Genomic DNA, 57,671 nt, shown 5'->3' with positions numbered 1-57,671 from the left:
TAAGCTTTCTAACCAAATTATCAAACTTGACCTTGTTGATGCGATGATCCAAGGTGCTGACCCAAAAGTCTCTGACGCGCAAAGTGACCAAGTTGAACGTTCGGCTTGTCCTACTTGTGGTTCCTGTTCGGGTATGTTTACCGCTAATTCAATGAACTGTTTAGCAGAAGCGTTAGGTTTAGCACAACCGGGTAACGGTTCAATGCTTGCAACCCATGCTGACCGTGAACAACTGTTTTTAAACGCGGGTAAAGAAATAGTTAAATTAACTAAGCGCTACTATCAAGAAAATGACGAGTCGGCGTTGCCACGCAATATTGCTAACAAAGCGGCGTTCGAAAATGCCACTTGTTTAGATATTGCTATGGGTGGTTCAACAAATACCGTGTTGCATTTAATCGCCGCTGCGCAAGAAGCTGATATTGATTTCACCATGAAAGATATGGATCGCTTATCAAGAATTGTCCCGCAGTTATGTAAAGTTGCTCCTTCTACACCTAAATACCATATGGAAGATGTACATCGCGCTGGTGGTGTTATTGCAATTTTAGGTGAATTGGCTCGCGCTAATTTATTAACCATGGACATCAAAAACGTACTGGGTTTAACACTTGATGAAATGCTAGAAAAATACGATATAACGTTAACTAAAGACCAAAGCGTGATCGACTTTTTCCGAGCAGGCCCTGCAGGTATTCGCACCACTAAAGCTTTTAGTCAAAATTGTCGTTGGGATACTGTTGATGATGATCGTGAAAACGGTTGTATACGTTCACTTGAACACGCGTATTCATTAGAGGGTGGCTTAGCGGTATTAGCCGGTAATATTGCCCCTGATGGTTGTGTTGTTAAAACGGCGGGTGTATCAGATGATAATTTAGTCTTTACCGGCCCAGCTCATGTTTTTGAAAGCCAAGATGATGCGGTTTCAGGTATTTTAGCGGGCAAGGTTGTTGCTGGCGAAGTGGTTGTTATTCGTTACGAAGGCCCTAAAGGAGGCCCCGGTATGCAAGAAATGCTTTACCCAACTACGTACTTAAAATCTATGGGGTTAGGTAAAGAATGTGCTTTATTAACCGATGGTCGTTTCTCTGGTGGCACTTCTGGTTTATCTATTGGCCATGTTTCTCCTGAAGCCGGCAGTGGCGGTATGATTGCCTTAGTTGAGCAAGGTGACATTATTCATATCGATATCCCTAATCGCGATATTACATTAAACGTCAGCGAAGCAGTTTTAGCTGAGCGTCGCGTTAACATGGAAGCAAAAGGCAAGGATGCTTGGAAACCGCTTAATCGTGTACGCCCAATTAGCTATGCGTTGAAAAATTACGCGATGTTAGCAACAAGTGCTGACAAAGGTGCTGTACGTAACCGTGATTTACTTGACGGTTTAGTTGAGGCGTAAGGTGAATTTCTTGATGACCTTTTGGAAAAAATATAATGACTGAAGCTGAACAGCAAGCTTTAGTGCTTGCGAAAGAAACTCAAGAACAAGGGCTCGACTATTTACGAAGAATTTTATTGGCACCCGTTTATGATGTTGCTATAGAAAGTGAATTAACACCATTAACTAAGTTGTCATCACGTTTAGGTAATCAAATTTTCCTTAAACGTGAAGACCAACAACCGGTTCATTCTTTTAAGATACGTGGTGCTTATAATAAGCTTGTTAATTTAACTGAAGAGCAGTGTATTCATGGGGTGATTGCCGCTTCTGCCGGTAATCATGCTCAGGGCTTGGCACTTGCAGCAAATAAGCTTGGTATTAAAGCCACGATTGTTATGCCAATAACAACACCTGATATAAAAGTTGATAATGTACGTCGTTTTGGCGCAGAAGTGCGTTTAGTCGGTAAAAGTTTCAATGAAGCACAAGTTGCTTCATTAGATTTTGCCCGTGATGAAAATAAAACAATAGTTCCTCCTTTTGATGATATCGATATTATCGCTGGACAAGGCACGGTTGCCAAAGAACTTTTACAGCAGCACCCAAAAATGGACGTTGTTTTTGTTCCTGTCGGTGGCGGCGGTTTACTAGCAGGTATGTCGGTTTATTTAAAGCAACTACGACCCAATATAAAAGTCATCGGTGTTGAAGCAGAAGACTCTGCTTGCTTGAAAGCCGCGATGGAAGCCGGCAAACCGGTCGACTTAGAACAAGTGGGACTGTTTGCTGACGGGGTTGCCGTAAAAAGGATTGGTGAAAACACCTTCAATGTCATTAAACATTATTGTGATGACGTGATCACGGTAACAACCGATGAAATTTGTACTTCTATCAAAGACATCTTTGAACAGACGCGTGTTATTTCAGAACCGGCTGGTGCATTGTCATTGGCGGGTTTACAGAAGTATTGTAAAACCAGCGCTGGAGATGAAGCATTAGTTGCTATCCTTTCTGGTGCTAATATGAATTTTCATACGTTACGATATATTTCAGAACGCTGTGAATTAGGTGAGCAAAAAGAAGCGGTGCTTGCAGTAAAAATTCCAGAAAAGAAAGGTAGTTTTAGAACATTCTGTCATGCCTTAGATGGACGAGTGATCACTGAATTTAATTACCGTTATGCAAAAAAAGCCAATGGCAGCCATAAAAGTGCTAATATTTTTGTGGGTGTTAGAACCAGTGGTGAGGATGATCGAAATCACTTACTGTCACAGTTAACTAAAAAAGATTATCGAGCAACAGATTTTACTGATAACGAATTAGCTAAGCTTCATGTCCGTTATATGATCGGTGGCCAAAATTCTTCACCGACGCCAGAGCGTATTTTTCGTTTTCAGTTTCCTGAATATCCAGGTGCATTGGAAAAGTTCTTAGATACTTTAGGTGAGCATTGGAATATAACTTTATTTCATTACCGTAATCATGGTGCGGCTTTTGGTCAAGTATTAGCTGGCTTTGAAGTGAAAAATGATGATCAGCTTGCCTTTTTCAATCATCTAAAAGATTTAGGTTATGAGTGGCAAGAAGAAACCGAAAATAAAGCCTACCAAGCATTTTTAAATTAAATCGAGAAATTATTTAAATAACCTTTACTGATCATAGACTAAAGCCACTTTAATTGAAGTGGCTTCTTATATTTTATACTTTTCAATTACAGAAAAATTAGTTTATTCTATATCCATAAAAACTATATGGACATTTCATGATGCAAGTAAGCCAAGAAGATGAATCAGTAATCCCCCCCCCTAAGTTAAAACCCTTAGATAAACATAAACGTGTTGATGCCTTAGATATTTTACGTGGCCTAGCTCTCGTTGGTATTTTATTGATGAATATTGAATGGTTTAACCGTGCAATTATTTCTTTAGGTAGCCACGATACAACATTAACCGGTATTGACCATGCGGTTGGTTGGTTAATTCGTTGTTTTGTTGAAGGTAAATTTTATAAATTATTTGCCCTTATCTTTGGAATGGGCTTTGCTGTTATGTTGTTACGTGCCAAAGATGCCGGTCGACCCTTTGGTGCTTGGTTTGTTCGTCGTATGTTGGTATTGCTGCTCATCGGTATAGCCCATATGATTTTTTTATGGGGCGGTGATATTTTACACCAGTACGCTATCGCGGGTCTAATTCTATTAGCTTGGGTTACCTATAAAAAAACAGAAGACCCAAAAGCTTATTTAAAATTAGCCTTAATGTGGCTAATGATCCCTCTTTTTCTGGTGAGTTTTTTGGGTTCTATATTGGGCATGGTTTTTAACGAGTCTAAGTATCAAGAAATATGGCAAAACGAACTTGATATATATACAGCAGTTGAACAGCAATTACTGATAAATACTGATGTTATATTAGAAAAGAACGATGCTATTGATAGTGAAGAGTCTAGTGCTGAAGAAGCTATACTTACCGATGAAGAACTGAGAGAAATCACTATTGCTGAAACTATTGAACAACGTAAAGCATTACAGGCGGATATTGCTGAAGAAGATAGTGCCTTTATGCAAAATAGTTATTGGCAAGCTACAGAATACCGGCTTGGCTTTCTGGGATTTATGTTGATGTTTACGCCTATTATGTCGTTGGTCGTTTTAATACCAATATTTATCTTAGGTTTTTGGCTAGTGGTGACAGAAAAAATAACCAAACACCAAGAGCATCATAAATTTTTTAGTCTCTTGGCTAAAGTCGGTTTATGTGTTGGTATTCCATTAAATGTTGCTAGCATCTTAATTATTCAACACCCTGCCACAGCTATTTCAGTTGTACTGCAAGGTGTTGGGCAAACACTTTTTTATATCGGCCAATATTTACTATCAGCAGGATATTTAGGTCTTGTTGTTTGTGCCTTGAATAAACAAATATGGAAAAAATTCTTTGCTGCATTTTCACCCATGGGGCAAATGGCATTAACCAATTATCTAATGCATTCAGTTATTTTAACGAGTATCTTTTATGGTTATGCGGGAGGGCAATACGGTGAGATATCAAGAGCACCACAAATGCTTATTGTTATAGCCATTATAGTGACTCAAATAATATTATCTAAATGGTGGTTAAACCGCTACCGCTTTGGTCCCATGGAATGGTTATGGCGTAGCCTAACCTATAAACAAATGCAGCCAATGAAGTTGTAACCTGCGGTAAATTGAAGTGAGTTTACCTTTAAAAGTTAACAAGCAGCCATTGGCTGCTTGTTACCTAAAGAAGATAGATTAACTTTTTTATTATTGACTTTAATGAACGATAATTCTCTTTGTTTAGCCGAAGTAGACAAGCAAAGAAGAGCCACCGGGTAATATAAGTTTACTTAGTAAAACTCTCAGGTATAGTAATTTATAATTAAGTTTTACTAATTCGAGTGAGTTTTATATGACCAAAAAAAGATTACTCGTTGTTGAGGACAGTAAGTCTACTGCGTTAGTCATTGAAAAGATTGCTGTTTCCTTAGGGTATTCCGTGACCATCGCTCACACCTTTGCTCATGTTAAAGTGTTGCTTGCCCAAGAACATAGTTTTTTCTTAGCGACGCTTGATTATGGTTTACCTGATGCGCCTAATGGTGAAGTTGTTCCCTATATTGTTCAGCACAATATTCCCAGTATTATCATGACGGGCCGAATTGATGACGCTACGCATAAGAAATTACTTAACCAACCCATTATTGATTACATTACAAAAACGAATGCTCAGGCTTATCATTACTTACTTCGAATCCTTCATGGCCAACTGCATAACCCAAAAATTGGTGTTTTAGTCGTTGATGACTCTTTAGCCTCAAGAAATCATGTTTGTCAGCTACTTAAACGAAGAAACTTCACAGTTTATGATGTTGAAGATGGTACCAAAGCCATTAAAAAGCTTGAGGAGCAACCAGATATAAAAATTGTGATCCTTGAGCAAGATTTAACCGGGGTGAGTGGTTTAGAATTAGTGCATAAAATTAGAGCCAAAAACCCGATTAATGAGTTAATCATTATAGCGGTAGCGAGTTTAGAAAAGAGTTTTCAATCAGCACGATTCATTAAAAATGGTGCCGATGATTTTCTACGAAAACCTTTTTGTCCCGAAGAATTCTATTGTCGCGTTATGCTAAATATTGAGAAGCTACAATATATTGAGAAACTAAAAGATATCAATTAAATTAAGTTTATCCTTAAAATAAAAAAGCAGCCGGTGGCTGCTTTTTTATGGGTAACCAATGACAATAAACATTTATGTCAAATAACCTTAACAACATTTCTATATTCAACAATATTCTTAAATATTCACCTTTATATTATTGCAGGAATAACCAAGAATAAGTCTGCTGTCGACGGCATTTTAATACTTAATCTAAAAAGGAAAAGCAAATGACGCTTGGTGAACAGTTAAAAAACTTAGAAATGAAAAAGCATTAAGTCAGCCTGATTTAGCTGATTTAACGGGAATAGAGCAATCTTATTTATCAAAGTTAGAAAAATGATAAGTCAATGCCATCAAATGATATTTTTAGAAGGTTATTAGCCGCTTATGAGTTATCTTTAGCTGATTTTATAGCTGCATTCGACAGACATTACGCTGAGACTCAGCTCAAGCAAATACCTGATATAGAGCATTGGTTAAGGCAGCAACAGCAATCACAAATGTTAAATCAAAGGTGTTATCTTTATATATGCAGTGCACTGATTGTCCTTGCGCTTACTTTATTCTATGTCGGGCAAAGTAAAATATTGTTTCCAGAGGTACAGTTTGGATATTATTCTCAAGGCGTTGTTTTAGTGGGAGAGCCAAAAGATATATTTGATTATTGTGAGAAGATGATCCCGCGAGAAAATGTAAAAAACCAGCTTTACTATAAAAAGAAGATGGAGATGACACAACGTAAGGATGAAAATTCATATTGTCTGAGAAATTCTTAGGGAAAAACTACGTCGTAACATTACCAAAAGGGCTTCGGCTTTATCGTGCTGATAGTGAAAAAATGATTGCTCAGCCAATAAATGCATGGCTACGAATAGCGGGTGTATTCTTGTTTTTCATGGGAATTATGGGCTTTATTTTAGAGCGACGTGTCTATAAAATAGTCACTTAGTCTACTCTTCGAAGCGATAAGTTAGTTGTACCGATAATAACTTATCGCTATTTATGGCTTTATTCAGCTAACTTAGCTTCGATTTCAGTGAGCTTATTTTCTAACTCAGCCAGTTTTTGACGCGTTTTTAATAATACTTGTGTTTGTACATCAAACTCTTCACGAGAAACTACGTCAAGCTGTGTTAATTTTCGTTGTAACACCACTTTGGTTTTTTCTTCAATATCTGCAGCTATATCTTTGAATTTAAGTGGAATTGCATCGGAAACTTGTTTGGCGATTTCTTCAATCTTTTTAGCGTTAAACATAATAATTATCCTTAGTTCATCAATGAGCTCATTGTAATGTATTTAATGGTTTTGCCAATGGCTAATTTATTAACTCTAAGATATTTAACAATGTAGAGTTTGACCTGTGCGCGGGTATATACGATATAGAGCAAACAAGGTAAAATCATCGCCCTGAAAATCTAATTATCTGAAAAACTGAACACTATGAAACTTAACCCCGGACAAAATGAAGCGGTAAAATATGTTACTGGCCCCTGCTTAGTCTTAGCCGGCGCGGGTAGTGGTAAAACAGGGGTTATCTGTAAGAAAATTGCTTATCTTATTGAAAAATGTGATTACAAAGCCCGTAATATTGCGGCAGTAACCTTTACCAATAAAGCCGCACGAGAAATGAAAGAACGTGTGATTAAGATGATGGACAAAAGTTTAACGCGAGGTCTCACTGTTTCGACTTTTCACTCGCTGGGTCTTGATATTATTCGTAAAGAAATTAAAACCTTAGGTTATAAACCCGGTTTTACCTTATTTGACGACCAAGACACGTTATCTTTATTAAAAGAATTAACACATGATGAGCTTGATGGTGATAAAGATTTACTGAGTAAATTACAGAGCATGATTTCCAATTGGAAAAATGACTTAATGTTACCTGACTCCGCGATAAAAATGGCTGGTGATGCAGACACCACGATGTTTGCTGAATTCTACCAGCTCTATCAAAAACATATGAAGGCTTATAACGCGCTTGATTTCGATGACTTAATCTTAATCCCTACCTTGTTATTAAAAAACTTTCCTGACGTTAAAACACGCTGGCAGAAAAAAATTCAATACTTACTGGTTGATGAATATCAAGATACCAATGCCAGCCAATATGAGTTAGTAAAATTAATTGCGGGTGAACGGGCCTTGTTAACGGTTGTTGGCGATGACGATCAATCTATATATTCATGGCGTGGTGCAAAACCGCAAAATCTTGTTTTACTCGGAGAAGATTTTCCGCAACTTAAGTTGATTAAGTTAGAACAAAATTACCGCTCAAGTGGTCGTATTCTTAAGTGTGCCAATACATTAATCGCGAACAATCCTCATGTTTACGACAAAGCGTTGTTTAGTGAGTTGGCTTACGGCGTTGAACTGCGCGTTATTCAAGCGAAAAATGAAGAGCATGAAATTGAGCGAGTGGTCGGTGAATTAATTGGTCATAAGTTCTTAAATAAAAGTAAATTTAAAAATTATGCGATCTTGTATCGTGGTAATCATCAATCACGCTTATTAGAAAAAGCATTAATGCTTAACCGTATTCCTTATAAGATCAGCGGCGGGACTTCATTCTTCTCACGCAGCGAAATTAAAGACATGATGGCATTTTTACGTGTTTTGGTGAACCCTGATGATGACAATGCATTTCTAAGAATAGTTAATGTACCACGCAGAGAGATTGGACCCACGACACTAGAAAAACTGGGTAATTACGCCAATATGCGGCAAATAAGTATGTTCGCCGCTAGTTTTGAGTTGGGGCTTGAACAGCATTTAACCGGTCGTGGTTTAGTGCATGTGCAAAGGTTTACTCGTTGGTTAGTTGAAACTGGCGATCACGCGGAGCGAGGTGATACACCTGCCGTGCTTAGAGCGATGATCCGTGAAATAAATTATGAAGATTGGCTGTACGACACTTCGCCTAGCCCAAAAGCGGCAGAAATGCGCATGAAAAACGTTACGCAACTTTTTAGTTGGGTAACTAATATGCTTGAAGGGGATGAAGAAGAAGAGCCTATGTTATTGCCAGCCATTGTAACCCGCTTAACCTTGCGCGATATGATGGAACGTGGCGAAGATGAAGACGATGCTGACCAAGTACAATTAATGACACTACACGCTTCTAAGGGGCTAGAATTTCCTTATGTCTTCTTGATTGGCATGGAAGAAGGTTTATTGCCACACCAAACAAGTATGGACGAAGGTAATGTTGAAGAAGAGCGTCGATTGGCTTATGTGGGAATTACCCGTGCACAACGTGAATTGATTTTTACTTATGCCAAAGAGCGCCGACAATATGGTGAAGTTTCTCGCACTGAAGCGAGTCGATTTTTACACGAATTACCGCAAGACGATTTAAGTTGGGAGCTAACAGAAACTAAAAAAAGCCAAGAGCACAAAGACAAAACCACTAAAATGGGTGTGGCGAATTTGCGTGATATGCTCAAGAATAAAAATAAATAAGTACTTTTTTATGTTTTGGCTAAAGATAACTAAAACAAAAAATTTCAATTAAGCCCGCCATTAATGATAATAAAATAACGCCTCTTTGCTTCAATGAGGCGTTATTTTTTATTAACAATTAGCCATGAAAATTAAAATAATCTTACAAAGTTAAACAAATGAAATACAAAAACTGAACAGTTTAATGTTTTGTATTTCATTATAATTAATCTACACAAAGTTTGACCTCTTACTTAATAAAAGCTGATAAGTCTTTTATTGGTCTCACTTTTAATGAAAAATTAATTATATGGATATCGCAGTTGATGAGTTTAAAGAAAGTGCTGTTGAGTTGTTTTATTTGTATTTCCGTCAGTTCATGTGCGTTCGTTCCTTCTTCTTCACCTGACCAGCCTTACTATTATGATTGCGATATGGTGACAAAAAAACTAACCTTAAAATCCACTCAAATGGGGGAGCTAGGAGATTGTGACGATGGCGGTATAGCGGAATGTATCATTATGACGGGTATTTTGAGTACAGCAATCTTGATTGTTTCTGGCAGTGTCGTTTTGTTAGGTAATACTTTGCATTGGTCAGAATATAAGTTGAAATGTTAGACATACAATAAGGTCATCTAAAATTAAAACAGCTCAACAGATATAATTTATTGTTGTTGGTTTTCCTAGTCATTATTTTACGGGTTTGTAAAAATAACTTACGCGCTTTATGAAGGCTAGTAACGCATAAATTATAACGTCCACTTTAAGTTCATTGCTGCCTTTGGTATTTCACCTATTAACGCTAACTAATGCCACAAAAGAGACCTTTCCTAACACCCTAAATCAGCACCAAAAAGGTCTTCTCTGATACGAAACCGGACATAAGCCTTTGCTTATTTAACTGCGACCATTTCGACAATTAATCGTAAAAAGGATAGGTTATGTATGGATTATTTTTTGTCAAAAACTATAAAAATCATACCAGTAGTGATGAATAATCAGTTAAAGTGTCTGAAGGCTTTTACACATGTGGCATAGCAAAGGATTAAGTATCCTATGGTAGTAATTTTTATTGAATACCACTACTAATAAATCAATAGGTATAGAATATTTTAAAGTGGTGTATTCATTAAGTGATAACCGAATTAGTATCTGAAGATTTAATAGATGAATCGTTTAGGTGGTTATGTAAACAACGAAAACACTTTCCTGATAACAGTGATGTATGGGATGTACGTTTTCATTGGAATAAAATTAAACCACAACTTATTGATGAATTAATATCAAATACATTTAACTTTCAACCATTGCAAAAGATAACTAAATCATCAGGTGAAGTTATTCACTTATGGACATCAATCGATAGTGTGGTGTTGAAGTTGTTATCACTGGTGTTACAGCGTTATTTACCTTCATCTAAGCTGTGTACACACTTAAAAGGGCATGGAGGTAGCAAACAAACGGTAACTTCAATACAACGTGAAATAACGAATAATATCTTTGTATTTAGAACGGATGTTAAATCTTATTACGAATCGATAAACCACGAGATATTGTTAGATAAGTTATCGGTTTACATCAAAGATAAAGCGGTAATGAACTTACTAGCACAGTATTTAAAAAGAAGTGTTGAATCAGGTGGATTATTTAAAGATATTAAACAAGGTATATCATCGGGTTGCCCGTTAAGCCCTATTATATCGAGTTTTTACCTAGTTGAGTTAGATAAAGAAATGGAAGGTAAAAACGTTTATTACCGACGATACATGGATGACATCATCGTATTATCACCATCAAGGTGGAAATTACGCAAAGCGATAAAAACGGTTAATCAACATTTTGAAAAACTAAAATTAAAACAACACCCTGATAAAACCACGATTGGTAGAATTAATAATCGTTTTGACTTTTTAGGGTATCAGTTTGGACAAGCAAAAATAACAGTTTCAAAACGAACATTACAAAATCACATACGTCGATTAACGCAGCTTTATGAGCAAAAGAAGCATCTACAAAATTGGAAGATGCTTCTTGATGATTATCGACAACATTAGGTTACATGGTTTTATTCAGGCATACCGTCGTCGATAATTAATTTTGATACTGAATCAGTTGAATTAAGATTGTTTCTTAAATCGACGTGATGCTAAACCAATCATTCCTAATGCGAAAATAGCAAGTGTAGATGGCTCTGGTACATCCGTGCGTGGTATATCCAAAGTGTCAACAGAAAGCCCCATTACATAATTGTATTTGATATCGATTTTTTCACCTGTTTTTAAACTCCCCAAATCAAAGCCTATACCTATAGCATTATCACCAAAAGCGCCGCTTTGTGGACCTCCAAGCCAATAACTAGGATCAGTTTCCCAATTACCGAGACCCACATTATGAACCAGTTTACTATCAGTTTGAATCCCTATCACTTTGTTTTCACAACCTTCTGTTGCAGTTACCAGATCACCACTATGCCTTGTATTTGTAGTATCAAAATTGGTACATGTACTTGTATGCCAATCAGGATCAAACTGTCTCGAAAAGAACACGTCACTTAAATCAACCAAAGCAGTTAAAGTTGTATTAAAGCCTACATAAGAACTATTATCATTAAAAAAAGTGTTGGTTGTTATACTAAAAAACGAACCATAATCAGCGGTAAAGGTTGCTGATGAATCATATATCGAAATTCCGGAAGTATCGGTAGTTACCCCTGATATTTCAAACGATGAACCATTAAGATTTGATAATAATCCAGTTTCGGCTGTCGAAATACTAAATCCCTCCCAAGGAGAACCTGGCAACATCCAATCATTATAGATACCAGTGGCAAAAGTACCTGTTCCAGTACTATCATATTTTAACTGTGGACCAGATGTTCCGTTACCTAACGTGCCATTATCAGAAACTTGAATTGATACAAAATTTCCATCCAACGAGATCAAACCGGCATGAGCTACATTAGCAAAACAGCCAACATAGAACATTGAACTTGCTAAAGCAGCATTCAAAAATCTAAATTTCATTTGTATTTCCTTTTAATCCCTTTCCATTAATTTTGGTAGGGTATGTGTTAAAATAGCAGTTTATTAATCTTTCGTATTTAAAGCAAAAATCACACCAGAGTTAAAATACCAAACAATTTCAACACAATAAAAGTCCATACGGAATTTAAAAAGTTATATTGTAAAATAACCTGACATAAAACAGCTTATCAACCAGGTGAATTTATTATATAACAATCACAAACTGTGATTTAAATCAGTTTCAGCCTATAAGTATTATTAGGTGATTGAACTTCATTAACAATTACATATAAATCATCACAAAAATCACCTTAATCTAGCTAAAACACGTACTTTAGTAGTGTAGTTGATTGAAACTCAGTGGTGCTAATTATTGTATTTCAACACATCAACACCACTACAGACCAGTATATTCAAAACCTTAACACCATCTAGCAACTGACTTGTAATCAGTTGGTTTGACATGTCATCCGTTGATACAATTAAACCATCAAGACTTTGATTTATTTGATAAATTATATCTTCTTATATTAACGAATTTAGAATAAAATAAGATGATAAAATTTATTAAATGCGTACTAACGGAGTTTTATCCGTTGTTGTTAGCCAGTTTGAACTCAAGTCTCAAATCCGTCTTAAATCCGTCTTAAAGACGAATAGAAAATTCTGTCTAATATTCTTCTAGATATGATCAGGGATGCACAGAAGCTAATGTCGGCTATTGGCTCAGACTGTGTGAAAACGTTTTGATCACTTTTTCGAATAAGCACCGGATACTTATGATCAATCAATCTCAAAACAAGATAATATATCACTCAATATTTGCTATAATATTCATTAGGTTAATTGATTATATGTTGGCTGTATGTCACGTCATATTAAAGGTTCATCTCGCTCCCAAGCAACCCTCTTTCCAGAAATGCTTGAAGATTTTGTCGCTAAAGAAAATCCTGTTAGAGTAATTGATGTATTTGTCGATGGTTTAGATTTAGAAAACCTTGGTTTCAAAGGTGTTCAATCTAAAGCAACTGGCCGACCTGATTATCATCCCGCCATATTACTCAAGATTTATATCTATGGTTATTTAAACAGAATTCAGTCGTCACGCTGTCTAGAGCGAGAAACACAACGTAATGTTGAACTTATGTGGCTCACGGAACGTTTATCTCCAGACTTTAAAACGATTGCTGACTTTAGAAAAGATAACCATCGTGGAATTAAAAACACGTGTAAAACCTTCGTTCAAATGTGCCATAAATTTAATATGTTTAGTGAAGCGACCGTTGCCATTGATGGTAGTAAGTTTAGGGCGTCCAACAACAAAGATAAAAACTACACACCGAGCAAAGTGAAGTTTCATATAGAGCTAGTTGAAAAACATATTAATAAATATTTTAAGCAGCTTGAACAATCAGATTCACAAGAGAACTCACCAAAAGACATTACTAATATTGAATCTAAGTTAGATTTCCTAAAACAGCATCTCGTTGAACTAAAAGAGATGGAGCTAGCCGTTAATAATCATCCTGATAAACAGATATCAACGGTCGATCCTGATTGTCGCTTGATGAAAACACAGGGTATGACGCGAGCTATTTGCTATAACATACAAAGCGCTGTCGATACCAAACATCATTTAATTGTTGCTCACGAAGTCACCAATACAACAGATAGAGGCCAGTTGTGCAATATGACCAAACAGACACTTAAAGCATTGGGGAAAAGTGTTACAACAATATTGGCGGATAAAGGTTATTACAGCCGACAAGATATTAAAGATACTCAAGATCTAGGTGTATTGACGCTTGTACCTAAAACCGATACATCAGGCTCTGACAAGAAAGGGGTTTTTAACAAGTCACTGTTTCAATACAATCAAGATAGTGATGTTTATATTTGCCCTGCGGGAAATGAGCTTCAACATCGATTCAATGCGATAGAAGGAGGGTTAGATATCAAAATTTACTTCAATGGTATGGCTTGTAAAAATTGTACTATCCGAAGCCAATGTACCCGTTCTAAAAAAGACCCTAGAAGAATGAGACGTTGGATCCATGAAACTGATATGGAAAAAATGGACGCCTTGCTCAAAGCAACGCCTGATGCGATGCTTCAACGAAAACAAACGGTTGAACATCCCTTTGGTACGATTAAGTTGTGGGCAGGAGCCACGCATCTTTTAACAAGAGGGTTTAAAAATGTCAGTACAGAATTGAACCTGCATGTATTAGCGTATAATTTAAAAAGAACGCTCAATATCTTTGGAACAGAAAAGTTGATGAAGGAAGTGATGGTGGCCTAAGGGCTATGCTTCCCTTTAAAACACTGGAATATGTTCAAAACACGCGTCAATATAAGCAATTTTGAACTCATAAAAAATATAAAGCATGGATATTCATAAATATTGGCTTCGCTACGCGAAGCCTTATAAAGAGCTGATATAAACCCCCAATAATGAAAACTTACAATAATTAGTTTTCACACAGGCTGGGCTATCAGTTGACCTGAAGAATAATCAGTAGATAACGTCAGGAATGTCCGCAGAGTGATCGTTAATGTTGGTTAGCGGCCTTTATAACACTAGTAGTTAAGACCTCAAATAGTCACAAAATAATAATGCTTTGTCGTCTCAAAAAATTTATTTCGTCTCAAGCCGATAACGTCAACTTAGATTTAGTCCTCGAACGGATATCTCCGGAAGTAATTATCTCAGCTTAGATTAACGTGAGATAACCTCATTACTGATATCTACTCAGACAGTTGAAGCAGGTATTAGTGAAATATAATGGCTGCACAAATACATAAGGTACTAAAAAGCAAAGTACCAATAATAACTTTATGATTTTTGTGTTGCTGCGTTTTTAATTCAGTGAATAAGTGCATTTGCTTTTGACGGGTTACTTGAGTCGTTTTTAAATAATCATAAAGCAGGTCTGGCATTTCAGGCAGTTTTTCATTCCAAAAAGGCAGATTCTCTTTTATCTTTTTAAATACGGCTTTAACACCCATTTGCTGTTTTACCCAATTCTCTAAGAAAGGTTTAGCGGTTTGCCATAAGTCGAGTTGTGGGTATAGTTGTCGGCCTAAGCCTTCGATATAGAGTAAGGTTTTCTGTAATAAAACCAGTTGTGGTTGTACTTCCATATTGAATCGTCTGGCGGTGTTAAAAAGGCTTACCAGCACTTGCCCAAAAGATATTTCTGATAAGGGTTTGTTGAATATCGGTTCGCAAACAGTGCGAATAGCAAATTCAAACTCATCAACACTGGTCTCGCTTGGTACCCAGCCAGAGTCGACATGAAGCTCGGCAACTTTCCGATAATCTCTATTAAAAAACGCGACAAAATTTTCGGCCAAGTAGCGTTTATCTTCACGGTTTAACGTACCACAGATACCACAATCTATCGCTATCCATGTTGGATCGGCAGGGTTTGTTGCATCGACAAAAACATTGCCTGGATGCATATCAGCATGAAAAAAGCTGTCACGAAATACTTGGGTAAAAAACACTTCAACCCCACGCTCAGCAAGTAATTTCATGTCTACGCCAAGCCCTTGAAGTGTCGCTATCTCTCCAACGCCAATACCATAAATACGTTCCATAACCATTACGTTTTCATGGCTAAAGTCACTATAAACCTTGGGTACGTATAATACGCTATCGCTGGCATTACCCTGGGAAAAATTGTGCTTTAATAAGGTTGCATTCGCGGCTTCACGGTTGAGATCTAGTTCGTCAACAATCGTTTTTCGGTATTCATTAACGACCTCTTTTGGGCGTAGTCGTTTACCATCAGGTAAAAATTTAGCGACAACACCCGCAAATAGCGACATGACTTTTACGTCAGCTAAAATTGTCTCTGTAATGTTGGGGCGTAAAACTTTAAGGACTACTTCAAAGGGTTGTCCGTCTTGCAGCAAGGTGGCTGTATGCACTTGGGCAATTGACGCCGAAGCAAGAGGTTTACTATTAAAATCACTAAAATGCTGATTAAATGTTTCTTCACCTATGGCTTCTAAAACAATAGCCTTGGCTAATTCACCATCAAAAGCAGGTACTTGATCTTGCAGTAATGCCAGTTCGTTGGCAAAATCTTCAGGAAGTAAGTCACGACGGGTTGACAACATCTGGCCAAACTTTACAAACACCGGACCTAAAGATTCAATCGCTAGGCGAAGTCGCAAGGCTGAAGGCTTATCTTGGTGTTTATTACGTAACCAGAATAATGATAAGCGAATAAGTTTTGCATACCAAGGTATCATATGGCTTGGGATCAGTTCATCAAGACCAAACTGAAGAAGTGTTTTGATGATGCGATAAAGTCGTAAACTGCTCACAATGTTCCTTGAGAATTAAGTTAAGGGAGTTATTTTTTCAGCAAGTCGCTGAATACGTTCCGCTACTGTATTTGTTTGCTTAGTTAATTCAGTAACCTGTTCACTAAAGTTACCAAGTTGACTGGCTGTAACCACTAAGCGTTTTTCATGCACTAGCCATTCGCTGGCGTCGGCTTGTATCTGTTGTGTGGCAAAATTAATTTTTTTCGCCCAGCGCTTACTTAACTGCGACAACTTATAAGTAGGAATATCACCAATATGTTGAGCAATTTCGCTTTGCCAATCAATTTCTAATGATTGGGCAATATTAGCAAACTGTTGAGCAACTTTAATGTCACCTTGAACATCAAGTTTCTCTTGCTTGATTAACTCTGTAATTTGTTGCTCTTTCTTTAGTTCACGTAAGGTTTTTATACTCGTATTTATTGTACAGTCGCTACGTTCAGTTAGGCCAGTCACTAACACTTTGTTGTTATTAACAGAGAAACTTAGTGGAAAACCTAACTCAGATAATAAAATGGTCAATGTTTTTTCTTCTAAGGTCTGCAAAACACTGGCACCCTTAACACTGATTGCGAGTGCCTGATTAAAGGCAAACTCTACAGTTGAACAAAGCGTTTGTTGAAACATTAACTGACTACTGAAGTTTGTCACGATTAAAATTTATACCCTTTGTGTAGGGCAACAACACCACCGGTAAGGTTTTTGAAACTTGTCTGTTCAAAACCCGCTGAATCCATCATCTCTTTTAATGTTTCTTGATCAGGGTGCATGCGAATAGACTCGGCTAAATATTGATAGCTATCACCATCTTTAGCCACTAATTCGCCCATTTTAGGAAGAACATTAAAAGAATAAAAGTCGTAAGCCTTACTGATTAACTGATGTTCTGGTTTTGAAAATTCTAGCACCAATAAACGACCACCGGGTTTTAATACACGGTAAATAGATCTTAGCGCCATATCTTTGTCCGTAACGTTACGTAAACCAAAAGCTATGGTGACAATATCAAAGGTGTTGTCTTCAAAGGGTAAGTATTGTGCATTGGCTTGTACGTATTCAATATTTTGTACTAAACCTTTGTCACGTAACTTATCTCGACCAACATTGAGCATAGAGCTATTAATATCAGCAAGAATAACCTTACCTTCACGACCAACTAGCTGTGAAAATTTTGCGGTTAAATCGCCAGTACCACCGGCTAAATCTAGTACTTTGTTACCAGGACGTACGCCACTAGCATCTATGGTGAAGCGTTTCCAAAGGCGATGAATACCAAAAGACATTAAGTCATTCATTACATCATATTGCGCGGCGACAGAGTGAAATACACTGGCAACCTTTGACTCTTTCTCGTTTTTATCTACCGTTTGAAAGCCAAAATGTGTGGTGTTGTCACTTGAAGAATTTGATCCATTTTCTTGATGATTATCTTGTTGAGCGGCCATCTAACATTCACTTATCGCTAAAATTACTGACAGTTTACCGTATTTTTTCGCAATTATTAACACTTGAAATCAAGTGGAGGGGTTTTTTATTAAATGGACTGTGCTGGTTAAACTTTATCCACTAATTAATATGCTGTATTATGGTTAATATTATTGTTACATACGGTGGTGTTATGAAATTTTATTTAGGGGTCGTAATGACTTTATTACTGGGGTGTCAGCAAACAGCAGCACCACTAACCGCTAAAAATAGCAGCGAACAAGTTATTATAAAAAAAGTTGTTTGTCGCCAGTCAACGATACCACCACTTAAAAACACGCAAAAGTTAAAAGAGCGGTTAATTGCCAATGGTAAAATTGATGGTTCATTATCTAATGAAGAAATAGAGCATGCAGTTAATAACTATATTCGTAAGAAAAACGCGGCTTTGAAAAACTGTGCTAAATAACAAGTGACACGAGGAAAACTCATGAAGATACCCTATCTATTAGCTTTGTTGGTCTTGATAAGTCAGCTGCCTTTACGAGCAGAGAATACTGATGATATAAAACGTTTTTCAAAAAGTTCACCAGCAGATGCTGGTGTTATTAACAAAGAGCGTATTCTCTATTGGTTAGAAAAAAGAGGTGAATTGTCAATAAACGCCACTGACCAACAAAAAAAGCAAGCACTGTCTAACTATCTGATAAAAAAGTCATTTCAACCTAAATTTTTGCCTCAGGCCTTATCAAAAAAAGTGGTAGCCGCTGAACGTTTTAGTAGTGGAGAACGCCGTGAAAAGATGGGCTTCAATAGTCAATTGAAAAAAACGCAAATAGCCCATTATTTATTACAAGAAACAGCGGATACTGACGTTGAAACCACGGTTAATATTTTAGCGATACTGATCGATTTTAATGATTTAAAGCATAACGATAATGGTTTGTCAGCGAATGATACCGATATGTTTTATGAGAATTATTCGCCTGCTCATTATAATGAGCTCTTATTTTCTACGAGTGGATTTGATGGTCCATCAGGACAAAATATTGAATCGGCTTATCAATATTATCAACATGAGTCTGGTCAGAAATTCTTTTTTACCGGCCAAGTTAAGGGCTGGGTGACTGCAGAGAATAATGCCAGTTATTATGGTAGTAACGACGAAGAAACCGAAAATGATCAAAATGTTAAGGCGCTTGTTGTTGAAGCAGTTACACAACTTGTTGCTAATGGTTTAGATTTATCCCCTTACGACAAAACTGATTTATTTGATTTTGACGGAGACGGAAATGTTAATGAACCTGACGGTATTATTGATCATATTATGCTTTTCCATGCGAGTATCGGTGAGGAAGCCGGTGGTGGTAATTTAGCCGAAGATGCTATTTGGTCACATCGAAGTTTTGTGCTCAATGATGCGGGTGATCAACCAGCCACTATTCCTGGCTCTGAGATAAAAGCGTTTGGTTATACCATTAATCCGATTGATGCGGCTCCGGGCGTTGTTGTCCATGAATTTGGTCATGATTTAGGTTTACTTGACGAATATGATATCGATAGTAGTGATATTGGGGCGCCTGTTTCAGAATGGTCAGTTATGGCTTCTGGTACTTGGCTGGGCTCTCCAGCAGGAACTCGCCCATCTGCTTTTAGTCCTTTGGCCCGTGATTATCTACAGGAGCGTTATCAAGGCAACTGGATAACTCAACGGCAAGTTGATTTTGCGACATTAAACAATGAGAGTATCTCCTTGGTTAGTACGGTTGATCATACTGCGGTTAACCAGATTAAGGTGAACTTACCGCCCTCTGTATTAGATTTTCCAGCTGCTTACGCGGGAGAATATCAATTTTATTCTAATAAGGGTGATATGTTGGAAAACAGTATGTCGTTCTCAGTCGACCTGCCAGCAGGTACCCCGACATTGTCGATGAAAGCGCGCTGGGAAATAGAACAAGACTATGATTACCTGCAGGTATTAGTAAACAACACCGTAATTAAGGGAAATTACAGCCAAAATAGCAATCCATATTACCCCAGTATAGGTGAATATATCAGCGGAAATTCAGCGGATATTGCCAATGCAGAAGGTGATTTAAAATGGACTGATTTAACCTTTGATCTTGCTAGCTTTGCTGGACAAAGTGTTGTCATTAAAATTAATTATGTTACCGATCAAGCGGAAGGGGGTTATGGCTTTGTCGCAGATGAAATAAAAGTATTCAATGGTGCGAGTGAGATCTTTGCTATCGATGGCGAAGTAGAAAATCAAGCTACACTTGCGGGCTTTAGCCGTTTAGCTGATAAAATTGCCGGTTTACCCCATTACTATTATGTTCAATTACGCAGTCATACCAGTGTTGATAGCCGCTTAAAAAATATTGGCTACGATGCGGGTGTTTTACTTTGGTATCGTAATGAAAATATTGCTGACAATAAGGTAGATGAACATGCTGGCCAGTTATTTATCGGTGTGGTTGATGCTGATCAAAACTTAGTAAAGGCGTCTAATGGCAGTAACAGAAATTCGGCATATCAGATACACGACGCGGCATTTAGTTTATACGACCAACAACCTTTTAACGGTGATGTGCATAATGTTGCAAAGAGTTTCTTTAGCGATTCCAATGATTACTCTTCGCCAAGTCAACCTGAGTCTGGTGTTATCCTACCCAAACTCGATTTTAGCATGAAGGTCGACTTGCAAAGCTCTGATAGTACTTCGGCAACCGTAACACTTTCAAGCTCCTCGGAAGCGTCCGATTTAAGCGTTTCATTTTCTCATTCAGCTAATGATTTAGTGGTGACCTTTACTTCAAGTCCAGTCGGGGGGGATTCACAATATAGTTATGCTTGGGATTTTGATGATAATAGTACCAGTAACATACAAAACCCTAATCACACTTTTACTCAGGCTGGTACCTATAGTGTTGAATTAACGGTAATGGATAGCACAGGCCTTAGCGTTAAAACGACCAGAAGCATCACGGTTAGTAAAGCACCTGCTGTTGTTGTTACCGCACCAGCAAAAGTGAAAACCTCAGGTGGAGGAGCAATAAGCTTTGGTTTATTGTTGAGCTTGTATTTATTGAGAATAATAAGAAAGTAATTTGCGCTTTCGTCTTGGCTTAGCTGTTTTATTTCTATATAAAGCAGCTTAAGCATTGGTAAAGTATTCGCGATCTCCCATCCAACGCTGAATAATCGCTTGGGCATTTTGTGGGTGTTTTTTCCAAATAAGATAAGCATGTTGCTGTACTTCTGGAATTAAATGCGCATCTCTGAGCAAGTCTGCTATTTTTAGATCGGCGAGACCCGTTTGCTTGGTACCTAAAAATTCACCTGGACCTCGTATTTCTAAGTCTTTTTGTGCGATAACAAAGCCGTCATTACTTTCACGTAATACCGCTAAGCGTTTGGTTGCGGTTTTAGAGAGTGGGCTTTTATACATTAAGACACAATGTGAAGCGACTGTACCTCTTCCTACACGACCACGTAGCTGATGGAGTTGCGCTAAGCCTAACCGTTCAGGGTTTTCAATGACCATTAAGCTGGAATTGGGGACATCAACACCGACCTCAATAACGGTTGTCGCCACCAATAAGTCTAGTTCGCCTTTTTTAAACGTTTCCATTACTGACTGTTTTTCAGCGGCTTTCATTCTTCCGTGTATCAAACCAATTTTTAATTCTGCTAGTTGCTCTTGTAAATACACCGCCGTATCTTCTGCTGCTTGGCATTGTAATACTTCAGACTCTTCAATTAATGTACACACCCAATAAGCTTGTCGATTGTCTTCTACACAGCCTTTTCGAATGCGTTCAACTACATCTTCACGGCGTGTGTCAGGTAAGGCGATGGTATTTATCGGGGTTCTTCCTGGGGGAAGTTCATCAATAATAGAGGTGTCTAAATCGGCATAGGCAGTCATGGCTAACGTGCGAGGGATCGGAGTTGCTGTCATAATCAATTGATGCGGATAATTACCCTCAAAAGCGCCTTTCTCGCGTAGTGATAAACGCTGATGTACACCAAAGCGATGTTGTTCATCAATAATAATCAGTGTTAAATTATGAAAGATAACTTTATCTTGAAATAAAGCATGGGTACCAACAATCATCTGCATACTACCATTTTCGATATGCTCTAGTGCGCTACGTCTTGCTTTTGCCTTCGTTTTTCCAGCTAGCCAGCCGACGCTGATATCAAGCGGTTCAAACCAGTTTTTAAAATTAAGGGCATGTTGTTCTGCCAATATTTCTGTTGGCGCCATTAAGGCAACCTGAAAGCCTTTACTGATAGCGGTGAGTGCTGCAAGTGCCGCTACTAAGGTTTTTCCTGAACCCACATCACCTTGTACTAAGCGCATCATTGGCTGAGTTTTCATCAGGTCCTGACGAATTTCTTTTACCACTCTCACTTGAGCATTGGTGGGTGAAAAAGGTAATGAGGCTAAAAATTTATCACTGAGTACTTGATCATCGATTAAAGAGATTGAACGATGAGCATCACTAGACTGGCGTAATTTCAGCATACTTAAATTATGCGCCAATAATTCTTCTTTTATTAATCGCAACTGTGCTGGATGCTTACCCTCTTCCAGTTGTATCACTGAAGTTTCAGGGGGTGGACGATGAATAAGCGCCAAAGCTTGCGCAAGAGAATAATTTTGCAAATTAAACTCATCAGGTAATAACTCTTCAACTTGGCCTCGTTCTAATCTAATTAACGCTTGCTCGGTTAAGTTACGTAAAGTTATTTGCCGTAAGCCTTCAGTTGTTGGGTAAACGGGGGTTAGTGTTTCTTCTACCTCGGTTAAAGGCTGGTCTTCATCAAGGGATTTATACTCAGGATGAATTATTTCAAAACCACGAGCGCCACGTTTAATTTCACCATAACAGCGAATGTTCAGCCCTAATGCTAAGCTATTTTTTTGTGCAGCGCTAAAGCGAAAAAAACGTAAGGTGACTGTTCCTGAAGTATCTTGAACGGTAACCAGTAACATACGTCCCTTGCCATTAATGATTTGGCTACCAGTGATTTCACCAATAATATTAGTGAAAACACCAGGAAAGCAGTCTCGTATTGCGGTAACACGAGTCCGGTCTTCATAACGATTGGGTAAATGAAAAAGTAAATCTTGTAGTGAGCGCAAGCCAACTTTTTCAAGTTTTTCTGCCATGCTTGGACCAACACCTTTTAAGCTGGTGATGGCTATTTGTGCGAGTTTGGCTAGCCCTTTTGACACTAAGTTATTGTCCTTTTATCATATAGTCAAATCACCTAAATGGCATATTTAAGGGCTTAGCTATAAAATTTCAGCAATGCTGTCGATTAATTATCTAATGCTTTCCAAGCCGCTTGAGTCATTTGCATCTGTTCCCACCATGGTTCAGAGGCAATGATTTGTCCCTCTTCATCAATCACAGGATAAGGTAAGCCCTTACGTTTACATGCTTCAGCAAAAATAGGATGTCCACCTTCAAATAAGAAACGCTGACGGCGATTATCATCAATTCGAGCAGTGTCATACATTCCAGCTAATTGACGTTGACGTTGTGCTTCATACAAAACCACAGACGAAGCGACAGAAACGTTTAACGATTGCACCATGCCAACCATGGGAATAACAATATCTTGATCGGCCATTGCAAGTGCAATATCTGAAGCACCAAACTTTTCTTGGCCTAAAATAATAGCCGTTGGTTTGGTGTAATCGATCTCACGAAAATCTACAGCGCTATCAGAAAGGTTGGTCACTAAAATTTGCATGCCTTGCTTTTTTAATTCATCAATAGCATCTTTAGTTGTCGTGTAGTTGTGCACATCAATCCAGTTTTGACTACCCGCAGCACTGCCGCCACGTACTTCCATTTCATCACTTTTCCAGATGGCATGTACATCACTAACGCCAACAGCATCGGCGGTGCGAACAACCGCGGCAAGGTTATGTGACTTATGAACACCTTCCATACAAACAGTTAAATCTGGTTGGCGTTTATCGAGCATCGCGTTTATTCTTTTTAATCTTTCAGGAGTCATTACACTTCACATCTACACTTTATGGTTCATCATCTAAAAAGCGCTAAACAAATCTGTATACGAGATTGCTTATCTATTTTTGACAACTTGCTCTTAAATTTAATGGTTAGGTGCAACCGTTAAATTTAAGGGGGAGAATATACTTTATAGTTAACAACGAAAATTAGCCGACGTTAGGTAATTCCATCACGCCATCTATTTCAATTAATACGTCTTTGGGTAAACGAGAAACTTGTACCGCAGCGCGTGCTGGGTAGGGTTGCTGAAAATATTGGCTCATTACTTCGTTTACTGTTGCGAAGTTGGCGAGATCCATCATGAAAATGTTTACCTTCACCATATCGTTAATATTACCGCCTGCTGCTTCACATACCGCAACTAAGTTCTTAAATACCTGATTAGTTTGTTCGGTAAAGTCTTCAGAAACAACAGTCATTGTCTCTGGAATAAGAGGGATCTGGCCTGAAAGGTAAACGGTATTATTAACTTTTACCGCTTGGCTGTATGTGCCGATTGCACTGGGTGCGTTATCTGTACTGATAATTGTTTTCATAGTATTTCCTACATAGTAATTTTGTTAAAGATGATTGACTACTTATTGCGCACAACACGCTGAACATCAATCATCACTTTTATTTTTCGAATAATATCGGCTAAATGAACGCGGTCTCGACAGGTTATTTCCATGTCAATCGCATATAGTCCCGAGTCTTTTTCACCAGAATTTAACGCATGAACATTGGATTCACATTTAGCAATAACATTGGTCAATGCGGCGAGTGCACCTTGATGATTCATTATTTCAATACGTAATTTTGCAATGAAGTCTCGGTTAATGTCACTGTCCCATTTTACTGGAAATAAGCTACCTTGTTCATGGTTTTTAATGTTACGACAACCTTGTTGATGCACCATTAAACCTTTACCAGGACTCAAGTAAGCTAATATAGCGTCTCCTGGAATAGGACGGCAACATTTTCCGTAACTGACCAACATACCTTCGCTGCCTTTTATTGGCATTTTGGTTTTACTGTTTGGATCAGCGAAGCCACTTTCTGCACTATCTATAGTAAATTCATCGGTTAATCGTCTAGCAATACCTATGCTTAACGCATTACCTAAGCCAATATTGACGAGTAGACCATCAAGACTGGTATTACCGGTCTCTTTAACAACCTGATCAATTTTTGCTTGGTCAATATCTTCGATATGGACTTTACCTAAGGCATGACTTAATAAACGTCGTCCTAAACCATAAGATTCTGTTTGCTCTTGTGAACGTAAATAAGTACGAATTTGTAAGCGTGCTTTAGCAGTAACAACAAAGTTTAACCAAGTGGCATTCGGTCGAGCAGCAGAAGACGTAATAACCTCAATGGTTTGCCCTGAATCAATAGCTCGACTTAGTGGATAAGGTTTACGATCGACCTTAACCCCGACACATGAATTACCAACATCAGTGTGTACAGCATAAGCAAAATCGACAGCAGTTGCGCCCATGGGTAATTCAATAATGCGTCCATCTGGGGTAAAGACATAAATTTCTTCAGGAAATAAGTCTGACTTTACGTTCTCAATAAATTCAAATGAACTACCAGCACTTTGTTGCAATTCTAATAAACTTTGCATCCAACGACGAGCTTTCATTTGAGCTGTGGTGCCACTCTTATCGCCGTCTTGTTTGTACAACCAGTGAGCGGCTACTCCTTTGTCTGCCATTTGATCCATATCTTGTGTACGAATTTGAATTTCAACAGGGATGCCATGTGGACCAATCAATGAAGTATGCAGCGATTGATAACCATTTGTTTTGGGAATAGCGATATAATCTTTAAAGCGGCTTTCAATCGGTTTAAATAAGTTATGCACAGCGCCAAGTGTTCGGTAACAATTATCGATCTTATTCTCTACGATGACACGAAAAGCGTAAATATCCATAACTTCATTGAACATTAATTCTTTATTGAGCATTTTACGATAGATAGAATAAAGGTGCTTTTCTCGGCCAATAACTTGCGCTTCAATCCCACTTTCTTTAAGACGAGCCGCAATTTCTTCTTGAATGTTATTAATAATTTCTTTGCGATTACCACGGGCTTTTTTTACCGCTGACTTTAACGCACGTGCGCGCATCGGGTAAAGGGCTTCAAAACCTAAAACTTCTAATTCACTTTTAATATCGTGAATACCCAAACGGTTAGCAATGGGGGCGTAAATTTCTAATGTTTCACGGGCAATACGTCGACGTTTATCTGGACGTAAAGATTCGAGCGTGCGCATGTTGTGCGTGCGGTCGGCAAGTTTAATCAGAATTACGCGTATGTCTTGCACCATGGCAAGTATCATTTTACGGAAGTTTTCCGCTTGCATCTCTTCTTTGTTATCAAACTTTAATTTATCAAGCTTACTGACACCTTCAACTAATTCAGCAACGGTATAGCCAAATAATTCGGCTAATTCGTCTTTAGTTACCGGAGTATCCTCAATAACATCATGGAGTAATGCCGCCATTAAGGTTTCATGGTCAAGGTGCATTTTTGCTAGGTTTAAAGCAACGGCTACCGGATGAGTAATATAAGGCTCACCGCTTGAACGCATTTGTCCTTCATGCGCTTCACGCGCAACAAGGTAAGCTTGCTTTAATAAGTCAATTTGTACTTTAGAAAGATAGCTTGAAACAAGTTCTTTTAATGGTTCAAAAAGGTACACGCATTGAATCCTTGATGATTAAGCTGAACGGTCTTATTCCGCCAGTCAAAGCTTTAAGTCAGCATAACACAATACGTTATTCGTTAAATACTGACAATAAAAAACGCGTATCATGAACAATGATTACGCGTTTAGTTTATATCTCCTCGCTATAAGGCGACAAAAGATTTTATAGCTGTGGCTGAGCGCCACCAACAATGGCTGCAACAGCAGCAAGTTCTGCAGAGTCTTGCTGAACTTGTTCATGACGGTCGCTATTGTTCATTACTTCAGTAGTGATTAAACCGGCTTCAATTTCACGTAAAGCTATAACGGTAGGCTTGTCATTTTCAGGGTCAACTAAAGGATCTTTACCACCTGTGGCAATTTGACGAGCACGACGTGATGCGATTAACACCAAGTCAAAACGATTGCCTACTTTTTCTACAGCACCTTCAACAGTTACGCGAGCCATTTGGTCACTCCAACTTAAAATTTATAAAATAGTGCCGTAGTTTACTGAGCTACAGGCGATTAAGCAAGGTATATACCTATACTAGGTGAAAATACAGTAGAAATATTAGTCTTTTAATAATTCATCGAACATCAATTGATGCGTTATCGCTTGTTGCTGACATTTTAGGCGTTGGTTATTAACGATGGTGGTTAAGTCGCTCAGCGCCTGAGTAAAGTCGTTATTAACAATAATGTAGTCAAACTCAGTGTAGTGCGAGCATTCTGCTTTTGCTTGTGCCATACGAGATTTAATGGTGGCATCGCTATCTTGTCCGCGCTTTTTTAAACGGTTTTCAAGTTCTGCTTTTGAAGGCGGACTAATAAAAATTGTGGTGACACTGGGTTGTTTTATCCGTACTTGCTTGGCGCCTTGCCAATCGATATCCAGAAAAACATCAATACCTTGTGCAAGTTGTTTATCTATCGCAGATGCTGAGGTGCCATAATAGTTACCAAAAACTTCAGCATACTCATAAAACTCATTTTGTTTAATTTGCTTTTGAAATTGCTCAACATTAATAAAATGGTAATGTTCAGCGTTATTTTCACCCGGACGGGGTGCTCGTGTGGTGTGAGAAACCGACACTTGCATCGGTCTGGCCGACTCTTGAGATAATAAGGCTTTAATTAAACTAGATTTTCCTGCGCCGCTAGGTGCGGAAAGAATAAATAAATTACCGGGAGTTGTCACAATATTGCCTTATAAAAGAGGTGAAAAATAAATAATGTTTATTATAACGAATTGATGGGGTATTTCATCTCTAAACTTGCTTACCGATAGCAAGAGCAGCATTGTTAATAAAAAAGCCAGCTTTTTAGCTGGCTTTATATTTTCATTAACAGGTCAGTTGATTAAACCAAAAGGTTTAACTTTCCCAGTTTAAGATAACTTTACCAGAAAGGCCTGAACGCATGGTATCAAAGCCTTTTTGAAAATCATCAATATCAAAATGATGAGTAATAATCGGTGATAAGTCTAAACCTGACTGAATTAAGCTCGCCATTTTGTACCAAGTTTCGAACATTTCACGACCGTAAATACCTTTAATTGTTAAGCCTTTAAAAATAACTTGGCTCCAATCAATGGCCATATCTTGACCAGGAATACCGAGCATAGCGATTTTACCGCCGTTATTCATGTTTTCTAACATAGCCGTAAAGGCCATAGGTACGCCCGACATTTCCATGCCAACGTCAAAGCCTTCAGTCATCCCTAGTTCGGTCATCACATCAGTTAAACTTTCTTTACTGACATTAACTGCTCGAGTGGCGCCCATTTTTCGGGCCAAATCCAAGCGATATTCATTAATGTCAGTAATAACAACATGGCGCGCACCGACATGTTTAGCAACAGCTGCTGCCATAATGCCAATAGGACCTGCGCCAGTAATAAGTACATCTTCACCGACCAAGTCAAAAGACAAAGCCGTATGAACAGCATTGCCAAAAGGGTCGAATATCGCAGCTAAATCGTCAGATATTTCATCGGGTAATTTAAACGCATTATAAGCAGGGATCACTAAATATTCAGCAAATGAGCCTTCTCGGTTAACACCGACACCGACAGTATTTCGGCATAAATGTGTACGACCACCGCGACAATTTCGGCAATGACCACAGGTGATATGGCCTTCGCCAGACACCCGGTCACCTAAAGTAAATCCTTTGACTTCTTGACCAATACCGACCACTTCGCCGGCATACTCATGCCCGACCACCATAGGAACGGGAATGGTTTTTTGTGCCCATTCGTCCCAGTTGTAAATATGAATGTCGGTGCCACAAATAGCGGTTTTTTTAATTTTAATTAATAAATCATTATGACCCAGTTGTGGTTTTTTACTCTCAGTCATCCAAATGCCGGGTTCGGCTTTTAACTTTGCTAATGCTTTCATGGTATTTCCTTTAATCCTAACCTTAACCGATAATGTTCATTGCTTTGCCAATACGAATAAAGGCAGAGATGGCTTTATCAAGTTGCTCTTGGGTATGAGCGGCTGAGATTTGAGTTCGAATACGTGCTTGCCCTTTAGGAACGACTGGGAATGAAAAGCCAATCACGTAGATACCTTCCGCTAATAAGCGGCTCGCCATTTCGCTGGCTACTTTTGCGTCGCCTAACATCACTGGGATAATCGCGTGATCAGCGCCCGCACAGGTAAAACCTGCAGCTTCCATGTTCGTGCGAAAGTAATGGGCATTATCTTTTAATGTTTTACGTAATTTGCCGCCTTCGGCTAATAAATCAATCACGGTGATTGACGCATTAACAATAGCGGGTGCTAACGAATTAGAAAATAAGTAAGGGCGTGAACGTTGACGTAACCATTCAATCGTTTCTTTTTTACCTGAGGTGTAACCACCTGAAGCGCCACCCATAGCCTTACCTAGTGTGCCGGTTATAATATCAACACGGCCCATTACATCACAATACTCGTGGCTACCTCGGCCTTCTTCACCGACAAAACCGACAGCGTGTGAGTCATCAACCATCACTAAAGCATTATATTTATCAGCTAAATCACACACTGCTTTTAAGTTAGCGATAACGCCGTCCATCGAAAATACGCCATCGGTAGCAATTAATTTAAAACGTGCACCTGCGGCATCAGCTGCAATGAGTTGTTGCTCTAAATCGCTGGCGTCATTGTTAGCGTAACGGTAACGTTTTGCTTTACATAAACGCACACCATCAATAATTGAAGCATGGTTTAATGAGTCACTGATAATCGCATCTTCGGCGCCCAATAAGGTTTCAAATAAACCGGCATTAGCATCAAAACATGAAGAGTAAAGAATAGTATCTTCCATGCCTAAAAAGTGACTTAATTTTGCTTCAAGTGTTTTGTGAATGTTTTGGGTACCACAAATAAAGCGTACCGATGCCATACCAAAACCATGCTCGTCTAAGCCTGCTTTTGCTGCAGCGATAAGCTCAGGATGATTGGCCAAACCTAAGTAATTGTTAGCACAAAAGTTGACTACCGCTTCACCACTAGCTACGGCAATGTTCGGTTGTTGTGCTGTGGTAATAACACGTTCGGCTTTATATAAACCGTCTTCTTTAACTTGCTCAATTTGATCATTTAAATGTGCATAAAAACTTGCGTTGTTTGAAGAGTCGTTCACAACAATTCCTTATTAATAGGTTTGGATAATACTAGTATTATTATCCTAGATGAAGATTGAAAAAAGTGACACTAGTTAATTTTATGGTTATTTGATTAGTTAAATTGACATGTGACACTATCAAATTGACTATTGTTAGTGTCTAATTGGTTTTTTGAATGGTTAACGGGTATAAATGATGATTACAGAAAAAGATGAAGAGCTACTCGCTATTTTACGATGCAACGCCCGAGCAAGCGTTTCTGACATTGCTAGAGCGACTGGTGTATCTCGCACAGCGATACAAAATCGTTTAACTAAATTAGAAAATAGTGGTGTGATAAAAGCCTACAGTATTGTTTTAGGCAGTGAATATAGTAATCAGTTGATTTCGGCGAATGTATCACTAAAAGTAAATCCTAATCTTAGGCGAAATATTTGTATCGCGTTAAGAAAAATACACAATATTAGTCATATATACTCTATTAGCGGTCAATATGATTTGTTAGCGACCATTCAGGCACAAACATTAAAAAAGTTAAATGAAATTCTTAATATAGTTTGTTCGCTAGAAGGGGTCGAACGGACAAATTCTTCTATTATTCTCGATACTGTTTTCGAAAAATAAAGCGTATTTACTGATCAGTTCAAAGTGGTGTTTAGCCATGAAGTCAGGTTAATTGCTAGGTACTTATTGCGGCGCAATAAGTTATGCCCTTGGTCAACGCCCTGAAAAACTTGGCTGGTTGAGTGACGGTCGCCATTCCATGAAAATAGCTCTTGGGCGGTTAAAAAGCTATCGGCATGATCTGCTGAACTGACGAAGTAAGCAGGAATATCAATTAAGTTTTTATAATGCTCTTTTTCTATATGATCCATAATAGGCGAAAGTATAACAAAGCTATTAATGCGAATCTTTTCTGCTAAGCGTACCGCTTCATTGACTGAGCAACCGCTGGCAACAAGAGAGATAGGTTGTTGCTCGCCAATTTTATTGCGTAAATAATTATAAGCTGCCAGAACATCTTTTTCCCAATAGGAGGTCAGCATGGCAACTTCAGCTTGGTAGCTAACAATGTCTTTTACTTGGTATTTTATCGTTTGGTGAGAAAAATCTTCAGATTCGCTTGCGCCATAGCCTCTAAAATCAATGGCTAATGCATTAATACCTTGCTCGGCTAGTAATTCACCCAGTACATTATAGCTTTCGCTACTGTGGGAGCAGTCATGGAGTAATAATACGCCGCCACCAAGCGTGTCTCCGAGATAATAATTAGCCGATAAAACAAAATCGTCGTCAGCGTGAAACGTTACTTTTTGTGGCATATCTTTTTTATTTACTTGGCTAACATCTACTTGATTATATGTCGGTTCTTCATATTCTTGTGCGGATAATAAAGGGGCTAGTAGTATAAAGCTAACCATAACGAAGCCATGGTTGAATATGTTCTTGATGAAATGAAATTTGCTCATTTTCCTGCGCTACTATTTTAGTTCCTTTAATATCACGACGATAACAAACTCCATCGACTTTGGGTATTTTTATTGTTTGCTTTAGTCGCTATACTGCGTTTATCAACAACTAAAGAGTTTTTTCTGTGCGTTATCAATTATCTTTAATGTTATATCGACTTGTTTTTCTTTGCTTACTCCCGATCGTTTGGTTGTTACTTCAGTTTCGCTCAATAAAACAAAAAGCTTATCGGCAGCGTATCAGCGAACGCTTAGGGTTTTTACCTCGAGAATTTAAAGCAGGTGGCATTATCGTTCATGCGGCGAGTGTCGGTGAAGTTATTGCCCTAAAGAGTTTTATTAGCCAACTGCTGGAAACAAAACCTCATCGTGTTGTTACTGTTACTACTTTTACTCCAACGGGTTCAGAGCAAGTTAAAAAATTGTTTGGGGAACGTGTTCAACATTGTTATTTACCCTTAGACAGTACCTTTTGTGTGGCAGCATTTTTGAATAAATTGAAACCAAAGGCGATAGTTTTTATGGAAACTGAGTTGTGGCCAAACTTAATCGCGCAAAGTGCAGATCAAGGAATAAAATTGTTGTTGATTAATGGCCGCTTATCACAAAAATCGATGAACAATTATCGCAAGCTAGCTTGGTTAATCACACCGACAATTAACCGTTTTGATAAAGTGTTATGTCAAAGCCAAGTGAACTATGAGCACTTTTTAGCCTTAGGTGCCGATGCTGCTCGCTGCAAGGTTTCTGGAAATGTGAAGTTTGACATCAGTGTTAATCAAACAATAAAAGATAAACAGCAAGAGCTGGCTGAATTTGTGGTCACCGAACGATTAATCTGGGTTGTTGCCAGTACTCATAAAGGCGATGAAAGCATTGCGTTAAATGCGTTTGCTGAATTACTGAAAAGCTTGCCACAACTATTACTCATTATTGTACCGCGTCATCCCGAGCGCTTTAATGATGTTGCATCATTATGTGTAGCGCAAGGTTATAATATTGCCCGGCGCAGCACCCAAGAAAAAGTAACTCGTGATAAACAAGTTTGGTTACTCGATAGTTTAGGGGAGTTGTTACCAACGTGTGCTTTAGCTAGCGTTGTGACTATGGGGGGCAGTTTTTCTGATATTGGTGGGCATAATCCACTTGAACCTGCGCTATTTAAAAAACCGATTGTTGTTGGCCCTAATATGAGTAATTTTGTTGAGGTTATGCAGCAACTCGTTGCTGAAAAAGGCATTGTTGAGCTCACTGACCAAGACAATGCGAAGATGACTGATGAGCTAAGTAAAGTCATTGCTGATATTTTTTTATCAGAAAAAACGCAGCAAACATTGGGAGAAAATGCTTACCGCGTGGTAACACAAAACCAAGGGGCTAGTGCCCGAAGTGTAAAACAATTATTGACGTTACTTTAGTTTAATTAAGTTGTGCTTCAAATGTTAAAAAGACACTGCCCATTTGCTGGTCAGCTAAAGGAGAGTTTGGTGTGTCTTCTTTGTGCTCAGCAACTAATAAATATCGACCTGCCGCGCTCGGTGTGAAGTTGATTTCACCTTTTTCATTTGAGAGCAAAGTTAATGTTTGCGGGTTATTGCGGTAACGTGCGCCGTCGGCGGTAATTTCTACGGCAACATCTTTTTGTGCCTTACCATTAAATAAAAATTTGAAAGTCACCTTTTCATTTTCAGCAATATCTGATGGATGAGTAACCGGTAGCAATTCTAATAATTTACCCTCGGTTTTAAAGTTATCACTTGGTGCATTTAAAGTGACATAACTCTCTATTCTTGCATAACGATAAGTGGTTTTGATCGCTATAGCTTCGGTCGGTAATTTGCCAGCTAATTCTGTCTTATTGGCTGATAATCTTTTATGCTCTCCGTCGATAGTATAAGAGGTAATAAAGCTAGCCTCACTGTTATTGGTTATTTTATAGGTCCCAGAATCTTTTAAGAAGTAATCCGCGACACTTTTTCGATGACCTTTATAGCTTGATGAAGCCCTTGATGGCTTGCCATTAGGGGTAATAATTCTCACTAAATCTGTACCCATAGCTTTATCAACATTAAAAGTTTCATTTGATGCGGTTATATCAACCATGATCCATTCGCCTTGTTCCGCAGACAAATTAAAGTGGCTTGGTAAAACCCAGCGAGAATGAGCGAAAGCTTGTGTACTAATGGCACAAGTTAAGGTGAACGCGATTATTTTTTTTAAAGTCATTTTATATTCCAAGTCTAGTGTTTACGTTTTGAGTTAAGGGATTGAATACGTTTATTTTGGTAGCACAGTGAATTGTATTTCATCAGTTTCATGGCTTGCCGCTAAAGTAAATGTTGATTTTATGTTATTTAATACAAATGGTTGGCGTAAAATGACCCGTCCACCATTTTCTCTGACCACTTCAATAAATAACGTATATTGTCCTTTTATGAGTGATTTTTTCTGATCATCTTCAGCCAAGAAAGTCAGAGGATACTTGCCTGCTGCACGAGTAGCAGAAGTTATGCCGTCAACAAAGTCAGCATCTTTTTTGCCGACCTTACGCCACCAGCGTCGAATGTCCTTTAACCATTTAGTTTTTTCTCGCCAAAGTAATAAGGTACGTACTGGTTTTCCTTGTGAGTTTTCAATCCAGCTCGCAACATAGGGCGGATGATACTCGCCAAGTTGCTGTTTTAATGTCAGTTCAAGCTCTAATTGTGCTGGTGCTGGTGCTGAGTTGTTTGGATTGGCAATGGCATTAAAATTTATCAAGCTTAATAAAATAAGTGATAACCCGATTTTTTTTATCTTCATATAAGTTCCTTTTGTGCTCATACAAGCAGAGATCGTTAATAATGCTAATTGATTTAAACCCACCAGATAGCGGTGAAAATCATGGCGACAGTCACGGTTAAACTCAGCGTTAAAGTACGATTAAATCGTCTTTGTGGCATGGCTAAAATAAAACCACTTAGGGCAAACAGGATACAAAGTAAACTGGTTATATCAATAATCCACCCCCAAAAAATACTGGTATTTCTTCCCTTATGTAAATCGTTCATTAGCGCCCACCAACCGTAGTCAGTTTCTTCAAAAAACAACTCTCCACTGACTAAATCGAGGGTAATAGCGGTATTTTTTCCTGCTCGTTTTATACTGAAAAATAATTCGTCCTGGCTACTTTCGAGAATCGTGTTATTTAACGATACCGACAATTTTTGCTCAATAGCTGTCGAGACATTAACAATTTGTAGTGGTGTTAACGGCGGATTTTTAATCATAGATAAATCAATCATTAATGCTCTTTCTACAACGTCAGCTTTGCTGTCACGAAACCATTCAGGATGATTGAGGGTAATGCCGGTTACTGAAAAAAAGAGCAGTAAGCTCAACAATGTCATCGACACATAGACATGAATCAGGCGAGAAAAATTTAAGGTACTTTTATTTATTTGCATAACAGGTATCAGGGTCTTTAATTTATTAATGAGCAACAAATAACTATTTGTTGCTCATTATTTTTAGTCAATTTAGAATGATATCTGTGCGGCTAATCGGTAGCTAATTCCGTCTCCTGCGGTAACGCTAGATATACCACCACCAGCAAGGTATTCAGTATCGAGCAAGTTTTGTATGTTGCAGCGGAAATCAACACCTTGGCCACTTATTGTGGTCTTATAGGTTGCTCCAATATCGATACGGGTATAAGCATCTTTGGAAATCGTGTTATCGCTATTGGCAAAACGTTCACCTTGATAAAATGCACCCGCATTAAGAGCAAGTTGGTCCGTTAATTCATAACGAGACCAAATTGATGCTGACCACTCTGGAGCGTCAACAGGGGTTTTTCCTTGATAATTTTCATCTTTGTCGTATTTTGCGGCTAAGTTCATTAAGGATGCCATAACAAAGAGCTTATCGTTTATTGCGCCTTGTGCAGCAACTTCGAAACCTTTGTGGCGCTGCTCACCTGCCTGTTCAGTTTGCGTATCAAAATTAGGATCGCCGTTGATTGTTTCAGTGATTAACTTGCCTGTTTTGGTAATATCAAAAATAGCGGTCGTTACTAATAAACGTTCATCAAATAATTGCCACTTAGAGCCAATTTCAAGTTGTTTAGATGTCATGGCCTCGAGCTTCATGCCGTGATTAATATCTCGATCGTTTTCTAGTGTTTCGCTGCTCTGGGGTTCAAACCCTTCTGAATAACTCGCGTAGAAAGTGGTTTGGGCATCAGGATGAAATAAAAGCCCAGCTTTAGGTAAGAACGACTCATTGTTCGCACCTTCTTTACTTTGCTTGTCGTAACGTCCTCCGACCGATATTTGCCATTGATCATTTAAGGTGATTAAGTCTTGTAAATAAATGCCATAGTAATCATATGCACTGGTGTAAAGTGAATCGTCAGTTGTGTAGCTGATATCAGGTCGTGTTGGCTCTTCTTGGTCGCTAGAGTAGTCAATTGACTCGCCATTTACTTTACGTTGTCCGTAGTAATAGTCTAAAGAATTAGCGCCAATTAATAATTGATGATCGAGACCGGCGAGGGTAAATTCTCCAGTAAAATCGATAAAAGCAGTTTTAAACTGCCAGTCATCAAAACGGTCATAGGGTTTAGAGGTGTAGCTGTCGCCCTCTAAAAAAATTGTGGGTTTTTTAGGAGAAGATTCAAATCGTTGACGTTTAAAGCTTTGTTCATTGTAGCCGAGTGCAACCTGCCACTGATTATTTAATGCATAGTTGATATCAACACCAATATTTTCAACAGTAATGTCAGTAAATGCCCAAGACATATCACGAATGGTTTTATCATGACCAATAACATCGCCTTTTTCATCTAACCAAGAACCTGTATCTAACCCTGCTTCATCGTCTGTTCGGTCATAATGAAGGCGCACCATGGCATCGTCTGAAATATCATAGTCAATGACTAACGCACCAAGAAAACGATCGCGCTGACGTTGTTCATTGTTTTGGTACTCATGTTGATATGTAGCATCTTGTTTAACCAGTACGCCTCTGTAACGTAATGACTCATCATCAGTTAACGAGCCACCAGCATCTAACGATAATCGGCTTGAACCTTCTTGGTCAACATCAAGACCTAGCGTAAATAATGTTTTAGCAGTTGGCTTTTTTGTCACCATATTCACTAATCCACCAGGCCCTGATTGACCATATAAAATACTTGAAGGACCTTTAATCACTTCGATATTTTCTAAGATTTCGATAGGTTGTTGATAGTGTGACCAATGTTGGTGGCCATCTCTAAGGTAGCCATTTGAAGAACTTAGTTCAAAGCCGCGTAGATTAAATACTTCACGATTACGTTGTTTAGAGCCAGCAGTTAAACTTGCGTCATTCGTTAATACTTCGCCTAATGTTGTCGCTAGTTGTTCTGTTATTACCGAGTTGGGAATAACGGTGACCGACTGAGAAGTTTCTAATAAAGAAACATTGGTCCGCATTGCGCCATGTGCTTGGTCAACTTTATAGTTATTAAAATAACTACCTTTAACTTCGATAACTTCAACAGAGTTATTATTGGTAGCGCTTTCATTGGCACTGGATGAAAAAGGCGTTAAGCCAACGAAAATTGCTAAGCAGACAGGTGAATACTTCATTGTTATTCCTAAAAGAAAATAGAGAGATAAATTACTTGGTGCGAATACTAATGATAACGATTATCATTTGCAACAAGTAAATTTGCTTTATTGTCTTTTCCCCGATAACTTTTATTCGTTTTTTTTGCTTGTTAAGTTAAATGTGTCGCAAGGATCCCTGGCATCGCTAGAATAATGCAAGGCCGTATTTTGAATTTATAGTTGATGTGAGGCAGTTTAACCATCTCTATTATTTGAGGAGAAACTCAGGGTAGTGTTCATCAAGAAGTAGGTGCAGTTTTTCTTTAACTTGGCTGAAAGTAATACCATTCATTAAATCACTACCTTTGGCGCGAATCCCCCAAGGTAGCTGATCAAGAGGCTGTCTATATTGTTCTTGGGCAGTATGTTCGTAGCAACTTACCACATAGTTTTGATATAAATATGGCCCGGTACGGCAAGGGTTACTGTGCGCGTACAAGCCAATAACGGGTGTGCCAACAGTGACTGCCATATGCGCTGGTCCAGTGTCAGGAGCTATCACCAAATGAGCTGTTTTAAGCACACCAAGTAGCTGTTTCAAATTGGTTTTGCCAACAAGATTAACAAGGTTGCATTGACTTAAACTGATAATTTCAGTGGCTAGTAATGTTTCTAGTGTGGTCGGTCCGCCACAAATAACCACTTGAAAACCTAACGCTGTTAAATAATCGGCTATTTTTGCATAACCTTCGGCATGCCAATTTCTCTCAGCTTTACTTGCTGCTGGCGAAATAACAGCAATAGGTTTATCAGATACTAACGATAGCCGCTCACTTGCCCAAAGTTCGTTTTCGTCACCAATGGGCATTTGCCAGCTAGGACTTTCGCTAGGAACACCAATAGCTTTTGCAAAACCAATAAAACCATCAAGTACATGTGGTTGATGTTGTGGCGCTATCTGATGATTGGTGAAAAGCCACTGGCCTTCTTTAGCTCGTTTGCGGTCGAAACCTATTTTTATTTTTGCTTTAATACACCAACTCGCTAAACTGGCACGCAAGGCAACTTGCATATGTAATAGCACATCAAATTTTTGATCGGTTAACTCAGTACGTAAATCCCGATAGCCTTTCAAGCCTGCTTTCTTATCAAATATGACAAATTTTACCTGTGGCAATCCTTGTAATAAGTTCGCCTCGACTTTGCCTATCACCCAAGTTATTTTTGTTTGAGGATAAAAACGTTGAATTTGTTGCACCATAGCTACGGCGTGACAAACGTCTCCGATAGCAGATAAGCGTAATAAACATAAATTTTTTGGCGCTGTTAATTGACCCAGCATAAAGGAATCACCACAATAGAGCATATAAAGTATTTGAATTGAGTCTATTATCTTGAAACAGTCAGCAATTGTAAAACCTTACCAAGAAAAAACTTACCAACAAGCTAATATTTATTGTTGCTATAACGCCAATGCAATCGATGACTTTTCTCCTGAAATGCTTAATAGTGATTTTTGGCATAAAAATAATGCCATTACCGGCAGTGCCCAAGGGCGTGGTACTACTTGGTTTGTTCAGTACGACTCTCCAGAAGTAAACACCATGGAAAAACAACAGTGGGTGTTACGTCATTATTTTCGTGGTGGTTTAATTGGCAAAATAATTAATGATAAATATTTTTTTACGGGACAAAATAGTACTCGAGCCGCCCAAGAATACCATTTATTAAATACGCTACAGGGGTTAGCACTGCCAGCGCCAAAGCCCATTGCTTTTCGGGTGATTAAGCAGGGGCTTTTTTATCAAGCTGATTTGTTATCTTCTCGAATTGAACATGCTCAAGATTTAGTGGCGGTTTTATCAAAAGCACTCTTAGCCGAGCAAGTTTGGCGAGAAGTGGGCAAGGTGATTCGTCGTTTTCATGATGCTGGCATTTATCATCATGATTTAAATAGTCACAATATCCTACTCGATGAAGAGAACAATGTTTGGTTGATTGATTTTGATCGCGGCGAACAACGAGCGGTTGCTCAATCATGGCAGCAAGCTAATATGGCAAGATTATTACGTTCTTTTGAAAAAGAAAAAGTAAAATTGCCAAACTTTAATTGGCAAAAATCAGACTGGCAACTTCTATTAGCAGGATATCTGCAGTCAAATGAGTGATTAACGGCATTAAAAATGCAAAATTTAATTGAATAATATTTTGATTTTCAACTAAACAGATGGTTTGGTGGTTAAGCGACTTCAGCGACTTCCATACAACGTTTACGGTACATGGTACGTGCTTCTAAAAACTCAGGCATTGCAGACTCAGTGATATAAGGTTGAATAATCACTAATATTTTTAAGACACCTTCATAAAAAACGGCATCAGTAATTTCAATATTTTTATTTTGAGTTTGATAAAAGCTTAACCAGAAGGTGTTCACTAAACGTAAAATACTGACAATATCAGGTAAGTCTTCATCAGCAAACTTCATCATATGAGTACTACGTAATGACAACAGCATCTCACTGACACGGGTAGCGATTGATGATTGCACATCAACATACTTTTCATGTAACAAAGGGTTTTTTGCTAACAATACCGGCAGGTTACTGTAGAAAAATCTAAACTTCATTAGTGCTTGAAAAACAGCATCCATATATAAAATGATGGTATCGAGGGGTTTTACTTCGGGTGTTACAAAAGGGACTGTATCTAATAATAGGTTACGTGCATATTCTTCGTAGATGGAAAGAATAATGTCTTCTTTATTGCGAAAATGATAATAGAGGTTACCCGGACTAATGCTTAAATGCGCTGCAATATGATTAGTTGTTACGTTGCGCTCACCTTGTTCATTGAAAAGCTCAATGCTGGCTTGAATAATTTTATCACGGGTTTTCATGTCAGTTACTTCTGTTTTTATTATTGTATTATTTTCCATCATACTATCAAAATTGAACTGACGGAAAGGCTTTTCGAGTAAATACTTTAACAAATTCGTCTTTGTAAGTTTCCATTCACTAAAAATAGCCTTTACAATGTTTTTAAGTTTATAAAGAAGATACAACTAATGACGATAAAAGCGATTTACCCAGGAACCTTCGATCCGGTCACTAACGGCCACACAGATTTAATTGAGCGTGCAAGTGCTTTGTTTTCTGAAGTTATTGTTGGTGTTGCTGCCAGCCCAAGTAAAAAGCCTCGTTTTGATTTAGCGCAGCGTGTTGCTATGATTGAAGAAGTGAGCCGGCATCTGCCCAATATCACCGTGGTTGGTTTTAGTGGCTTATTAGTCGACTTTGCTAAAAAAAATCAAGCCAAAGTACTGATCCGCGGCTTGCGCGCTGTGTCTGATTTTGATTATGAATTTCAATTAGCCAATATGAATAGACGTTTAGCCCCTGAACTTGAAAGTGTATTTTTGACACCATCAGAAGGAAATTCTTTTATTTCGTCAACCTTAGTAAAAGAAGTATCCTTGCATAATGGTGATGTGAGTCAATTTGTTCATCCTATTGTAAAAGCTGCACTCGACGATACTTAATCAGTTTGGCAGTTCGGACAGAACACCGAACTGCGATTCGATTGTCTAACTTCTTCAAGAATCGTTTGGCAGCTATTACATTGCTTGCCTGCCCGACCGTAAACTAATAATTCTTGTGCAAAATATCCTGGGCGACCATCTGCTTGAGTAAAATCTTTTAAGGTTGTGCCCCCTTGGGCAATGGCTGCAGTTAATACTTGTTTGATAATATCGGTAAGCTGATCAAAACGTGCTGCAGAAATCGTTCCGGCTAAGGCCGTTGGTAAAATACCAGCTTTAAATAATGCTTCATTTGCGTAAATATTACCGACACCGACCACAACAGGGTTTGACATTAAAAAGGTTTTTATCGGTACTTTGCGATTCTGCGCCTTAGTAAATAAATAGCCGTAAGTGAAGTCATCACTCAATGGCTCGGGTCCTAATTTACTTAATAAACCTCGCTCGTCAATATTGTCTTTAAACCATAATACCGCGCCAAAACGTCGAGGGTCATTCAAACGTAACGCTTTGCCGTGTGCGAAGACTAAATCAAAATGATCATGCTTGGCGATAGGTGTATCGGCTTCAATCACTCTAATGGTTCCTGACATGCCTAAATGCAAAACTAAGGTACCATGTGAAAACTTAATTAATAAATATTTTGAGCGGCGCTCAACAGCATGAACACTATGACCAATCATACTTTGTACTGTTTCAGGAATTGGCCAACGTAATTTTGCGTTACGTACAACAACTTGTGAAACGGTTTGCTTTAAAATATGGGGACTAATGCCTTGTCGGCAAACTTCTACTTCAGGTAATTCGGGCATAGTAGCTCTATATTGGGTTTATGGTAAATTACAGTGTTAGTGCTTGCATACGATGAACAAAAGCATCGGCAAAGCGTGTTGCTGATTGTTCATCCATATTAAAATATAATGAAGGCTCAATTAGTTCAGCCTCCATAAGAGCAAAACCCTGCTCACAACGCACAAAATCAACGCGAGCGTACAGTGGCATGCCGATTTGCGTTTTTATCGCTTTAAGGGCTTGCTCTGCATGCTTTGTTAAGCTTGCTTCCGGTGTTATTGACCTTAAACGACCGCCATGTTCTTCCTGAACGCGAAAATCATCGTCTTTTGGTGTTTTTAAAATGGCGTGACTGTAGTGGCCATTAAAATAAAACAGTGAAAATTCACCTTCATCAATAACATTTTTCATAAAGGGCTGAACTAAAAACTCACTGGCTGAAAACGCTTGTGCAAGTTGTGGATAAAATGTTTGATGATTTTCTTTTGTTAACCAAAAGGTATTATCAGCATTTGCACTAATACGAGGCTTAATGACTAATTGATCAACATTTAATTCAGTAAAATATTGATCAAGCTGTTGCGGCGTTAAATTTTTCCGCCACAATGTTTTTACAATATTTACATCAAGGCTAACTAATTCACGTAAATATTTTTTATCAATATTCCACTCAACCGTTTGTAAACTATTTTCAAGGTGAGCACTAGATTGCTCAATATCAGTTAACACCTTTAAAAATTCAGCCGCATTGTCTTGGTAATCCCATGGCGAACGAATAATAACGGCGGCATAGTCGTTCCAATTAACACTTTTATCATGCCATGACACCATATGCATTTGCCAACCTAACGCGAGTAGTGGCTGTGCAAGTAAATGGTCGTAAGCCTCAAAATTTTTAAGGTTGTCCATGGTCAGTATCGCGCAGTCTTGTATTTTATGATTAGTCATCGACATGATCTTCTTTATGGTTTTAGTGAAAGGGGAAGTTAACTGGCTAATATTTCATTAGGAATGAGCTGTGAAAATATTGCCAGCGGAAAAGCTAACCATCTTTTTTGCTGAAGATTAAAGACCAGCAATTCATTATCAGTAATAAATAAATTAAGTAATTGAGCTTGCGCTTCATCGGCTAATTCAACCGTAACCACTAACGCCATTTGGTGGTCAAGCTCGGGTGGAACAGTAACTATGTCACCTGTTATCTCATGCCAGGTGAGCATCATTTGCTCTAATGCTTGTCCTGATATTTTTGCTGGTGTTGCTCGCCAAGTTCGTCCGATGCGTTCTATCGCCACTTGCTGGTTAACCGCTAGTGATAGAATAACAGCATGTTTGGCAAACAAGGTCTGTTGTTTATTATCTTGCTGCTCAGTTGATGAATATAATTTTTTATTAGTCACGTTAATCACCAGAATAAAAATCATCACTGAAAAAATGATAACGTTGTTCCAACCAGTACGAGAGAGCTTCATAAAAGACTCATTATTAAATATGATAATAGCGATGATACTAAATTTTAGGCAATAAAAAACCCAGCAATTGCTGGGTTTTTAAAAACTTGAATTAAATTACTTAATTTTAGCTTCTTTGTACATTACGTGCTGACGGATGCGTGGATCAAATTTCTTGATCTCCATCTTTTCAGGCATAGTCTTTTTATTCTTATCAGTAGTATAAAAATGACCAGTACCGGCACTAGAAACTAAACGAATTTTATCGCGCATAATAATTTCCTCTAAAAGTAGTTGTTAAACTTTTCCGCCACGGGCACGGATGTCAGTTAATACTACATCAATACCTTTCTTATCGATAATACGCATTCCTTTCGGAGTTAAACGTAATTTAACGAAACGATTTTCACTCTCCACCCAAAAACGGTGAGATTGAAGGTTTGGTAAAAAACGACGACGAGTCGCGTTTCTTGCATGTGAACGGTTGTTTCCAACCATTGGCACTTTGCCTGTTACTTGGCAAACTTTAGACATTCTGAGTACTCCAAAAATTAATTCCAGGTCGAACTATTATTCCCCAAGACCGTCGCCTCGAGATCCTGAAAAAGGTGGCATATTATAGTGAAACTGAAAAATGAAAGCCACCTTTAATAAGAAAAAACTATGTTAACTTAATATTGTATTACTTTACAATGGCTTATCTGTTTTTTGTGGCTGTATGACGCAAGGTTTGAGTGAAAATTGCACAGATAAATATCAAGTTGTTGTTAATTTATGCCTGAGTCGAGCAATTTTTTAAGTTTATTATGCTGTTCTTCGCCACAAAGTTCGTTAATTAAAATACGAATAATATGTGATTTGGCTAATTTAGTTTCTTTAGCGAGATCTTGTAATTGGATAATCGCTTGTTCACTGAGAGTGAAAGTGGCGTGACGAAAGGGCTTATTTCCTTTCATATTCTTACTCGCCAATTGCTGTTTTGCAGCAAGAATGGCTTGTTCAATAGAGACATTCTTGGTGTTGTCGCTATTAACAATTTCAGGGTGCCCTAACGCATAATTTTCTGCGTCAGCAATAAATTCGTCAACAGTAAATTCCCTTTTCTTTTTATTTCCTTGTGTGGTTTTCTTTAGGTCAGTTAAACTCATGTGAGTTGTCCGGTTTCATTGCTAATAATTCTTCAGCTATAGCGGTCATTTCTATTGCTGCTTTACCCTGAGGTTCTATTTCGAGTACTGAAGAGCCTTGTTCTTCGCTGTCATCATAAACATTACGACTAAAGGTTACCGCGTTTAATACGTTAATACCATATGAGCGGCAAACATCTTTTGCTTCTAATATTCGTTTACCTTGGTTGGGCAACGATGGGCATTGGGTGATAACAAAAGAGGCGAGCATTTTTGGGTTAACCATTTTACAGGTACTGAGCATATCTTCCATGTGTGGCACGGTTTTTAGATCTCGACGTTTAGGGCGCAGCGGAATAATAACATGGTCAGCAACTGACATTGCAGCACGAAGCGCTAAGTTATCTTGGCCACCACAGTCAACAATTACATAATCATAATGCTGTACTAAACTAAGCAAATCGTTACGAATTTTACCATACAATTGAATACAGTTTATCGCGGGTAACGACGGATCAGAATTTCTTGCTTGTATCCAGTCAGAGGTTGTTCTTTGTGGATCACAGTCAACCATCAACACGATAGCTTTTTTATCTCGGGCAAAATAAACGGCTAAATTCTGTGCTAAACAGCTCTTACCACTACCCCCTTTTTCGCCACCTACTAAAATCATCATAATATAAAATGTCCTTACCTCTTGTTGTAACATTTGCTGTTGTAACATTCGCGTCGAGGATTAATTATAGTGCAACTATTTTATTTTGCATTTTCATTTTCTAAGCGTAGTGCTAATTCAAAATAACCATTCGGTTGCTTAAGACAGCGGATCACTGTGCCATATAAATTTTGGCTATCGGGGTTGGCTACCTTAAAAACTACGGTCACTTTAGTTTGTAGTGGAATGACATGGTCGCAATCGAGCTTCAAGCCACCACGCGAAAAGTCCAAACAAGTAATTTTTCGTTGCACGGTTTGTTGCTGGTCATTTACCCAACGTATATCAACTAACTCTTTTTCCATATCTAAGCGAAAAGATTGTCGTCGCTCGTCGTCGCTGCTCTGATTGGGTTCAGGTTCGTTCATCTAAAGCTCCTTCTATTATTTATTCTTTATAATTCACCGTGTTCAGCAAAAGAGTAACACTGATTACCGGCAACAATAATGTGATCGAGTACTTGTATATCAATTAAGCTTAGTGCCTGTTCTAGTCTTTTGGTAATTTGTTTATCAGCAATGCTCGCTTCGGCAATACCCGAAGGATGATTATGCGCTAAAATTACCGCGACGGCTTTTTGTTTTAACGCCTGCTCAACCACTATTCTGGGGTAGACTGCTGCCGCATTAATAGTGCCAAAAAATAATCGTTCAAAGGTTAATACTTGATGCTGGCTATCGAGAAACATTACCGCAAAGACTTCTCTGCTTTCACCACGTAATTCACTGATCAAGTAATCTCTTGTCACCTGTGAAGAGCTTAACGCAGTACCTTTTTGCAATTGCTCGCTAAGATAACGCTTTGACATCTCCAAACACGCTTGTAACTGTACATATTTCGCCACACCTAAACCATGATGTTGACAAAACTCTTGCTCAGTTGCGCGATAGATGGCGGCAATACTGCCAAAACTTTTTAAAAGCTGCTGAGCTAGCTCAACTACATGGCATCCCTTTACTCCCGTGCGTAAAAATATAGCCAATAATTCTGCATCACTTAAACTGCTAGGTCCTTTGTGTAGTAGCTTTTCCCTGGGTTTTTCATTTTCTAACCAATCTTTTAACATCACCGCATCCTTGCAAAGCAAATTTGTAAATGGGCAAATTAATGGTATCTTATCGCCACTTACCGTTATTAAGACTAGCAGTTTATGCAAATTTTACAGGGGAAAAAAATAGTTCTGGGTATTACTGGCGGTATTGCTGCCTATAAAACGCCAGAATTAGTGCGTCGTTTAAAAGATAATGGCGCAGATGTTCGTGTAGTGATGACAACAGCGGCGAAAGCTTTTATCACCCCACTAACATTACAGGCCGTTTCTGCCAATGGCGTTTCAGACAGTTTGCTTGATAGCCAAGCAGAATTAGCTATGGGGCATATAGAATTAGCAAAATGGGCAGACTTTATCTTAATTGCACCAGCGACAGCCGACGCAATTGCCCGTATTACCTGCGGCATGGCGAATGATTTATTGACTACAATATGTTTGGCAACAAGTGCGCCAATTGCTATCGCTCCAGCGATGAATCAACAAATGTGGCATGCGGCAATAACTCAAGAAAATATTGCCAAACTTATTTCACGAAAAGTTGCCATATTTGGTCCTGGCTCAGGAGCACAAGCTTGTGGTGATGTTGGTTTAGGGCGAATGTTAGATGTTGACCCTTTGGTTAACCATGTCTGTCAATTTTTTCAACCCGCGTCGAAGATTGCTCAGGTAAATTTATCAGGTCAACGTTGGGTGATCACAGCAGGACCAACGCGTGAAGCTATAGACCCAGTTCGCTATATTTCAAATCATAGCTCAGGAAAAATGGGTTATGCCATCGCACAAGCAGCACAATTAGCGGGTGCAGAAGTACAAATAATATCGGGCCCCGTCAGTATTGCCGTTCCCCATGGTTGTAAAAAAATAGCGGTGGAAAGTGCATTACAAATGCACCAGCAAGCGCTTGAACTCGCTAAAAAAGCTGACGTTTTTGTTGCCTGTGCCGCGGTTGCTGATTATCGAGTTAGTGAAGTAGCAACGCAAAAAATTAAAAAATCAGCCGATGAAATGCAACTTGTTTTAGTGAAAAATCCCGATATTGTTGCCGATGTTGCTGCTTTATCTGTAAAACCTTTTACCGTCGGTTTTGCCGCTGAAACACAAGATGTCGCACATTATGCGCTTGATAAATTAAAAAGAAAAAATCTTGATATGATTGCTGCCAACAATGTTGCGCTGTCAGGACAAGGCTTTAATAGTGATGATAATGCCTTAACGGTTTTCTCCAATATAAATAAAACGGAACTACCGTTAGCATCGAAAAAAATACTTGCCGAGCAATTAGTACAACTAATTTCGCAACATTATATTGAAAAAAAATAAGAGAACGATTTATGACCGCAGCGCAAAAACCTAATCGCAAACAACAAATTTTAGAGTGTTTAGCAAAAATGCTAGAAACTTGTCCTGGCCAGAGAATAACGACCGCCAAACTTGCTGCTGAAGTGGGTGTATCAGAAGCTGCGCTTTATCGCCACTTTCCTTCTAAAGCGCGTATGTTCGAAGGTTTAATTGATTTTATTGAAGAATCAACGTTTTCACGGGTGAATTTAATCCTCAGTGATCACAAAGAAGCTTTGGTGCGTTGTCATCATATTTTGCATGTATTGTTGGTTTTTTCAGAGCGTAATCCTGGGATGTGTCGTATCTTGGCTGGTGATGCGTTAATGGGCGAAAACGAAAGATTACGAACACGTGTTAATCAGTATTTTGAAAAATTAGAAACGCAATTTAAACAAGTCTTACGTGAACGAAAATTGCGTGAAGGTAAGAGCTTTAGCATTTCAGAGCAAGCATTAGCAAATATTTTAGGCGCTTATGTTGAAGGAAAAATTAGCCAGTATGTTCGTTCAGGTTTTACCAAGAAGCCTAGCGAAGATTTTAATGATCAATGGCAATTTTTAATGGCGGGTAAGTAAGTTTCGCGTAAAAATGCGACGACATAACCCTGAGCAATACAGATTTCAGTAAGTTAATAACCTAATAAGTATTAAAATAAAATTAAGGAAAAAATGTGAGTGATTTATCACAGCTTCATCCCATGCATTTATGGCAGTTATTTGAAAAAATATGCAGTATTCCTCACCCTTCAAAGCATGAGCAAAAAATATCAGCTTGGATCCAAGCTTGGGCAAAAGAGCAAGGTTTAGCGGTAAAAGAAGACGCCGTTGGTAATATTTTTATTAAGAAGCCAGCTACAGCGGGTATGGAAAACTGCCAAGGTGTTATTCTACAAGCGCATATGGATATGGTTCCACAAAAAAATGCTGATACCGTTCATGATTTTTTAACCGATGCTATCAAACCTTATACGGTTGAAGAAGCCGATGGACAATGGGTTACAGCAGAAGGTACCACCTTAGGCGCTGATAATGGTATTGGCTTATGTTCAGCTTTAGCCGTTTTAGCAAGCGATGATATCGCTCATGGCCCTTTAGAAGTTTTAGTAACCATAGATGAAGAAGCTGGCATGACCGGCGCTTTTGGTTTGGAAGCGGGCTGGTTAGAGGGCGATATTCTAATTAATACCGATTCTGAACAAGAAGGTGAAATCTATATGGGGTGCGCCGGTGGTATTGACGCCGAAGCTACCTTTAAATTGATTTTTGAAGATGTTACCCAAGATTTTACTTCATTTACCTTATCTCTTTCAGGTTTAAAAGGTGGACATTCTGGGGTAGACATCGATACGGGTCGTGCCAATGCAAATAAACTTTTAGTGCGATTTTTGCTCGACGCAAGCCAAAATTTTGATTTGCGTTTAGTGGATTTAAATGGCGGTAGCTTGCGTAACGCTATTCCTCGTGAAGCTGATGCCAGCTTTGTTATTGCAGCAAAAGATGTGAGCGCTTTTAAACTTAGCCTAGACGATTATTTAGACAGGTTACGCGCAACATTAGGCAGTATTGAAACCGATATCGAGATGTTACTCATTTCACCAGAGGTTTTCGACCAGTGTTGGAGTCTTAAAACACAGTCGTTAATTTTAAACGCCCTTAACGCTTGCCCCAATGGTGTTATTCGCATGAGTGACGATATTGAAGGTATTGTAGAAACATCGCTTAACTTAGGGGTTGTTCGCTGTAAAGGGCGTAACTTTATCGCTATGTCGCTTATTCGTAGTTTACATGACGATGGTCGATTACTGGCCGAGTCTATGGTGAAGTCAGTCTTTACATTAGCAGGAGCAAAGGTTGAATTTTCTGGTGCTTATCCCGGCTGGAAGCCTAATACAGATTCAAAAATTATGAAAACCGTCCGTGATACTTACCAGTCACTTTTTAATAAAGTGCCTGAGATTATGGTTATCCATGCCGGTTTAGAATGTGGTTTATTTAAAAACGCTTATCCAAATTGGGATATGGTTTCGTTTGGCCCCACCATTAAATTTCCTCATTCACCTGATGAAAAAGTGAATGTCGAAGCCGTTGGGCTTTATTGGCAGTTACTGGTAGAAGTCTTGAAGAATATTCCAGCAAAAGCTTAGTTTTTCTGTTGTTATGTTGAAGATGTCACCTTACTTTTAATCAAGTAAGGTGCATAATTTCAACATAATACGGTTTAAATCAAAACAAGTGTTGTTAGGCTAAGGTCTAATAAACTTTTTCTGGTAAAACCGTATACTCAAAGAAGAAAGTTTTAAGGATTAACTTATGTTCCAGCCAGAAAAAATAATAGTTGCTGACGATCACCCTTTATTTAGACAAGCGTTATTAGCCGCGCTCGATGTTAAGTTTAATAAAACCCAGTGGTTAGAAGCACAGACAATCGAGCAACTTGAACAACAACTCGCTAATAATACCGACAGTGATTTAGTCTTGTTAGACTTAAATATTCCTGGCGCTCATGGTTTTAACACTTTAATTCATGTGCGTAATCATTTCCCGCAAATACCGGTAGTGATGATCTCGGCTCATGAAGATAATGATACTATTCGTAAAGCGATGGAATATGGCGCAGCGGGTTTTGTACCTAAATCGACGCCCGTTGAAACTATTATTTACGCGATTCAACAAATATTAGCGGGAGAAGTATGGGTACCAGAAAGCTTTGCTCAAGCGAGTAAAGGTGATGGTGAAAGTAATATTGCTGAGCGTGTGGCGAGTTTAACTCAACAGCAATACCGCATTTTAATGATGTTTGCCCAAGGCTTATTAAACAAGCAAATTGCTTACGACCTTAATGTCTCAGAAGCGACTATTAAGGCGCATGCTACCGCTATCTTTCGTAAACTCAATGTTCGTAACAGAACGCAAGCCGTTATTGCTATTGCACCACTGAATGTTGCTGAGCCAAATATTAATCACTAAGCGCAATTATTAACAATTATCAGTAATAGCAATGGGCTATTGCTTGTTAGTGTTCAACCCACTAATTAATCACTCGCAGCGACTTGTAAAAGCAACCATCAACAACCGCTGGTGATAACGATTACTCAGAATAATTATCTTGTAACTTCTTCGCTAGCAGTGCACTCATCATTGCGCGCAGCGCTGCTGGCTTAACCAGTTTTCTCATAAAGCCAACATCAGCTTTATGAGTTTTTTCTTCAATGTCACTATCGATAGTCGCTGTAATTAATATGGCCGGAATATAATGATTACTGCTTGCACGTAACGCTTTAATAAGGGTTAAGCCGTCTTGATTATTATTAAGCTGGTAGTCGACTAATAAAATTTCAACTTCATTTTGATGCTGTGCAAATATTGCAATTGCCTGCTCAAAAGACTCAGCCGATAGCACGTTACACTGCCAAGCACTGAGCAGTTCTGTCATGCCATTAAGTACATCAGGGTCGTTATCAATACACATTACCGTAACGTCTTTTAGACCTATTTTATTGACTGGCTGCTCAATTTTAATATTAAATTGTCGATGAGCTTTAGTGATAGCGAGTGAGAATTTACACCCTTGCTGCTCTTTTGATGTTAACGACAGCGGGTGTCCTAATAATTTTGCAAAGCTTTGGGTAATATTAAGACCCAATCCTAAACCTCTGCTGGCATGACTTGGATTGTTTTCTAGTTGAGTAAATTGCTCAAAAACAATTTTTTGTTTTTCAAGTGGAATACCTGGACCGTTGTCCAATACTTGCAGAATAACTTGCTGACCAAGAGTACGCGATCCTAATAAAACTTTACCCGGACTGGCGTAGCGAAAGGCATTGCCAATTAAGTTCTGTAAAATACGGCGTAATAAATTACGGTCTGAAGTAATCCAAGCTTTACAAGAGACCACTTTAAATTCAACTTGATATTCAGCCGCCGCCGCTGAGAATTCTTGCGCCAAATCTTTAAATAAATCATCCACTGAAAATGTGGTGAGATGGGTGGTGATATTACCGCTTTCAATACGTGCTATTTCAGCTAAGTCGGCCAGTAAGTCGTTAGCAACTTTTAAAGAATGATCGATGTTTTTGACTTGTCTTAATTGGCTTTCGCTTAAACTGCCTTGGCTACTCAAGGCTGAGGTAAATAATCTTGCAGCTTCCAATGGCTGCATTAAATCATGGCTGCAGGCTTTGAGATAGAGGCTTTTTTTAATATGTGCTTGTTCAGCCTTCTCACGAGCAGCATCTAAATCTTCATTGGTTTTTTCTAATTTTTTAGTGCGTTCGGTAATAATGGCCTCTAAATCAACATTGGTATCTTTTAATACTCTTTCAGCATTTTTATAGGCGGTAACGTCAGAAAACAACATGACAAAGCCACCACCGGGTAAAGGGTTACCTTGAATTCTGATCACTTGGCCGTCAGGGTGTTCACGTTCAGAGCTGTGAGGGCTTCCGTTTCGTAAATACTCTAAACGTTTTTCAACTTGCCGACTAATTTCACCTTCGCCGCAAAGACCACGCGAGGCGTTGTAACGAATAAGGTGCTTTATCGGGCAGCCTTTGTAAATTAACTCTTTAGGGTAAGAAAATAAATCAATATATTTATTGTTCCAAGCGACTAGTTTTAGCTCATTATCGACAATAGAAATACCGTCACTGGCGTTTTCTATTGCGCTTTGTAATAAATTTTGACTGAATTTACGCTGCTGGCTCGAAGCATCTTCAACTAATACCGCAATTTCGTCGAGGGCAATATCGCGTCCATCTAAAGCCGAAGATAAGACTAAACGTGCTGAAGATGCCCCCATAACACTTGCCAGCGTATTTTCAGTATGCAGTAATAACTGTTGATTATAATCTTGATGAGTAACCTCTTTTTTCACAACACCTTGCTTAAAGTGTTTAAAACTAATTTTTGCTTTTCCTTCGCCAACAAAGCGCGAGACAAGTACTTCTAAATCACGTTCATCAATATGGCGTTTTTTCTGTGAATTGAGTAGTTTAGGTGCTTGCCACTCTAAAAATAGCGATGCCTGTACCCGCTCTTGCACACTTTGGCGACTGACTTGTGATAATGCCCACATTACAAACATATTAATCGTTAAGCTAAGCAGGCTAACGGTGGTATTAGCCGATAATAAGCCGCCGGTAAAAGGCTGCTCGTATAAGCCAAATTGTGGAATGAAATTAAGTAATAACCACATTGAAAAACCAATTAAAATACCCGCATATACCCCGGTTAAGCTTGCTCTTCGCCAGTAAAATGCCGCAACAAGTGCTGGGGTCAATTGCGCAAAAGCTCCAAAAGCAATTTCACCTAACGAGCTTAGGGTATCGGGTGACGTCATCAAAAACACCCCGTAGCCTAGTAAAATAACTAGAAAAACAAGTGCTTTACGAATGTTAAGCAAGCGAATTCGAAATTCATCAAAATCAGTGTTTTTAGCTTTGCTAGCACGAAAAATATAAGGGAAAACTATTTCATTACTCAGCATCGTACTCAGCGCAATCGAAGAAATAATCACCATAGAGCTGGCAGCAGAAATAGCACCTAGAAAAGCAAACAGTGTTAACCAGGTTTGTTGTTGATGCCAAGGTAAAAATAAAACATAAGCATCTGAAGGGACACTATCACCCAAGAGCATTTGGCCCGCGATACCCAGTGGTGCAGCGAAAACCGCAAAAACTAATAAATAAAGCGGAAATACTTTTCGACTGAGCTTAGTATCTTTTGGGTCTTTAAGTTCAACGACCATGACTTGAAATTGTCGAGGTAAGGATAAAAATGCCGCCATGACAATAACCAACATCGCTAGCATCGACATCATATTAGGAAAGTTAAGTTGCTGCTCTAGCTGTAAACGTGCTCCTGACTTGTACCAAATGTCCATGGGTGAGTCGAAGACAAAAAAAGTCACAAAAATACCGACAGCAAGAAAAGCAAAAAGTTTGACTAACGATTCAAAAGCAATGGCGAGCATTACACCTGGGTGGCGCTCGGTAACATCGATGTGACGAATACCAAATATTACGGTGAAGCCAGCAAGTACTATGCTTGAAATAAGTCCAAAGCGCCAAGTTACTAACGTTTGTTCAGCTTGAAGTTGTTGAAAAGAATAGACAATAGCTTTTAACTGTAGAGCGATATAGGGCATGGTGCCGATTAAAGCGACGATGGTCACCATAATCGCTAGCTTGTGCGACTTACCATAACGTGAGGCGAGTAAATCAGCGAGAGAGGTTAAGTTTAACTTTAAGCTAACACGCACAATACGTTGGATAAAAGGCCAAGCAAAAACAAATAATAAAATGGGTCCTAAATAGATAGGAATATGAGAAAGAAAGTTTGTTGAGGCTTGGCCCGTAGTGCCTAAAAAGCTCCATGACGTACAGTAAACCCCTAGCGTTAGCGCATAAATAATCCCCTGACTTTTACGAACAATTTTATGACGGTATTTGTTTCCTAAATAGGCAATAAGAAAAAGCAGGCCAATATAACCAATACTCAATACGGACAATTGCCAATTAGGAAACATAATTAATCTCAATTTTTATTTTTATACTTCTACAATACCAAGCCTTTAAGCTAATTTATACAAAACTTGGTGGGTAATTAAGCGAAGTTTTTTAAGCCATTAACTTCAGAACATTGCATTTCAATAACATTACTATACAATCGCGTTCGAATATCATTCGAACGAATAAGTTAAAGAGATTTCTATGGCACCAGCACCAAAATTTAGCCTTGAAGAACAAGAGAAGTTAATTCTGTTTGCCGCGGTTACCGCAATAGAAAAAAGTAACGTATTAGATTTTTCAATGTCATCAATCGCCAAGTCTGCTGGCCTATCTATGGGATCGGTCTATAAATTTGTGCAATGTAAAGAAGACTTGCTGATTGTCTTAGCAACAAAAATGTATCAAGAAAAATATCGGGTTGTAAGTCAAGTGCTTGCATTGCCACTAACTACGCCAGAACGAATTATTGCTTTAAGCTTACTCGATTTCTCTAAAGTACAAATGTTTAGTTTTGATGATCAACTAGAAAGTATTGTTAATACCCGCTCTATTATAAAGCGATGCTCGCAACGCTGGCTTGATTATATGATTAATTGTAGTCGTGTCTGCGAGGATTCATTTAAAGCATTGTTGCAAACGGCAGTCGATACTAATGAACTACAGTCGAGTGTTAATGACATGGAGCAGATAAGTATTGGCGCATGGTCTTTAAATGTTGGTTATTTTCAAACGGTAAGATTACATCACAATAGAAACAGTAAACAAGATAGTGAAGCTCAAGAGGGTATCACTTCTTTATCAACAGACAATGTGCACATTCTTAATTTACAACGCTTTATCAACACCTTTGATTGGCGACAAAAAGTCAGTAAAGACGATATTGAAAAAATAGCTATACAGCTAACGACGTCAGAGCTTAGATAACAACATGAGAAATAATAAAGGAAATACTATGAAAATCCGTCAATGGATTCTAATTATTCTAATTTTAGTTGCAGTGGTCAGTAGCTTGTATTTTTATAAGTCATCATTACAAGCCGAAGCATCGCAGGGAGTCAATATGCCTGAGCCTTCAGCAACGGTTAATGCGACTGAAGCGGTTCGTGTCGATTATCAAGAGATGCTTAAAGTCAGTGGTGAAGTACAAGCCTTTAAATCATTATCATTAAATAATGAATTCGCTGGGCAAATCACCCTGTTAAATGCACAGTCAGGACGTCTGGTGAAAAAAGATCAGGTACTTATTGAAATTGACCATCGAGATGAAGACTCGAAGTTAATTGCCGATCAAGCACAGCTTACCTTAGCGAAAAAGACCTATAGTCGCTATCTTGTCTTAAAGAAAAACAATGAAATTAGTGCCGAACTTGTTGATCAAGCTGAAGCTGAAGTTGCATTGGCTAAGTCTGATGTAGCGTTATTAGAAACGATGATCACCAAGAAAAAACTGACTGCGCCTTTTGATGCAAAAGTGGCCATTCATAATCTTGAAATTGGGCAATATTTAGATAAAAACAGTCAAGTATTGACCTTGATTGGTATTAACGAATTTACCTGGATTGATTTTTACTTACCACAAGTTTATCAAGAGCTCGAGGTGGGATCGGTTGTTAACGTTCAACCGATGAATCAGCTTAAGTCATATCAAGCGATGATCATTGCCATTGACCCACAATTAAAACGGACTTCACGTAGCTTGAAGTATCGCGCACAAATAAAGTCTTCATTATTAGCATTGAAGCCTAATACCTTAGTCAGTGTTTATTCACCCATTGCCGCCAAGGCTTCGCTAATATCAGTACCTGATATCGCCATAACACGAGATCCACTAGGAAGTTATGTTTTTATACTTGAAGCTGAGGGTGAAGGTGCTTATCGGGCTAAAAAAGTTAAAGTGATTTTGGGCGATCGCAATGATGACCGGGTAATGGTGTTGTCAGGCCTCAATGAAGGGCAATTAATTGCTACAAAAGGTGCATTTAAATTGTTCCCACAAATGAAAGTTTATCTCGCTGAGCCTTTGTCAGCGAGTACTGCTGATAAGAAATAGCGAGTTATGATGAAAAAAACTTCAAATCCAATTTCACACAGTAAAGTATCGGTAATGGATATTTTTGTTCGCCGTCCTGTTGTCGCGTTAGTTTTGTCTATTATTATTTGTTTAGCGGGACTTTGGTCAATCAGTAAGATAGCTGTCTTGCAGTTTCCAAAGATAGAGAGTGCGTCGTTAGTTATTGATACCTATTACATTGGCGCTTCAGCTGAAGTGGTGCAAGGTTTTGTTACTGAACCGATAGAACGAGCTGCCGCAACGGTGCCCGGTGTTGAGTATGTTGAGTCTAAAACGACTTCAGGTAGCAGTAAAGTTACCGCGTGGCTCAACTTAAATGAAAATAGTACCTTAGCATTAGCGGAGTTAACTGCACGTTTAAGCCAAATTCGCTATGAATTACCCACAGGGGCGCAAGACCCCATAGTCTCAGTGAGTCGTGCAGATCGTCCTTTTGCTGTCTTCTATCTGAATGTTAATGCTAATGGTAATGACTTATCAAAAGTCACTGATTACTTAACCCGACAAGTTAATCCGGTTTTAAACGCCATAGAAGGCGTACAACGTGTTGGTATTGAAGGGGCAAGAACGCCAGCAATGCGCATCTGGTTGAATACCGAAGCGCTTGCAGTGTTTAACTTAAGTTCGACAGAGGTTTACCAAGCACTAGCAACCAATAACAGTATTGCAACTATGGGTTATGCTGAAAATAGCCGACAGCGCATTGATATTGTCGCTAACAGTCAATTAACGTCAGTGACTGAGTTTGAGCAATTAGTGGTGGCAAATATCGACGGTGCTACCATTCATTTAATTGATATTGCTCGTGTTGAAATAGCGGCAGAAGATGCCAGCGTTACGGCAAGGCTAAATGATAGTGACACGGTTTATATCTCAATTTGGCCCTTACCTGGCGCTAATGAAATTGATATTGGCGATAGTCTTTATAGTAAAATTGCCGAATTAAATAAAACATTACCTTTAGGTATGTCGATAGATTTTGCCTTCGACGGTACACTTTATATGCGTGATGCGTTAAGTGAAATTTTTATTACTTTAATGGAAACTGTTATTTTAGTCGGCTTGGTCGTTGTTTTATTAATGGGGTCATTTAGAAGTGCGATGGTGCCACTTATTACTATTCCTATATCTATACTTGGCGCGGTAGCAGCGATGTCATTTATGGGTTTTTCGCTTAACTTATTAACCGTGTTAGCGATTGTATTATCGGTAGGTTTGGTGGTTGATGATGCGATTGTGGTGGTGGAAAACGTTGCCCGTTTAATGCGCAAAGGTTATTCAAAATTTGACGCTGCTTTAGAAAGTTCACGTCAACTACTTGTTCCCATTATTTCGATGACCTTAACGTTAGCTGCGGTCTATGCTCCTATTGGATTTTTATCAGGGTTAACCGGGGTTTTATTTAAAGAATTTGCTTTTACCTTGGCTATTGCGGTCATTATTTCAGGGATTGTCGCGATTACTTTATCATCGGTGATGAGCGCACATATCTTGCCTAAAGGGGGTGAAGAGGGGTGGTTAACACGAAAAGTGAATAAACTCTTTGATAATATTCAACAGGCTTATGGTAAATTACTGCAACGTATTTTTAAGTGGCAAGGGCAGGTTTTTTTAATTGCGGCTGTGGTTTCTTTGCTTTCAGTGCCTTTTTATTTGCAATCAAAGAAAGAGCTAGCGCCTGTTGAAGATCAAGCGAGTGTGATGTTTGTCGTTATGTCACCACCTGACTCTTCATTAGCGTACAACGTTGCTCAAATGGGACCTGTGGTGGAGACCTTACAAGAGATTGAAGGTGGTTTGAAAGTTTGGCAATTACTCTTCACTTCTGGTGGCTTTGGCGGCTTAGAGTTGGTTGGTGCTGACGATCG

Annotated in this window: 53 protein-coding genes and 1 pseudogene (2 of these 54 cut by a window edge); 24 read left to right on the top strand and 30 right to left on the bottom strand. The window is 38.6% G+C overall.

The window, feature by feature from the left end:
* From ilvD to H4J67_RS06545, 7 genes and pseudogenes are all read left to right on the top strand, one after another.
* Positions 1 to 1,405, top strand: partial view of a dihydroxy-acid dehydratase gene (gene ilvD, locus H4J67_RS06575; protein ID WP_182203236.1) — the 3' portion only. The gene continues 458 nt to the left of window position 1, outside the view; 1,405 of the gene's 1,863 nt are visible here — the last part of the coding sequence; its start codon lies off the left edge, out of view; it ends in the stop codon at positions 1,403 to 1,405.
* 35 nt (positions 1,406 to 1,440) lie between these two features.
* Positions 1,441 to 3,012: a threonine ammonia-lyase, biosynthetic gene (gene ilvA, locus H4J67_RS06570; RefSeq protein ID WP_182175002.1), complete on the top strand. Its 1,572-nt coding sequence runs from the start codon at positions 1,441 to 1,443 to the stop codon at positions 3,010 to 3,012.
* Positions 3,013 to 3,149: 137 nt separating this feature from the next.
* Positions 3,150 to 4,583 carry a DUF418 domain-containing protein gene (locus tag H4J67_RS20500; RefSeq protein ID WP_259368509.1) on the top strand — a complete coding sequence of 478 codons (1,434 nt, stop codon included), beginning with the start codon at positions 3,150 to 3,152 and terminating at the stop codon, positions 4,581 to 4,583.
* Between the two features lie 235 nt (positions 4,584 to 4,818).
* Entirely contained in the window at positions 4,819 to 5,589 is a 771-nt protein-coding gene (locus tag H4J67_RS06560; protein WP_182175004.1) for a response regulator, read from the top strand.
* A 238-nt stretch (positions 5,590 to 5,827) separates the two neighbouring features.
* A pseudogene (locus tag H4J67_RS21180) lies at positions 5,828 to 5,911 on the top strand (XRE family transcriptional regulator); the annotation flags it as partial.
* A 7-nt stretch (positions 5,912 to 5,918) separates the two neighbouring features.
* The gene (locus H4J67_RS06550) at positions 5,919 to 6,347 is read left to right on the top strand and encodes a hypothetical protein (RefSeq protein ID WP_182175007.1); all 429 of its coding nucleotides are present in this window, start codon (positions 5,919 to 5,921) and stop codon (positions 6,345 to 6,347) included.
* Positions 6,329 to 6,520 (top strand): hypothetical protein, encoded by a 192-nt coding sequence (locus tag H4J67_RS06545; protein ID WP_182175010.1) that lies wholly within the window; start codon positions 6,329 to 6,331, stop codon positions 6,518 to 6,520. The genes H4J67_RS06550 and H4J67_RS06545 overlap by 19 nt, the downstream gene beginning before the upstream one ends.
* Before the next feature lie 59 nt (positions 6,521 to 6,579).
* Here the strand turns inward: H4J67_RS06545 and H4J67_RS06540 are convergent, their stop codons facing one another.
* Positions 6,580 to 6,828, bottom strand: a complete 249-nt coding sequence (locus H4J67_RS06540) for a ubiquinone biosynthesis accessory factor UbiK (protein WP_182175012.1) — start codon at positions 6,826 to 6,828, stop codon at positions 6,580 to 6,582.
* Between the two features lie 186 nt (positions 6,829 to 7,014).
* Between H4J67_RS06540 and rep the strand changes: the two genes are divergently transcribed.
* From rep to H4J67_RS06525, 3 genes are all read left to right on the top strand, one after another.
* Complete coding sequence (rep, locus tag H4J67_RS06535) at positions 7,015 to 9,036, top strand: DNA helicase Rep (RefSeq protein ID WP_182175015.1); 2,022 nt, start codon at positions 7,015 to 7,017, stop codon at positions 9,034 to 9,036.
* A gap of 413 nt (positions 9,037 to 9,449) precedes the next feature.
* Entirely contained in the window at positions 9,450 to 9,635 is a 186-nt protein-coding gene (locus tag H4J67_RS06530) for a hypothetical protein (protein WP_157470951.1), read from the top strand.
* 515 nt (positions 9,636 to 10,150) lie between these two features.
* A complete protein-coding gene (locus H4J67_RS06525; protein WP_310650655.1) occupies positions 10,151 to 11,071 on the top strand; it encodes a reverse transcriptase/maturase family protein in 921 nt (306 codons plus the stop codon).
* Between the two features lie 63 nt (positions 11,072 to 11,134).
* Here the strand turns inward: H4J67_RS06525 and H4J67_RS20495 are convergent, their stop codons facing one another.
* Entirely contained in the window at positions 11,135 to 12,040 is a 906-nt protein-coding gene (locus H4J67_RS20495; RefSeq protein WP_259368508.1) for a PEP-CTERM sorting domain-containing protein, read from the bottom strand.
* Between the two features lie 865 nt (positions 12,041 to 12,905).
* On the opposite strand from H4J67_RS20495, the gene H4J67_RS06515 reads away from it, so the two are divergent.
* Positions 12,906 to 14,342 (top strand): IS1182 family transposase, encoded by a 1,437-nt coding sequence (locus H4J67_RS06515; RefSeq protein ID WP_182175018.1) that lies wholly within the window; start codon positions 12,906 to 12,908, stop codon positions 14,340 to 14,342.
* A 470-nt stretch (positions 14,343 to 14,812) separates the two neighbouring features.
* Here the strand turns inward: H4J67_RS06515 and ubiB are convergent, their stop codons facing one another.
* From ubiB to ubiE, 3 genes are read right to left on the bottom strand one after another with little or no spacing between them, the layout of a single operon-like run.
* The gene (gene ubiB, locus H4J67_RS06510; protein WP_182175021.1) at positions 14,813 to 16,378 is read right to left on the bottom strand and encodes a ubiquinone biosynthesis regulatory protein kinase UbiB; all 1,566 of its coding nucleotides are present in this window, start codon (positions 16,376 to 16,378) and stop codon (positions 14,813 to 14,815) included.
* Positions 16,379 to 16,393: 15 nt separating this feature from the next.
* Positions 16,394 to 17,032: an SCP2 domain-containing protein gene (locus H4J67_RS06505; protein ID WP_182175024.1), complete on the bottom strand. Its 639-nt coding sequence runs from the start codon at positions 17,030 to 17,032 to the stop codon at positions 16,394 to 16,396.
* A 2-nt stretch (positions 17,033 to 17,034) separates the two neighbouring features.
* A complete protein-coding gene (gene ubiE, locus H4J67_RS06500; RefSeq protein ID WP_182175027.1) occupies positions 17,035 to 17,826 on the bottom strand; it encodes a bifunctional demethylmenaquinone methyltransferase/2-methoxy-6-polyprenyl-1,4-benzoquinol methylase UbiE in 792 nt (263 codons plus the stop codon).
* Positions 17,827 to 17,999: 173 nt separating this feature from the next.
* Here ubiE and H4J67_RS06495 point away from each other — a divergent pair, with 173 nt between their 5' ends.
* Together H4J67_RS06495 and H4J67_RS06490 are read left to right on the top strand one after the other, a co-directional pair.
* Positions 18,000 to 18,275 carry a hypothetical protein gene (locus H4J67_RS06495; RefSeq protein ID WP_182175030.1) on the top strand — a complete coding sequence of 92 codons (276 nt, stop codon included), beginning with the start codon at positions 18,000 to 18,002 and terminating at the stop codon, positions 18,273 to 18,275.
* 21 nt (positions 18,276 to 18,296) lie between these two features.
* Positions 18,297 to 20,918 carry an immune inhibitor A domain-containing protein gene (locus H4J67_RS06490; protein WP_182175043.1) on the top strand — a complete coding sequence of 874 codons (2,622 nt, stop codon included), beginning with the start codon at positions 18,297 to 18,299 and terminating at the stop codon, positions 20,916 to 20,918.
* A 48-nt stretch (positions 20,919 to 20,966) separates the two neighbouring features.
* Here H4J67_RS06490 and recG read toward each other — a convergent pair whose 3' ends face one another.
* The 8 genes from recG to H4J67_RS06450 all read right to left on the bottom strand — a co-directional run bounded on the left by recG (position 20,967) and on the right by H4J67_RS06450 (position 30,184).
* Complete coding sequence (gene recG, locus H4J67_RS06485; RefSeq protein ID WP_182175046.1) at positions 20,967 to 23,057, bottom strand: ATP-dependent DNA helicase RecG; 2,091 nt, start codon at positions 23,055 to 23,057, stop codon at positions 20,967 to 20,969.
* Between the two features lie 86 nt (positions 23,058 to 23,143).
* On the bottom strand, positions 23,144 to 23,851 hold the full coding sequence (gene trmH / locus H4J67_RS06480) for a tRNA (guanosine(18)-2'-O)-methyltransferase TrmH (RefSeq protein WP_070375399.1): 708 nt from the start codon (positions 23,849 to 23,851) through the stop codon (positions 23,144 to 23,146).
* A gap of 163 nt (positions 23,852 to 24,014) precedes the next feature.
* Positions 24,015 to 24,404 (bottom strand): RidA family protein, encoded by a 390-nt coding sequence (locus tag H4J67_RS06475; protein ID WP_070375400.1) that lies wholly within the window; start codon positions 24,402 to 24,404, stop codon positions 24,015 to 24,017.
* A 38-nt stretch (positions 24,405 to 24,442) separates the two neighbouring features.
* Positions 24,443 to 26,560, bottom strand: a complete 2,118-nt coding sequence (spoT, locus tag H4J67_RS06470) for a bifunctional GTP diphosphokinase/guanosine-3',5'-bis pyrophosphate 3'-pyrophosphohydrolase (RefSeq protein WP_070375401.1) — start codon at positions 26,558 to 26,560, stop codon at positions 24,443 to 24,445.
* Positions 26,561 to 26,729: 169 nt separating this feature from the next.
* On the bottom strand, positions 26,730 to 27,014 hold the full coding sequence (rpoZ, locus tag H4J67_RS06465) for a DNA-directed RNA polymerase subunit omega (RefSeq protein WP_070375402.1): 285 nt from the start codon (positions 27,012 to 27,014) through the stop codon (positions 26,730 to 26,732).
* A 105-nt stretch (positions 27,015 to 27,119) separates the two neighbouring features.
* Complete coding sequence (gmk, locus tag H4J67_RS06460; RefSeq protein ID WP_182175052.1) at positions 27,120 to 27,746, bottom strand: guanylate kinase; 627 nt, start codon at positions 27,744 to 27,746, stop codon at positions 27,120 to 27,122.
* Between the two features lie 175 nt (positions 27,747 to 27,921).
* Positions 27,922 to 28,950: an L-threonine 3-dehydrogenase gene (gene tdh, locus H4J67_RS06455; protein ID WP_182175055.1), complete on the bottom strand. Its 1,029-nt coding sequence runs from the start codon at positions 28,948 to 28,950 to the stop codon at positions 27,922 to 27,924.
* A gap of 22 nt (positions 28,951 to 28,972) precedes the next feature.
* Positions 28,973 to 30,184, bottom strand: a complete 1,212-nt coding sequence (locus tag H4J67_RS06450) for a glycine C-acetyltransferase (RefSeq protein ID WP_182203234.1) — start codon at positions 30,182 to 30,184, stop codon at positions 28,973 to 28,975.
* A gap of 175 nt (positions 30,185 to 30,359) precedes the next feature.
* Here H4J67_RS06450 and H4J67_RS06445 point away from each other — a divergent pair, with 175 nt between their 5' ends.
* Positions 30,360 to 30,791: an Lrp/AsnC family transcriptional regulator gene (locus H4J67_RS06445; protein WP_404842490.1), complete on the top strand. Its 432-nt coding sequence runs from the start codon at positions 30,360 to 30,362 to the stop codon at positions 30,789 to 30,791.
* 14 nt (positions 30,792 to 30,805) lie between these two features.
* Here the strand turns inward: H4J67_RS06445 and H4J67_RS06440 are convergent, their stop codons facing one another.
* On the bottom strand, positions 30,806 to 31,588 hold the full coding sequence (locus H4J67_RS06440; RefSeq protein ID WP_182203232.1) for a serine aminopeptidase domain-containing protein: 783 nt from the start codon (positions 31,586 to 31,588) through the stop codon (positions 30,806 to 30,808).
* Between the two features lie 173 nt (positions 31,589 to 31,761).
* On the opposite strand from H4J67_RS06440, the gene waaA reads away from it, so the two are divergent.
* Positions 31,762 to 33,054 carry a lipid IV(A) 3-deoxy-D-manno-octulosonic acid transferase gene (waaA, locus tag H4J67_RS06435; RefSeq protein WP_182203230.1) on the top strand — a complete coding sequence of 431 codons (1,293 nt, stop codon included), beginning with the start codon at positions 31,762 to 31,764 and terminating at the stop codon, positions 33,052 to 33,054.
* A gap of 1 nt (position 33,055) precedes the next feature.
* Here the strand turns inward: waaA and H4J67_RS06430 are convergent, their stop codons facing one another.
* The 5 genes from H4J67_RS06430 to H4J67_RS06410 all read right to left on the bottom strand — a co-directional run bounded on the left by H4J67_RS06430 (position 33,056) and on the right by H4J67_RS06410 (position 38,551).
* Positions 33,056 to 33,862, bottom strand: a complete 807-nt coding sequence (locus tag H4J67_RS06430; protein ID WP_182203228.1) for a DUF4198 domain-containing protein — start codon at positions 33,860 to 33,862, stop codon at positions 33,056 to 33,058.
* 51 nt (positions 33,863 to 33,913) lie between these two features.
* Complete coding sequence (locus H4J67_RS06425; RefSeq protein ID WP_182203226.1) at positions 33,914 to 34,438, bottom strand: DUF2271 domain-containing protein; 525 nt, start codon at positions 34,436 to 34,438, stop codon at positions 33,914 to 33,916.
* A gap of 53 nt (positions 34,439 to 34,491) precedes the next feature.
* Positions 34,492 to 35,082, bottom strand: coding sequence for a PepSY-associated TM helix domain-containing protein (locus H4J67_RS06420; RefSeq protein WP_182203224.1), 591 nt, complete (start codon positions 35,080 to 35,082; stop codon positions 34,492 to 34,494).
* Positions 35,083 to 35,154: 72 nt separating this feature from the next.
* Complete coding sequence (locus H4J67_RS06415) at positions 35,155 to 37,248, bottom strand: TonB-dependent siderophore receptor (protein WP_182203222.1); 2,094 nt, start codon at positions 37,246 to 37,248, stop codon at positions 35,155 to 35,157.
* A gap of 229 nt (positions 37,249 to 37,477) precedes the next feature.
* Positions 37,478 to 38,551 carry a glycosyltransferase family 9 protein gene (locus tag H4J67_RS06410; RefSeq protein ID WP_182175080.1) on the bottom strand — a complete coding sequence of 358 codons (1,074 nt, stop codon included), beginning with the start codon at positions 38,549 to 38,551 and terminating at the stop codon, positions 37,478 to 37,480.
* A gap of 52 nt (positions 38,552 to 38,603) precedes the next feature.
* Between H4J67_RS06410 and H4J67_RS06405 the strand changes: the two genes are divergently transcribed.
* Entirely contained in the window at positions 38,604 to 39,377 is a 774-nt protein-coding gene (locus tag H4J67_RS06405; protein WP_220463292.1) for a 3-deoxy-D-manno-octulosonic acid kinase, read from the top strand.
* A gap of 71 nt (positions 39,378 to 39,448) precedes the next feature.
* On the opposite strand, the gene H4J67_RS06400 is transcribed toward H4J67_RS06405, so the two are convergent.
* Positions 39,449 to 40,198, bottom strand: coding sequence for a TetR/AcrR family transcriptional regulator (locus H4J67_RS06400; RefSeq protein ID WP_259368507.1), 750 nt, complete (start codon positions 40,196 to 40,198; stop codon positions 39,449 to 39,451).
* Between the two features lie 75 nt (positions 40,199 to 40,273).
* On the opposite strand from H4J67_RS06400, the gene coaD reads away from it, so the two are divergent.
* Complete coding sequence (gene coaD / locus H4J67_RS06395) at positions 40,274 to 40,747, top strand: pantetheine-phosphate adenylyltransferase (protein WP_070375412.1); 474 nt, start codon at positions 40,274 to 40,276, stop codon at positions 40,745 to 40,747.
* On the opposite strand, the gene mutM is transcribed toward coaD, so the two are convergent.
* The 9 genes from mutM to radC all read right to left on the bottom strand — a co-directional run bounded on the left by mutM (position 40,744) and on the right by radC (position 45,901).
* Positions 40,744 to 41,559, bottom strand: a complete 816-nt coding sequence (gene mutM, locus H4J67_RS06390) for a bifunctional DNA-formamidopyrimidine glycosylase/DNA-(apurinic or apyrimidinic site) lyase (protein ID WP_070375413.1) — start codon at positions 41,557 to 41,559, stop codon at positions 40,744 to 40,746. The two genes, coaD and mutM, sit on opposite strands and share 4 nt — an antisense overlap.
* 28 nt (positions 41,560 to 41,587) lie before the next feature.
* The gene (locus H4J67_RS06385) at positions 41,588 to 42,487 is read right to left on the bottom strand and encodes a RimK family alpha-L-glutamate ligase (protein ID WP_220463293.1); all 900 of its coding nucleotides are present in this window, start codon (positions 42,485 to 42,487) and stop codon (positions 41,588 to 41,590) included.
* Between the two features lie 38 nt (positions 42,488 to 42,525).
* A complete protein-coding gene (locus H4J67_RS06380; RefSeq protein ID WP_182203220.1) occupies positions 42,526 to 43,011 on the bottom strand; it encodes a hypothetical protein in 486 nt (161 codons plus the stop codon).
* Between the two features lie 96 nt (positions 43,012 to 43,107).
* Positions 43,108 to 43,263, bottom strand: a complete 156-nt coding sequence (gene rpmG, locus H4J67_RS06375) for a 50S ribosomal protein L33 (protein ID WP_070375415.1) — start codon at positions 43,261 to 43,263, stop codon at positions 43,108 to 43,110.
* Positions 43,264 to 43,287: 24 nt separating this feature from the next.
* A complete protein-coding gene (rpmB, locus tag H4J67_RS06370) occupies positions 43,288 to 43,524 on the bottom strand; it encodes a 50S ribosomal protein L28 (RefSeq protein ID WP_070375416.1) in 237 nt (78 codons plus the stop codon).
* Between the two features lie 233 nt (positions 43,525 to 43,757).
* The gene (locus H4J67_RS06365) at positions 43,758 to 44,138 is read right to left on the bottom strand and encodes a hypothetical protein (protein WP_182175085.1); all 381 of its coding nucleotides are present in this window, start codon (positions 44,136 to 44,138) and stop codon (positions 43,758 to 43,760) included.
* Positions 44,125 to 44,793, bottom strand: a complete 669-nt coding sequence (locus H4J67_RS06360) for an AAA family ATPase (RefSeq protein ID WP_070375418.1) — start codon at positions 44,791 to 44,793, stop codon at positions 44,125 to 44,127. Before H4J67_RS06360 ends, H4J67_RS06365 begins: the two co-directional genes overlap by 14 nt.
* A gap of 80 nt (positions 44,794 to 44,873) precedes the next feature.
* On the bottom strand, positions 44,874 to 45,200 hold the full coding sequence (locus H4J67_RS06355; protein WP_182175088.1) for a PilZ domain-containing protein: 327 nt from the start codon (positions 45,198 to 45,200) through the stop codon (positions 44,874 to 44,876).
* Between the two features lie 26 nt (positions 45,201 to 45,226).
* Positions 45,227 to 45,901: a DNA repair protein RadC gene (gene radC, locus H4J67_RS06350; RefSeq protein WP_182175091.1), complete on the bottom strand. Its 675-nt coding sequence runs from the start codon at positions 45,899 to 45,901 to the stop codon at positions 45,227 to 45,229.
* Between the two features lie 81 nt (positions 45,902 to 45,982).
* Here radC and coaBC point away from each other — a divergent pair, with 81 nt between their 5' ends.
* From coaBC to H4J67_RS06330, 4 genes are all read left to right on the top strand, one after another.
* The gene (coaBC, locus tag H4J67_RS06345) at positions 45,983 to 47,203 is read left to right on the top strand and encodes a bifunctional phosphopantothenoylcysteine decarboxylase/phosphopantothenate--cysteine ligase CoaBC (RefSeq protein WP_182203219.1); all 1,221 of its coding nucleotides are present in this window, start codon (positions 45,983 to 45,985) and stop codon (positions 47,201 to 47,203) included.
* 11 nt (positions 47,204 to 47,214) lie between these two features.
* Entirely contained in the window at positions 47,215 to 47,799 is a 585-nt protein-coding gene (gene slmA, locus H4J67_RS06340; RefSeq protein WP_182175097.1) for a nucleoid occlusion factor SlmA, read from the top strand.
* A 95-nt stretch (positions 47,800 to 47,894) separates the two neighbouring features.
* Positions 47,895 to 49,367 (top strand): aminoacyl-histidine dipeptidase, encoded by a 1,473-nt coding sequence (locus H4J67_RS06335; RefSeq protein ID WP_182175100.1) that lies wholly within the window; start codon positions 47,895 to 47,897, stop codon positions 49,365 to 49,367.
* Between the two features lie 166 nt (positions 49,368 to 49,533).
* Complete coding sequence (locus H4J67_RS06330) at positions 49,534 to 50,190, top strand: response regulator transcription factor (protein WP_070375424.1); 657 nt, start codon at positions 49,534 to 49,536, stop codon at positions 50,188 to 50,190.
* 121 nt (positions 50,191 to 50,311) lie between these two features.
* On the opposite strand, the gene H4J67_RS06325 is transcribed toward H4J67_RS06330, so the two are convergent.
* Entirely contained in the window at positions 50,312 to 53,749 is a 3,438-nt protein-coding gene (locus H4J67_RS06325) for a PAS-domain containing protein (protein WP_182175115.1), read from the bottom strand.
* A 184-nt stretch (positions 53,750 to 53,933) separates the two neighbouring features.
* Between H4J67_RS06325 and H4J67_RS06320 the strand changes: the two genes are divergently transcribed.
* The 3 genes in view from H4J67_RS06320 to H4J67_RS06310 are tightly spaced (at most 28 nt apart) and all read left to right on the top strand, a layout consistent with a single transcriptional unit that may run on beyond the window.
* Entirely contained in the window at positions 53,934 to 54,656 is a 723-nt protein-coding gene (locus H4J67_RS06320) for a TetR/AcrR family transcriptional regulator (protein WP_182175118.1), read from the top strand.
* A 28-nt stretch (positions 54,657 to 54,684) separates the two neighbouring features.
* The gene (locus H4J67_RS06315; RefSeq protein ID WP_182175121.1) at positions 54,685 to 55,782 is read left to right on the top strand and encodes an efflux RND transporter periplasmic adaptor subunit; all 1,098 of its coding nucleotides are present in this window, start codon (positions 54,685 to 54,687) and stop codon (positions 55,780 to 55,782) included.
* Between the two features lie 6 nt (positions 55,783 to 55,788).
* Positions 55,789 to 57,671, top strand: partial view of an efflux RND transporter permease subunit gene (locus tag H4J67_RS06310; protein WP_259368506.1) — the 5' portion only. The gene runs 1,225 nt beyond the window's last position; the window shows 1,883 of its 3,108 coding nt (coding positions 1–1,883); it begins with the start codon at positions 55,789 to 55,791; its stop codon lies beyond the right edge, outside the window.

Source organism: Colwellia sp. BRX10-4, assembly GCF_014077465.1.
Taxonomy (GTDB): domain Bacteria; phylum Pseudomonadota; class Gammaproteobacteria; order Enterobacterales; family Alteromonadaceae; genus Colwellia_A.
This window is presented reverse-complemented; position numbering and strand designations above follow the sequence as displayed.

Bases quoted from the DNA above. Each gene is read 5' to 3' on its own strand.
- H4J67_RS20495 (WP_259368508.1), bottom strand. From the start codon at position 12,040: ATGAAATTTAGATTTTTGAATGCTGCTTTAGCAAGTTCAATGTTCTAT.
- rpoZ (WP_070375402.1), bottom strand. From the start codon at position 27,014: ATGGCTCGCGTAACTGTTGAAGGTGCTGTAGAAAAAGTAGGCAATCGT.
- mutM (WP_070375413.1), bottom strand. From the start codon at position 41,559: ATGCCCGAATTACCTGAAGTAGAAGTTTGCCGACAAGGCATTAGTCCC.
- H4J67_RS06495 (WP_182175030.1), top strand. From the start codon at position 18,000: ATGAAATTTTATTTAGGGGTCGTAATGACTTTATTACTGGGGTGTCAG.
- H4J67_RS06540 (WP_182175012.1), bottom strand. From the start codon at position 6,828: ATGTTTAACGCTAAAAAGATTGAAGAAATCGCCAAACAAGTTTCCGAT.
- H4J67_RS06475 (WP_070375400.1), bottom strand. From the start codon at position 24,404: ATGAAAACAATTATCAGTACAGATAACGCACCCAGTGCAATCGGCACA.
- H4J67_RS06360 (WP_070375418.1), bottom strand. From the start codon at position 44,793: ATGATGATTTTAGTAGGTGGCGAAAAAGGGGGTAGTGGTAAGAGCTGT.
- H4J67_RS06550 (WP_182175007.1), top strand. From the start codon at position 5,919: ATGCCATCAAATGATATTTTTAGAAGGTTATTAGCCGCTTATGAGTTA.
- H4J67_RS06490 (WP_182175043.1), top strand. From the start codon at position 18,297: ATGAAGATACCCTATCTATTAGCTTTGTTGGTCTTGATAAGTCAGCTG.
- H4J67_RS06515 (WP_182175018.1), top strand. From the start codon at position 12,906: ATGTCACGTCATATTAAAGGTTCATCTCGCTCCCAAGCAACCCTCTTT.
- tdh (WP_182175055.1), bottom strand. From the start codon at position 28,950: ATGAAAGCATTAGCAAAGTTAAAAGCCGAACCCGGCATTTGGATGACT.
- trmH (WP_070375399.1), bottom strand. From the start codon at position 23,851: ATGACTCCTGAAAGATTAAAAAGAATAAACGCGATGCTCGATAAACGC.
- H4J67_RS06330 (WP_070375424.1), top strand. From the start codon at position 49,534: ATGTTCCAGCCAGAAAAAATAATAGTTGCTGACGATCACCCTTTATTT.
- H4J67_RS06385 (WP_220463293.1), bottom strand. From the start codon at position 42,487: ATGACTAATCATAAAATACAAGACTGCGCGATACTGACCATGGACAAC.
- H4J67_RS20500 (WP_259368509.1), top strand. From the start codon at position 3,150: ATGATGCAAGTAAGCCAAGAAGATGAATCAGTAATCCCCCCCCCTAAG.
- H4J67_RS06425 (WP_182203226.1), bottom strand. From the start codon at position 34,438: ATGAAGATAAAAAAAATCGGGTTATCACTTATTTTATTAAGCTTGATA.
- H4J67_RS06325 (WP_182175115.1), bottom strand. From the start codon at position 53,749: ATGTTTCCTAATTGGCAATTGTCCGTATTGAGTATTGGTTATATTGGC.
- H4J67_RS06440 (WP_182203232.1), bottom strand. From the start codon at position 31,588: ATGGTTAGCTTTATACTACTAGCCCCTTTATTATCCGCACAAGAATAT.
- H4J67_RS06320 (WP_182175118.1), top strand. From the start codon at position 53,934: ATGGCACCAGCACCAAAATTTAGCCTTGAAGAACAAGAGAAGTTAATT.
- H4J67_RS06365 (WP_182175085.1), bottom strand. From the start codon at position 44,138: ATGAGTTTAACTGACCTAAAGAAAACCACACAAGGAAATAAAAAGAAA.
- rpmB (WP_070375416.1), bottom strand. From the start codon at position 43,524: ATGTCTAAAGTTTGCCAAGTAACAGGCAAAGTGCCAATGGTTGGAAAC.
- coaD (WP_070375412.1), top strand. From the start codon at position 40,274: ATGACGATAAAAGCGATTTACCCAGGAACCTTCGATCCGGTCACTAAC.
- H4J67_RS06380 (WP_182203220.1), bottom strand. From the start codon at position 43,011: ATGAAGCTCTCTCGTACTGGTTGGAACAACGTTATCATTTTTTCAGTG.
- H4J67_RS06355 (WP_182175088.1), bottom strand. From the start codon at position 45,200: ATGAACGAACCTGAACCCAATCAGAGCAGCGACGACGAGCGACGACAA.
- H4J67_RS06315 (WP_182175121.1), top strand. From the start codon at position 54,685: ATGAAAATCCGTCAATGGATTCTAATTATTCTAATTTTAGTTGCAGTG.
- H4J67_RS06410 (WP_182175080.1), bottom strand. From the start codon at position 38,551: ATGCTGGGTCAATTAACAGCGCCAAAAAATTTATGTTTATTACGCTTA.
- H4J67_RS06530 (WP_157470951.1), top strand. From the start codon at position 9,450: ATGGTGACAAAAAAACTAACCTTAAAATCCACTCAAATGGGGGAGCTA.
- ubiE (WP_182175027.1), bottom strand. From the start codon at position 17,826: ATGGCCGCTCAACAAGATAATCATCAAGAAAATGGATCAAATTCTTCA.
- H4J67_RS06420 (WP_182203224.1), bottom strand. From the start codon at position 35,082: ATGCAAATAAATAAAAGTACCTTAAATTTTTCTCGCCTGATTCATGTC.
- slmA (WP_182175097.1), top strand. From the start codon at position 47,215: ATGACCGCAGCGCAAAAACCTAATCGCAAACAACAAATTTTAGAGTGT.
- coaBC (WP_182203219.1), top strand. From the start codon at position 45,983: ATGCAAATTTTACAGGGGAAAAAAATAGTTCTGGGTATTACTGGCGGT.
- H4J67_RS06445 (WP_404842490.1), top strand. From the start codon at position 30,360: ATGATGATTACAGAAAAAGATGAAGAGCTACTCGCTATTTTACGATGC.
- rpmG (WP_070375415.1), bottom strand. From the start codon at position 43,263: ATGCGCGATAAAATTCGTTTAGTTTCTAGTGCCGGTACTGGTCATTTT.
- H4J67_RS06415 (WP_182203222.1), bottom strand. From the start codon at position 37,248: ATGAAGTATTCACCTGTCTGCTTAGCAATTTTCGTTGGCTTAACGCCT.
- H4J67_RS06430 (WP_182203228.1), bottom strand. From the start codon at position 33,862: ATGACTTTAAAAAAAATAATCGCGTTCACCTTAACTTGTGCCATTAGT.
- ilvA (WP_182175002.1), top strand. From the start codon at position 1,441: ATGACTGAAGCTGAACAGCAAGCTTTAGTGCTTGCGAAAGAAACTCAA.
- H4J67_RS06560 (WP_182175004.1), top strand. From the start codon at position 4,819: ATGACCAAAAAAAGATTACTCGTTGTTGAGGACAGTAAGTCTACTGCG.
- rep (WP_182175015.1), top strand. From the start codon at position 7,015: ATGAAACTTAACCCCGGACAAAATGAAGCGGTAAAATATGTTACTGGC.